The following is a 57671-nucleotide window of genomic DNA, read 5'->3' as shown; positions in this document are numbered from 1 at the left end:
GACGCTCAGAATCGTATCCTCTGTGCAAACCATTGCGTGCTGGCCCGCGATGGCAAACACACGGTCTTGGTAGACACCGGCTATGGCGGGAAGTATGCACCATTGGACCGCAAATTCTACGACATGGAACCGGGCGATCCTTTGGCAACTAGTCTCGCAAAGCTTGGTGTGGCAACGGAAGAAGTAGATTTTGTCGTCTTCAGCCATCTACACTTCGACCATGTAGGCGGGGCCATACGCCATGACGCAGACAAGCAACCCACACTCAGTTTCCCCAATGCCCAGCATGTCGTGAGTCGGGTCGAGTGGGAGAATGCATCGAGCGGATTACCAGAATTGGTAACTGCGTACTCCCACCAAGATGTCATGTCGCTCCGCGAACTTGCCCGTTTGCGTCTGGTTGAAGACGGTGAAGAGATTGTTCCCGGGCTGACAACACGACTTACTGGCGGGCACACCGAAGGCCATCTCAGCTTCCTGTTTCGCTCCAATGGCCAAACGGCTTGCTATCCTGGAGACATTTGTCCGTCGACGTACCATCTGCGCCGCATGTGGCATTTGTCCTACGATGTGTTCCCACTCGACACTCGCCGCAATAAGCCCCAGCTATTGGCTGATGCAGCCGAGGGCCAGTGGTGGATGCTTTGGAATCACGATCCCACCGCCGTCATAAGTCGCGTCGTCAGTGATCCAAAGCGTGAATATGTCGCCATCGACACGAACAAATCACTCTAGTTTCTCACGAGCCTCCCTTGAATACACCGCCCTATTATTCCCGCTACAACAGGCTTATCTGTGCCGTTGCATTTTGCTTGTTGCCCCTGCTGTTGTACGGAGCCGTTGGCGCATTCCGGTCCAATACGAATAACGTTCTCGACTGGCTTCCTGCGGACTTTCCAGAAACTCAGCGATTGTACGAATTCGTCGAGCGGTTTGGCAGTGACGAGATTCTCATCATCAGCTGGGACGGTTGCACACTTGACGACGAACGACTCGACGGCGTCGCCACTGACCTTGTAAAGACGATCACCGCTCCGACCGGCGATCGAGTGGATGTTTTCCGCCGTGTATTTACTGGAAGGCAAACACTTGATGAGTTGACCGCAGAACCCCTGGAACTACCACGTGACAAGGCTATCGAGCGAATGCGAGGCTGGCTGGTGGGCCCCGATGGGGAAACCACCTGTGCCTTGGCACTCATCACCGAAATTGGCTCAATGCATCGCACCGAATCGCTGCAGTTCGTGCGCGAAGTATTGGAGTCCAACGGCATCGCCTGGGAAGACGCCCATCTCGGCGGACCTACGGCCAACGCCGTTGCTATCGACCATGCAAGCAGCACTCGGATTGGCGAAATGACGCTCGCCTCATGCTTATTGGGGCTTCTGGTCGCTTGGCGTTTCTTGAAATCGTGGCGGCTTGTATCTATTGTGATGCTGACTGCCGTCTTCGCCTGGAGCGGGGCACTTTCGCTTGTGTACCTTAGCGGCACCAATATGGACGCCGTACTCTTGTTGATGCCTGCCCTGGTATTCGTGCTAGCTGTATGTGGCGCGATTCATTTCACAAATTACTATGTCGACGCCCTCGAAGAATCCGATACTCACGAGCAAGCGTTAGCAACGGCCATGCGCCGTGGTTGGCTACCCTGTGTGTTGGCTGAGGTCACCACTGCCTTTGGGCTTGGGTCACTACTCGTGAGCGAGTTGGTACCGGTACGAAAGTTTGGTTTTTTCTCATCGGTGTCAATGGGACTGATTATCTTCGCAGTCCTTGTGCTTTGGCCAGCTTTTTCTAGCATCTGGCCTCCGCGAACCACGGATAAACATACCAAAGCGATCCCTTCGCAATGGTGGCGATCCCTGCATGCGATTGCAACAAAGCACCCAAACACGTGGCTCATTCTGTTCGTTCTTATGGTTCCCATCTGTGGATACGGTATCTCAAAGTTGCGAACCTCAGCGCAAATTGGAGACTTGATATCCCCCAGCTCTCCTGCAATTCAAAGCTACGAATGGCTACAAGAGCATATCGGCTCACTCACTCCTGTTGAAGTGGAACTTCGCTTTGAGCGTACCCAGGACGACGACGCATTGGAGTTTCTCAAGCGGGCCGAGATCGTCGAACGACTCCGTCAGCAAATCATTGAGTCTTCTGAAGTCGATGGCGCAATTGCTGCCACGACTTTCGCGCCTCCTTTGCCCCAAGCCGAAGGAGCACGAAACATCTTGATGCGACGAGTAATCGGTACTCGCTTGGAGAAACATCGCGACCGTTTGGAGGAGTTGCAGTTTCTCCATACAAGCGACGACACCCAGGACTGGCGAATCAGCACACGAGTCAATTCGCTAAACCTAGAATACGACGAATTCCTTGCCGATCTCAATCGATTGATCCACAAGGAACTTAACAAAGACAGCACGTCCGACGTGAACGTCGTCGCGAATGTCTGTGGTGGTGTGCCTCTGATTTACATGGCACAGGAACAACTCCTCAAAGACCTAATCAAGAGTTTTATGACGGCATTCTTTCTAGTTGGCCTTACCATGGTCGTACTCAATAGAAGCCTCATCGGAGGAATACTCTCTGTCATTCCCAACGTATTCCCCGTGCTGGCTGCGTTTGGCGTGATGGGGCTCATGGATTGGCCAATCGACATCGGCACAGTGATGACTGCCAGCGTGGCCATGGGAATCTGCGATGATGACACGTGGCATTTTCTGGTCTGGTTTCGCCGAGGCTTTCAACGTTACGGTACCACATCGAAAGGAGTGGAGTTTGCCTTCCAGCATTGCGCCACTGCGATGCTTGAGACATCAATCATCTGCGGAGTTGGCCTCTTGGTTTTCATTGCAAGCCCGTTCATTCCGATCGCCCGTTTTGGAGCGGTAATGTCGATCATGTTGGTGCTAGGTTTGATAGGAGATTTGGTCTTACTGCCCGCCGCTTTGTGCAGTTCATTGGGAAGCAAAATGGGGGAGAAATTAGCCGCTATAGGTGAAGAAGAAATCGTAACCCCTACAGCCGGACTTTCTTCTTAAATACCACACCCACCCCAGTTTACGTAAATTGACTATTCTGCTATTTTGATCATAATCGAGGTTTCGCCAGTAGCACTTTCGAGTGCGTTCGCATTACTTACGGGCTGAGACATGGGTTATTTTCTACTGACAGGTTCCACCGGATTGGTAGGGCGTTATCTGGTTCGAGAACTGCTCGAATCGGGCCACAACTTGGCGGTTGTAGTGCGCGCTTCCAAGCTTGAAACGGCAAGCGAACGCTTCGATGCAGTTATGCGGTACTGGGAGGCCGAACTTGGCTACGCACTTCCGCGGCCTGTCGTCTTGGACGGCAATCTTACCACCCCCGGTTTAGGACTTTCCGACGAAGATCGACGCTGCATCGCTACCCATTGCAATGGGGTGATTCACGTTGGAGCGAGCATGGTCTTCCGTGAAGATCAACATGGTGAACCTTTCCGTACCAATGTTGGCGGCATGGAAAACATGCTCCAGTTTTGCCGCGAGGTGGGAATAAGGCGTTTTCACCATGTATCGACCGCCTACATCTGCGGTCTCCGCAATGGGCGAATTCTAGAATCAGAAGTTGATCTGGGCCAGGAGCTAGGCAACGTATACGAACAGTCCAAGCTCCGTGCCGAGAAGCTAGTTCGTGAGGCCGACTTCGACTCCCTGACCGTTTATCGCCCAGCGAGTGTCGTGGGCGACTATCATACTGGTTTCGTCACAACGACACACGGATTCTACCTCCCGTTGCAACTGGCACATATCGTGGCCGACAAGATCTATGTCGGCGACATGAACGAGCGATTCATGGGGCTCTTGGGACTTGCTGGCAACGAAGGGAAGAACCTTGTTCCCGTGGATTGGCTTGCCAAGACGATTGGCTCAATCGTCTCGAGCCCTGGGCTTCACAACCAGACTTATCACCTCGCGTCGCCAAAACCTGTTGCCGTTGCCACGATACAGCGCATCATTCAACAGGCAATCGAGACATATCACCCAAAAGCCCTACGTGCGCCAGGGAATGTTGATCTCTCGACTTATGAATCACTCTTTCACGAATACATGAAGGTTTATCAATCGCACTGGCGTGACGATCCTAAATTCGACATCACAAATACAGTCACGGCCTTGCCCGAGTTGCCTTGCCCTCTAATGGACGAGGCGGCGCTTATGCGGATCGCCCGCTTTCCTATTGAACGAAACTTCAATCTGACTTCCTTCAAGCGACTCGAACCAGCTTTCGATGTCGCTCAGTCCTTGCGAGCCAAGTCACTTAAGCAAGGCCTACAGGTGCCTGGAGCGAGGTCTTGCAATTTCCTGGTCAATGGACCAGGTGGCGGACAATGGCAGATATTGCTTAACGACGACCAACTCAGCGGCATAGAGCGTGGACTCGGCAACCAGGAAGTCAACAAGTGCACTATGAATTCGGCGACGTTCTGTTTGTTGCGGAACGGCAAATTGACGGTCTCTGATTCGATTAGCGCAGGGAGGATTGTGCTCGAGGGCAATGCCCAAGATCGCAAATCACTTACCACCGCGTTGGAGAAGTTTGTGTCAGTTTAACTGACTTATTTACTAAAGCATCAAACAAGGAATGGATTCTGAAAACCATGAAAGTGTGAGCAAACGGTGTCTACTACGCCCTCTACTCCACAGCCTGAAAGCATCCCTATCGCAATTGTTGGTATGGCATGCAAACTGCCAGGCGCAGACAATCTAGAGCAATATTGGCAACTCTTGAGCGAAGGCCGTAGCGCGGTTGTCGAGTTACCCAACGACCGACTTGATCGGGAACTCTACTTCGATCCCAAGGTGGGCGAACTCGGCAAATGCTATTCAAAACTCGGAGCGCTCATCTCTAGTCGAGAATTCAATCACCAGAATTGTCCAATCCCGGAGTCTCTCGTCCAAGCTGCAGATCCGGTACATCTACTCATGTGCGAAGTAGCTGGCACAGCACTTTCTCACGCAGGCTACGATCCGTTTGAGATACCAGAAAGCGTTCGCAATTGCGGCGTGTTTATCGGCCATGCACAGGGAAGCGACCTCGCAGGCGACTATACCTATCATACGTGTATCGAAGAGGCCGCCGACTTCTTGCGTGAGAGCGAAGAATTCCAGAAGCTCTCAGCGGCAGACCAACAAGAGATTGTCGGCGAACTCATTGCCGATGTACGCAGTCGCAAACCTAAGATCTCACTCGAATCCCCAGACGTATCTGCTTCGATGGTTGCCGGCACTATCGCGAAGGCATTCAACCTCACCGGTCCTTATGGAGCGATCAATTCCGCCTGTGCTTCCTCATTGCAATCGATCTTATTAGCTGTTCGTGCGCTCCAATTGGGACGCATTGACATGGCGATTGCCGGTGGAGCGAGTGACTGCAAGGGCGACTCCCTCGTCTTGTTTGCTGCTGCACGGGCGATGAGTTCAACCGGTAGCCGTCCCTTCGACTCCGAAGCTGACGGGCTCGTCGTTGGAGAAGGATATGCAGCGGTTGTCCTCAAAACACTCGATCGTGCTTTGGCTGACGGCGACAACATTCAAGCCGTCGTCCGTGGCCTGGGTGTTTCGTCCGACGGCAAAGGAAAGAGCCTTTGGGCGCCCCGCAAAGAAGGTCAGGTGGAGGCGATGAAGCGGGCCTATCGAGCAGGGCCTGACATCTCAAACCTGCAGTATATCGAAGCCCACTCGACTGCCACGCAACTCGGCGATGCAACTGAACTCAATACGCTCACTGAAATCCTCTCGAAACACTTTCCTCCAGGCAAGAAAATCCCCGTGACCAGTGTGAAGGCGAACATTGGTCATTCGTTAGAGACCGCCGGTATCGCCAGTGTCATCAAGGCCGTGCTTTGCATGCGCGCAGGCGTGATTCCCCCAGCGATCAACATCCAACATCTCAATCCAAAGATCGATTGGGAGACTGCGCCGATCTACGTTCCAACCGCTGCCGCGCCCTGGTCAGCACCTGCCGATGGTTCACCACGACTCGCGGGTATCAATGCCTTTGGCATTGGTGGGCTCAATATGCATGTCGCGATCGAAGAGTTTACCGAAGCAAGTCGCAAGCTCGCGGCACCGGCATTAAAACCGACTGATATAGACACCGTGGCCGTAGTAGGCATGGGTTGTATCCTGCCAGGCGCCGCCAACATTGAGGAATATTGGCAACTACTCACTTCAGGAAGAGACCCCAAGACACCAGCACCCGCCGATCGACTACGTTACGATTTACTCCCTCCGAGTAACGGTGAGAATGTGACTGCACCCCCTCTGGGCGGTTTCATTCACGGTTTTGAATACGATTGGCGTCGCCATAAGGTACCGCCTAAGCAAATCGCCCAGGCCGATCCACTGCAGTTTATGCTTCTCGAAGCGGCAGACCAGGCGCTCATTGATGCCGGCTACGACAAGAAACCATTTGATCGTGGCCAGGTTGGAGTGCTCGTAGGCACAGAGTTCGGTGGCGATTTTTCGTTCCAACTTCAAATGGGCCTTCGTCTGCCAGACATGAAACGCGTGATTGGGCGAAGTCTCTTCCAGCGGAACCTCTCTGCTGAGCAATCTCAACTGGTCACCGACCAATTCACAAGCGCGCTGCTGAAACGCTGGCCAGCGCTGATCGACGAAACGGGCAGTTTCAGCACGAGTTCTCTCGCCTCTCGCACTGGAAAGACGTGGAATCTCATGGGTGGGGCGGCCGCATTGGACGCGGGCGAAGCCTCTTCGCTCATGGCAGTCGGGATCAGTATCGATATGCTACTGGCAGGCGACTGCGACATGATGATTTGCGCAGCCGGTCAACGCCGCATGGGTCTGCCTGAGTATGAGGGTCTTGCCATGGGTGGCGTCCTCTCCACGGGTACCGGCGCCCCGACAGCCCTCGACGCCCGTGGCAACGGCTTCATTCCCGGAGAAGGAGTTGGCGTTGTACTTCTCAAACGATTGTCCGATGCTCGTCGGGATGGTGACAATATCCGAGCGATTATTCGAGGAGTTGGAGCCGCGCATCTGAAGTCCGGCCAAGAAGCACTTGAAATGGCACTAGAGCGATCGTTCCAAACAAGCGGTGAGAGTCCAGACAAAGTAACGGTGATCGAGATCGACTCGCTTTCGCGGAAAATGGCCGATGAGCAACTTCAAGCTATCTCGACTGTTCAGAATCAAACTACCCGTCGCCAGCCGCTCGTCGTTGGCTCAGCAGCAAGTCTGGTTGGTTTCTCACACGGTGCATCAGGCATGTCTTCCCTTCTCAAGGCGATACTCGAACTTGAGCACGGTCAAGTTGCTGCCACCTTCGGTGTAGAAGTTCCTGCTACGGTTCCCTCTGAACGTGCCAACATGATGCGAATCGCGAATGAGACAATCGACGTATCACAAGCCATGGGTGATGGTGCGTCCATGGCTTCAATTGTCTCTTGCGGACGCGGGATGGCGTACCATTTGATTTGCGATTCTGGATCGACCGCCGACGTTCAGCGGCAGACAAACGAAGTCGCACTCAACGCAGCACCCGCTTCGGCTGAACCGATGGCCGAGCATTCTTCGGGCGCATCATCCACAGAGCTCGAAGCGTTTCTCATTAATTTCGTTGTCGAGCAAACTGGCTATCCAGCCGAGGTGGTGGAACTCGACGCCGATCTTGAAGCGGATCTGGGCATCGACAGCATCAAGAAAGCCCAGCTTTTCGGCGAACTCCAAGAATACTTTGATGTGACTCCCGATGAGAATCTCACACTTGACGATTTCCCGACTCTGCGGCACGTCGTGAAGTTCCTAGAACGTTCAACAGACAGGTCCAGCAGTCCGGCTCCCGACCCTGCACCGACTCAGACAGTAACGTCAACCCCATCTCGAATTGCTGAACCCGCGCCAAGCGCGCCGACTGCGGCTCCCGGACCCACTCATGCTCAACCTGTCGAAAACAATTGGCGAATCATTCGATTCGGTGCGGATTCTCTTGAAGATCTACAAAGACAACTAACTGCAGAAACTGGCAATAGTTTTGACACGAGCCCAAGTTCTTTTGCGAGTCAGCATAGTTCGCGAGTGGCTATCGTAGCTGATAGTAGAGAAACGCTCCTCAAACGAGTTCAACTGGCCAACTCACAACTCAATAACCCCTCAGGGCTGGCCGCGCTGGAGCGTCAAGGCATCTACTTCTGTACCTCACTCGAAGTCACACGGCCACGAATTGCTTTTCTATTCCCTGGCCAAGGTTCGCAATACGATGGGATGCTGCGAAGCCTCGTCGAATCGCACTCCGCAGCGGCAAACGCCCATCGAGAGGTCGAGCAGGCTTTGGCGGAAATCGGATCCCCTAGCTTTGCTCAAATGGCTTGGAATGGGAAAGGCATGTTGGGCAGCGATGCATGGGCCACCCAAGCTTCGATGATGGCCGCCAGCCATATCGTTAATTCCGTCCTACGTGCTGAAGGAATCAATCCTGAAATTGTTGCGGGACATAGCTACGGCGAATACTCTGCTCTGGTCGCCACCGGTGCGTGGAATCTCGCTACAGCATTCCGCGTCACGCAGGCGCGTTGTGCGGGGATCGATGCATGCAAGAGCGCCCGGGGTGGGCTTGTCGCGACTTCCGCCACGCCAGCGCAAGTCCATAAACTTTTTGCCGGGGCAGGACACGATGTGCATGTCGCAATCAGTAATGCTCCCACACAGACGGTTATCGGTGGCAGTGACGAGCAGCTTGAAATTGCCGTCAAACGTCTGGAGCAAGCCGGCCATCAGGCCCGCAAGTTGCCGGTGCCTTTTCCTTTTCACACTCCGTTGATGGCCGACTCTTGCGGATCTTTAAGCGATGCCCTTCGTCACGCCGAAATCAAACGACCTATCGTCTCCACTTTCAGCCTTGTGACCAACCGCGAGATCACCAGCGCCGACGACATCCGCGCGAATCTCGAAGCTCACATGACCCGGCCACAGCTGTATGCCGCCGCAGTGCAGTCACTTGCCGAGGAACGGCCAACAGTTTTTGTCGAGGTCGGTCCCCAACAAACTCTCACTCGCCTCAATGAACAGATTCTCACCGGAGCGCAGGCTCGCTTCATCGCCAGCGACAATCCTAAGGGTTCAGTACTAGAACAGATCTGCCGTGTACGTGCTCACTTGGAATGCTGCGGTGCGCTCGACGAGCAACCTGTCGAGGTGCCTACCGTCCAGAATGCAATGCACAATGAAATCGTCCACTTCGATGCCACCCTGCGACGTACTGAGAAAATGCGACGGGCTGCCTCCAGCGAGAAAACACCCGTAGCGACTCCATCCTCAACGCAGGATCCGAACGAACTTCTTTCCCACGCCCTCTTGTGGAATCCCAACGGCCAAAACGGTCATGGTGATTCTAGTGGCAGGTCAAATGGCGATACGAATGGCCACTCAAACGGCCATTCCAATGGAAGTAGTACCGTCAAACCAGCGGAAGTCTCAGAACCTCGTACTTCGGATATGTGGCAAGTGGGAGAAGGGTTCGCTGTCGAGACTCAACTCGCCTCTCAGCCTGTCGAGAGCGCAGTTCAAGTCATGGAAGCTCCCGATGCTAGCTCAAGTGTCGATTCGAGTGATCTGGAAGCATTTCTAATAAATTTCGTAGTTGAGCAGACCGGCTATCCGCCGGAAGTGGTCGAACTCGATGCCGACTTGGAAGCCGACCTGGGGATCGACAGTATCAAGAAAGCCCAGTTATTTGGCGAATTACAAGAGTATTTCGATGTCACACCAGACGAGAATCTCACACTTGACGATTTCCCAACTCTGCGACATGTAGTCGACTTCCTGGCACGGACTACAACCACGTCCACCCCGGTACCTACTGCAACTCCCGCCTACGAGGCAGCGTCCCCAGAACCCGCAGAAGTCACGCCAACTCCTACTTCCAATACAAGCACTGCGGAGCTGGAAGCATTCCTAGTGAACTTTGTCGTCGAGCAAACCGGCTACCCACCCGAGCTCGTCGAACTCGATGCCGACTTGGAAGCCGATCTGGGTATCGACAGCATCAAAAAAGCCCAGCTTTTCGGCGAGCTGCAAGAGTATTTCGATGTCACGCCAGATGAGAATCTCACTCTCGACGATTTCCCGACTTTGCGTCACGTGGTCGATTTCCTCGCACGAACTACGACCTCGTCCGCGCCATCGGAGAATGCCACCTACGACACGCCAACTACACCGGCACCTATGCCTGAGCCCCCTGTGGCCAGCATGGCTGCTCTACCTGCCGCTGCTCCAACTCCACCTACGACCGAGTCCAGTTCCAACACTGCCGAACTCGAAGCGTTCCTCGTCAACTTTGTCGTTGAGCAGACTGGCTATCCGGCCGATCTGGTCGAACTTGATGCCGACTTGGAAGCGGATCTGGGAATCGACAGCATCAAGAAGGCCCAGCTATTCGGCGAGCTCCAGGAGTATTTCGACGTCACTCCAGATGAAAACCTAACGCTCGACGATTTCCCAACATTGCGGCATGTGGTCTCGTATTTGACCAACAACTTGGCCCCCACTCCCGCCACGGAAGAATCTTTCGATAGCTCGGCACCAGCATTCGTCGCACCTACTCCCGTAGTGCCTACTCCAGAGCCAGCGGGAGTCGCTCCCGTTGTGCAAACGGCCGGGCAATCGAAGGTCACAGTTGCCCACTCCAACGAGGCAATTCGCACAATGCTGCTTGCCGGTTCTGCCTACGAAATGGGTGTCAAGCATGGTCAGTCGTTCGGCTCAGAGATTCGTCGCGCGTTGTATCGCTTAGCAGACATGGCAACATCCGAAGTGGCCTCTTCATGGACAAAGTTTGCCGGGGAACCCGAACAGACTTTCACAGAAGATCAGTTGGCAGAACTGGAAGGCATTGCCGATGCTATTCAGGTACCGGTAGCGAACATTGTCGCCCTCAACCTGGCGATGCTTGCAGAACTCGGCAGTTCTTCGATTCAGTTCGCTGTGGAAGTCGAGCGTAACGGAAGAACTGTCCGCCACGGTCTTCGCGACGAGAGGCCTCAGGGCTCAAGACTAGCCGATTGTCTAGTGCCAGTTGTTCAAATTCGCCAGCCGAAGAATGGCTTTGCTTCTATCTCCGTCACGTACGCCGGCTGTGCTGGCGCACTATCCGGGCTCAATGCCAAAGGACTTGCTGTGACTAGCGGTATGATTCTTGGCACCAACCAGAGCACACCGCAACGGCATCCTCTGCTCACGCAGCTACTACTGTCCGAGGCGGCCGATGTACCGTCCGCCCTTGCCCAACTGCAAGAAGCCTCTCAATCAAACTCATGGAATATGGTGCTAAGTGCCGCCGACCGTTTGCCAACTTGCATTGAATGTACCGGTGGATCTCTAGAGATCATCGAAGACAAGCTCGTCGTGGCTGCCAATCACAGCAAGCATGTGGGCGCGATTGCCGGCACTTCTGCTGATCGTCTGAAAGCTATGCAACGCTTTCTTACCGGATCGTCGTATTCCACCGAAGAATTGCAGATGGGGCTTACCGGCTACGGAGTACAAACTGACCACCAACTATGCGTACTCATCGACCATAATACTGGCGAGTTGGGCATATACAGTGGCGTCGCCCACGAGCCAATTGAGAAAGAATTCGCTCGCTTTAGTCTCGATGACTTTCAAAACGCCGCGACCACGTCAAAGGAAGCAAAACCGAAAAGTCCCGAATTCGCAGTGAAGCCATACGACTTAGGTGATGAGCCTGGTATGGCCGAACGTTTTGTGATGCGACTAGTCGATATCGCATGGCCTCCCGACGCAACTGAAATGCCCACCCTGAACGGCCCGGCACTGGTGATTGGAGATAATCCGTCCGCCGATGCCCTCTCTGAGAAGCTGGAAAATGCGGGGGCTAAAGTTCACCGACTCAAATCACTCGCATCTCGCCAAGCTGCCGTTGATACTCTGGAACAACTTTGTGATGACCAGCCGGTCATGCACCTATTCCTGATGTCATCGCGTGACACCAAGGGCGACGATTATTTCGACACTGCCACTTGGCAGCGCAACTACGAATCACAAGTTCTGGCGCCATTTTTCCTCTGCCAGCGCTGGGTACAACTGGCATCCGCAGGGCAATGGCTCGACAAGTGTACGCTCGTTGCTCTCGCCAACTGTACTGGAGATTTCGGCTTCTGCGGAGACGCGCCCTTGCCATTTACTGGTGCACTCACGGGGCTGGTCAAAGCGCTCTATCTCGAAGTGAACCACATGGGAGGCAATCGCTCGTTCCTCGCCAAAGCCATCGATTTCCCAGCTGACGAGGCACCCTACCAAATAGCCCGATTCATCTGCGGTGAGCTGGCAGTCCGTACACCTGACTACGAGGTCTCGTATGTCCACGGCGCACGTTATCTTCAACTGGCAATTCCTCGTGAAGCCGATGCTCAGGAGATGCCTGAAAATCCTCCTCATGGCAACTGGATTGTTACCGGAGGAGCGCGTGGTATCACAGCCGAATGTGCCATGGAGCTTGGACGCCGATTTGGCGTGAAGTTACATCTCTTAGGTACCAGTTCTGTGCCTAAGATCGACCCCGCTTGGCGCAATCTCGACGAAGCCGGCCGTGCTGCCCTGCGTAGTGAAACCATCTTGCATGCTCGCGAGACGAATGACAAACCTAACGAAGCCTGGGACCGTGTCCAGAAGCAAATTGAAATTGACCAAAACTTGCGTGCATTTGCCGACGCGGGACTCGACATTACGTATCACACTTGCAACGTAGCCGACCGTGCTGTCTTAAGTCGTGTTCTCGAATCAATTCGCCGCGAGCATGGCCCCATCGAGGGGATTCTTCATGGTGCAGGAATCGAACGGTCCTGCCGACTGGAAAAGAAACGACCTGAAGACGTGCAGGCCACCTTCGATTCAAAAGTCCTCGGCGCATGGAATCTCATGCAGCTTACTCGCGAGGATCCCATCGGCTACTTCATTGGTTTTGGCTCTGTCAGCGGACGCTTCGGCAGCAACGGCCAAGTCGATTACTGCATGGCAAGTGACATGCTTTGCAAGCTCGTCTCATGGTACGGCAACCAGCGTCCTTCCTGCCATGCAGTAGGTTTCCACTGGCATCCGTGGGATGAAGTCGGCATGGCGTACCGACCGGAAACCCGTTCTGCTTTGCAGAACACGACGGGACTCAAACTCATGCCAAAGAGGGAAGGTCTCCGGCAGTTCTTGCGAGAACTCTACGCCGAAAAGTCCGATAGCGAGGTCCTCGTTACTGACCGTGCCTACCACAATCGCTTTTATCCCAAACATGTCGAAGCGATCGCTGAGGATTTCCGCACCGATAAGCGCATCGAGTATCTCACTCGCAAGCCTCGGCAGATTGCCTCGCGTCATGTACTCCGCATGACCCCAGCTCCATTGTCCACAGTTTCTCCAGAAGAACCGGGAATCACGGGCCCCGCCTTCATCCTCGGTGACAACGCCGACGCATTGGCTTTACGCGACAAACTCACTTCCAAAGGCATCACGGTGCATGTACTTCCCGTCAATGACGACTCGGAAACCACAATTGCCGCCTTAGAATCCGCTTGGAAATCACAACCGGCTCGAAACTTGTTCCTGCTTACTGCCCGTGACACCGACGCCAGCGATTTCCAAACTGCTGAGACATTCCGCCGACGTATGCAACGAGGCGTCTATTTGCCGTTTCAATTGACGCAGCGATGGTTCCAGTTAGTCTCCGAATTACCGTTCAACGAACCGGCGAATCTCGTGGCAGTTACCTCTCTGGGTGGTGACTTTGGCTTCAAGGACCAAGCGAAAGCACCCGAGAGCGGCGCACTCTGTGGCTTGCTAAAGAGCGTCTATGTCGAAGACTCCCGGCACAAGCACAGCCGGTTTCGCGTGAAAGTAATAGACAGCCCTGCGGAGGAAACACCTACCGATCTCGCCACTGCGATTTGCGCTGAACTTGCCTCTGACGCGCCCGAAGTAGAAGTTTCCTGGTCACGTGGCAATCGACAGACTGTAACGATCTACACCGCTCCAATCGAAGAACTTCCGAAACGTGATGTACCCTTTGGCGGTGCGTGGGTTGTCACGGGGGGTGGTCGAGGAATCACCTCCTATGCTGCGTGTATGCTTGCTCGACGCTATGGACTCAAGATCCACATGATTGGCAAGAGTCCCGCGCCCGACAAGACAGCCCCCTGGCTGACATGCAGTGAAGAAGAGGTGAAGAAATACAAGGCCGCAATCGTCCGCGAGGCTATTGCTGCCGGACGATCACCTGAAGAGGATTGGGGCCGCATCCGCAAGGCTCGTGAAATCGAAATAGTTCTCGGTAAATACGCCGAGGCTGGTGTCGAAACCCACTACCATAGTTGCGACATTACCGATGAAGCCTCTCTTGAGAAGGTATTAGACGAAATCCGTCGTATAGATGGACCCATTCAAGGAGTCATCCACGGAGCCGGGTATGCCAAAGCGGCCCGTTTTGAGAGTCGTGTCGGTGATCGCCTTCGTCTCACATTCGGTCCCAAAGCCGACGGAACTGCGGCACTCATGCGCCTGACAATGAAGGATCCTTTGCGGTACTTCCTAGCATTTGGTTCCTTGAGCGGACGCTATGGAGGAAATGGGCTGAGTGATTACTCGGCAGCCAACGAAATGCTTGCCAAGATGTGCGACTGGTACCGTAAGCAGCGTCCCGATTGTGCCACCACCTGTTTCCACTGGCAAACTTGGGATCGCTTCGGCATGGCGTTGCTCGCCGATGCCGTCGACATCACCAAGAGTTCTTTCAAGATGGAGTTTATGCAGCCCGAGGAAGGTATCGAGCACATGATTGAGGAAATCCGCGCTGGTGCTCCTGAATCCGAGGTCCTCATCGCCGACGACTATTTCGAAAAGTCGTTCTATCCCTATTCGATTATGTGTGCCGACCCTCCATCATCGGTTTCTCCTACTGCTCAACCCCAACCATCGACAAGCCCTGATACAGACCGCCCTTTGATTGACTCGCTCGATACGAACCCCGATGGTTCTGGCCTCGCGAAAGTCACATTTGATCCCACTCACGATCCCTTCCTTGTCGAACATCTATTAAAGCAGCGCCCGTTCCTGCCGGGTGTGATCGGATTGGAAACCGTCTTGGAAGCGGCAGTCCTCTCTCAACCAGACCAACAAATCGCCGAAGTCCGCGACGTCGAAATCATCAACGGCCTTATGTTCCGTACCGACGACCCAATTGCAACGAAAGTCCATCTTTCCATCAACGGGAATGCGGTCGAAACGCAGCTCACCAGCGAGTTCCGCAATCGTGCCGGCCAGGTCATTGATCCAAACCGAGTTCATGTCCGAGCCGCGGTATACTTTGGCACCCCCGCTCCACTGGCTCCTTCTACGGCAAGTAAACCCGCCTTAGGGATGCATCCCTTTGCCTATTCTGACGACTCCCTGATCTATCATGGCTCTCGACTGCGATGCCTAAAAAGCTACGGAATTCAGTACGAGGGTGGCTGGGGTGAAATTGTCGCTCCCCCGTTGGCCGAACTAGCCGGTCCACGTTCCGATTCCGGGTGGATTCTACCCACCGCGGTGCTTGATGCCTGCTTAGTCTGCTGCGGTAGTTTCTTGTTCCTCCAATTCGGTGGTGCCCTAGAAGTGCCGCACGGCTTCGAGCAGATGCGCTGGGCACGCCAGCCTCATCCGGACGAAGTCTGCATGGTACGTTACCTTTTCCGATCTCGCGACGCCCGGCACAGCAAGTTCGACTTTACGCTCTACGGAGTCGATGGAACTCCTATTCTTGAAACCATAGGATACCGTACGATTCGTGTCGGAGGCGAAACCTCATGATCGTCTCCGCCCAATGCGATCTCCGCTACGCGCCGTTTTCCGATTTGCAGCTTCAAAGAAGTACCACTGGTACGGACTGGCTTTCACAGGACGAACTCGAATCGTGGCGCACTTTTCGTTCGGATGTCCGCCGCAACACTTTTCTTGCCGGCCGCATCCTCGCGAAACGACTGTTGCGGGCTCAGCACTGTACGGCATGGTTTACGGCTCCATCACAGATAACGATCTGCAGCAACAATGTTTCGTCGGGAGTTCGACCCTATATCAAGTTTGGAGAAAATCGACTTGGATATTCGTTGTCGATATCGCACACGTGCGACGCTGTACTCGTGGGTGGTACCAATCGATCCGGAGTCTCCGTAGGGGTCGATCTGGTCGAGATGCGATCTCTGAGTGCAGGGTTCGAAAGGAGTTGGCTCACAGATACCGAAATCGCGTTGCTGCACAAAAACAAAGACCATCTGACCGTCGCCGATATCTGGGCGATGAAAGAGGCTGTCTATAAGGCCGTTCACAACGGCGAATCTTTTGCACCGCGCAACGTCGAGATCTGTCCAGAACCTGATGGCATCATCGTTTTCTACCGTGGCAAAGACATTAGCGATCGTTGCAAGGTGCGCGTTTGGCGATTCCGAGGGCAGATAGCTGCCGTCGCCACCTATCAGCGACTCGACAAATTGCCTAAATCGCATTTCGACAATCATGATGCACTCGTAACTATTCCTTCGACTTCTGTACCACAAACTCTTTCGAGAAACGAACTATGATCGACCTAACCGGAAACGTAGCTCTCGTGACCGGCAGCTCCCGTGGCATCGGCGCTACTTGTGCTATGCGATTGGCAGAGGCTGGTGCCGATATTGTCCTCAATTACTGCACCTCTCGTACAGCCGCCGACAAAGTGGCCGAACAAATCCAAGCACTCGGCAGGCGTGTCGCGGTAGTGAAAGCTGATGTCTCGGAGCGGGACGACATCGAATCGCTCATCGAATTCATCGAGGACCACTTTGGGCGGCTCGACATAGTCGTCTCGAACGCCGCTTCTGGCGGATTCCGCTCGATGATGTCGATCACCCCTACAAATTTCGTCGGCACCATGAAAACGAACGTCCTCGCCATGATTCAACTGGTACAAGTCGCATCACGACTCTTGGAAAAGTCGCCAGGGCGAGCAAAAGTGATCGGGCTTTCCAGTCACGGGGCGAATATGGCAGTTCCAATGTATGGCTGCGTCGGTGGCTCCAAGGCGGCATTGGAAAGCTTCGCGCGCCACTTGGCACTTGAACTCGGTGATCGTGGAATCAATGTCAATATAGTTCGAGCTGGTTTGGTAGCTACCGACTCCACCTCGAATCTTCCCTACGCCGACATGATGTTCGAAGGGCGTAAGTGGCGCAGTATGACTGGCGATCGCTTTGTTGAGAAAGAAGATGTCGCTAATGCGGTGCTGTTCCTGGCAAGCCCTTTGAGCGACATGGTTCAGGGGGAAACCCTTACTGTCGACTGCGGCGCGCAAGTCCATGTATAAACCGTGAGTTCTGCGATGAAAGCCTTCATCAGTTTACTCTATGTTGTGATAGTCTTTACGGGGCTGTCTGCGTTCGCGCGCGAATCTTTGCTTACCGCTTACGTACCAGCTGATGCAATTGTCTTCATCGCTACGCCGGATCTCACAGAGTTCGACTCACAATGGTCCGCGACGAGTTTCGCTCACCTATGGCAAAGCGAAGACTTTGCTGACTTTAGAAAAGCATTTCATGAAGCGACACGGATCAGTTCGGGAAGCGAGGTATCACTCCTCGGCATAAGCTGGCAGCAACTCCTTAACATCGCCTCGGGGGAAGCGTGCTGGGCGCTGGCGCCACTGGGAGATGACGTAGGTTTTCTGCTGTTGGTAGACGTCTCCGGCCACAAGGACGAAGCTACCCAACTCGTCGCCGAGTTACGAGCGCAGGCGACTTCCCGCACTTACTTCCTCGAAGAAGGCATACTCGGCATTACCAATCGGCAGGAATTTGCCATTGCACCGTCCGAGAGTTTGGCGTCAAACGAACAGTTTGCAACCGTTGCAGAACACTCTTATTCTACTGCGGCAATGCTCACTTGGTACCTGAAGCCCTGGGCATTCCGATCGCTCGCCATGCGGTCTGGTTCCGAGGAATTGGGACAAACTTGGCAGTTGCTCGCCGATAACGGATTCAAGGTTGTTCAGGCCATAGGTGGAGCGATGACTCTGAGCACAAACGAATATGATGTTGAAAATCAGTGTTTCATCTATGCACCTGGTGAACGGCAGAAAGCTTCGAGATTACTTGATTTCGCGTCGCTCCGAGACGACCCACTTCCCAAATGGGTCCCTGGCGAGATCGACTCTGTGTCACGGATCCAATGGAACCTCGCAGGTGCGCTTGCTGGCTATGGTTCTTACTTTGATGCAGCCTATGCCGAGGAAGTCGAAGGAACATTTGATGCTGTTCTAGATGACATTCTCAAGGAGCCAACGGGTCCCCAGGTCGATGTCATGGCCCTCATGGGAATACAAGCCGGTCCAGTGCTGCGGCTCTCAAAAACTCTCGACGATGGTCTCACGGCAACCGTTTATGCCGTAAGGATCTCCGATGAAGAAAGGATGGTCGATGCCCTCCAGCGGATGTTTGGCCCGGACAAAGGTGTAGAGAAAAAGTCCGCGAGCTCATTTGAATTGTGGGTTTTCAAAGATGCCATTACCGATCCCGACGTGGGCCAGCCAATGGGCCCCGACCTTGCAAATTACTCTTTGGCGGCAGCCCATGGATACTTTTTTGTTGCCACCTCTGAAGACGCTCTTATAGCCCTTCTTGAAGACAAACCAAGCACCAAGCAGTTCCACAGTGAAGAACTTGAACGTCAATTGAAAGACCATCTCGCTGAAAACACGATCCGAACGCACATTTCTCCGAGTGCCGCTGGGTTGCGTCCAATATACGAAGGTCTTCGCAAGCGGGGTGAAGTCGACTTGGGCCAACTCCTTGGAGATCCTGAGAGTGAACAGCACGTTCTCAATTTAGCCCAACTCCCAAATAGTAATGTCCTCCCCAATTTCATCGCCTCCGGCTTCGGGTTTGTCAATCAAACTGAAGATGGCTGGCTACTACAAGATTTTGTAGGAAAGGAAGTAAAGTAACATCATGATTCGAACTTTTCTATCTACTGGCTTAATGCTCCTGGTTGTATTCGTTTGTGCTGCGTCTGCCTATTTGCCGGATGCTATCAACGCACCGGAAGAGCCAACTTCGGCAGAGCCTGTTTTGGAAGTACCCTCTTCGACAGAGCCTGTTCCAGAAGTGCCCACTTCGGCAGTGCCGACTGAGAGACAGCCACCTCAGGAAGAGTCCGCTCCGAAAGGGCCCGCTTTAACAGTGCCCACTTCGACAGAATCCGCTTCTACAGGATATCGGTTTCCCAATGTCCATCTCGAAGCGTCCGAGGACCTGCTAAATGCTGCTCTTGGCTCGAATACCCGGACTCAGGGGCCCTTTAGCGAAATCATCAGAGGTTCCCGCTACCGAGGCATGAGTACGCGAGATACTCAACTTAATATTCGCACACTGCCCGCAGAGAACGCAATTGCGCTCGGCCTCGACTTAAATGTAACGGTCAAGTCCAACTCTCGCACAACTCAGCAAAGAACGACTGTCTCGAGCGCAAGCACCACCCACATCAACGCCATCAAACAAGCTTCCTATGATGATAATGGTTGGGTACTCAAACCAACCGAGGCAAACGCGAGAACGAGCTCTCGAATCACTGGTGTTAGGTCCAACCGCATAATTGGCCGTCGGATTGCGCAGCGTCGAGCACGAAGTAGTGCCTATCAGCAGAGCGGGTCTGTGCGATACAGTGTTGCCCGTCGTGCCGAGCAGCGAACTCGCTCAGAGTTTGATAGCACTACCCAAGAAATGCTTGACTCGTGGGAAGAAGACTTGGATCGTAACTTCCGTCAGCCTCTCATCGAGCGCGGACAACTTCCACAACTGATGTCAAAACGCTCCACTGACGACCGTATAGAACTTACCTTTCTCCAGGCTACTGACGACGAACTCGGTGCCCTAACCGAATTTCCAACGCCCCTCGAGCAGCCACAAACTCGCGATATGGTGCTGAGACTGCATCACTCGGCCCTAAATAACTTTGCAGATGGAATGTTCGGCGGTCGCAACTTCCGCGAAGACGAGGTAGCTGAAGAACTGGAAGAACGTCTTGGACGAAAACTCCCAGGGCTCGAACCTGAGGATTCAGCAAATCTCTGGTCTATCGACTTCGCGGATGAGAAACCACTTCGTTTCGAGTTCCAAGAAGGCGTTGCTACGGTGATACTGGAGGCGCGTGGATTTACAGTTGGTCAGAAGAAGATTCCCGGTGCTCGACTGAGCGCCGCATATGAACTTAGCACTTCTGAAGGTAAGCTTCTCGGCACGCGTCTTGACCGCATAGGGATCTCACCGCTCGGCTCTGAAAATGAAGTCGGAAAAGTAGGGGTCCGCTTTCAGGTTTTCCGTAGCATGCTTCGCCGCCGCTTTGAGCGAGTCTTCCCCGCCGAATTCGAGATGATCGAATTCCCCACTCCTTCGACTTGGCCTGCCCGTGCCAGCCTTCATTTCGCTACTGCTTCCGCCGAAGATGAGTGGCTACAACTAACATGTGATCTGCCCGGGAAGGAAACTAATGGTACATCCGACCAAGCAGTACAGAGCGTTGTGACATTCATGATTGCGAGATTGTCCTCAATACAAAACTTGATTGCACCAAATGGTTGGCAAGAGTCCTTAGAACCCTTCAACCTTTTCGCTCAAGACTCACACCCTATCCCTTAATCCGCCTCACATAGGCAGCCAACAACTCGCGAGCCGCCGTTTCATCAAGTTCATGTTGGTCCCAGTGCAGATTGACAGTCGTGTCATAGGCATAGTTGGCGATGATTATAGAAACCCGCGTCCCCGGCCGGACTGGTGGCACTCCAGTAATTCGTTCCAAGACCGCGCCACCCGAAATCCACTTTCGATGCTCGTGCTTAAGGGGCAACCTTGCTAAGGCTCTGCCTGAATTGCTGAGTACCGCCGTAGCGAAGGATTTATTTCCTCGCAAGACTCGGCGCATGAAGCCAGGAAACTGGTAGGCATATCCCAGACCACCGATGAAAAAGAGCGGTAATCGCCACTTCTTAACAGCCTCCAACTCCTTGTGTATTCCAGGCAGAAGAGCTGTCGCGTTGCTACACTCATTAGGATTGCGCTGCAAGAACCAAAAACCCAGCACATTTGCTGCGGGAAGTCGTTGGTCGCTCCGGGATCTTAAACTGACTGGCACATTCACGACGAACTGGCGATTCTTACTACCACACTCCTGGTTCCACTCCTTTAGCGTCACTAAGAACTCTGCAAGCAACAGATCATTGATACTCGAATCCGCCTCGACAGCCCGCTGCAGCAAGCTATTGCGATCTTTCTTGCTCAATACGTGCGTGACATATCCGAGGTCAGCACTACCTGCTGGTTTCAGTTCTCCGTTACGCGGCGAGGCTACTACGGCTGGTCGGCACATCATGCGACCCATCCAAAATCGAGCAGTCCGCCAGGCATCCCCCCAATTCGGAGTATAACCAGCTTCTGTGAGTCCATAGTCGCCACGCATCTTCAGCCGGTCTGCTTCCAGAGGCTCTAGCTTCGATACTGGATTTTCGCCTGCTACTGCTGAGTCGTAAGCCACCAGTAAGTCAGCAACAAACTGCAAAGCACCTAGGGCATCACAGCAGGCATGATGAAATTGCAACACCAATCGACTGCGCTCAACGGTCGTCCTCACGGAGAGACGCACGCCGATTCGCTTCGTAAGATCCATGAAACGCATTCTTGCAATATCGATCGATGTCAAATCGTCACGCCAATCGAGAGTGAGTGACTTATCCTGTGCGGCGATCCACTGGGGATATCTACCTAAATCATCAACGTTCGCTGCCAACAGCGGATGGCGATCAAGACAAACGTGAATCGCAGTCTCCAGCGATTCGCGATTCAGAGGCCCCCGAAACACGAGTTCCATTGGAAACGTCGTAGGATACTCTGGGCGATCGTCGCACCAGTAGTAGAATTCAAAAGGCGTTAGGGGCAAAGGAAACAGCTCGTCGGCCATGGCTTTCTTTGCCTTCTATTGGCCGTGCCGCGGTGCGGCGCATGGCCCCTTTGGAAAAATGTAATGTGCTATACTCTACCAGGACATGAATTGCCTGACACCTGATACGACCGTTGGTATAATACTAGTTTACTTGCCACAACAACTTGATGGCAAAAAAATCATTTCTCCAGGACTTGCCATGTCGATCGACTATGCTTGCCAGGGTGCCGTAGGCTATATAACGCTAAATAGCCCACCTGGAAATAACTACGACCTCAGTGGCATGAAGGAGCTCGACCAGGCGATTCAAACCGCGGCCAGTGACACCGCCTCGCGGGTGATTATTCTACGGAGTGGCATTCGAGCACTCTTCTGCCTAGGAGCCGATGTTCGCTATCTTACCGAAACCCCAGAGGAGAATAACCTCCTCCTTGCCCAGTGTGCCCACGCTACACTCAGCAGAATTGCCGAAATCCCCAAACCATTCATCGCGTTGCTCGAAGGGCATACGCTCGGCGGTGGTTTGGAAATTGCGCTCGCCTGCGACTTCCGCTTTGCTGCGATAGGCAACTATTTCATTGGCCTGCCCGAGGCAGGTCTCGGCATCATGCCTGGGAATGGCGGAACTCAAAGACTCGCGCGTCTCGTAGGTCCCACGAAGGCCATGGAACTCTTATTCGATGCTCGCCGCCTCAAGCCTTCCGAAGCTCATGAGCTGGGCATCGTGGACCGATTGTTTCCGCTCCCTGATGCTGCGCGCAGCACCCACGAATATGCCGAGCAGCTCGCCCAAGGTGCGAGTGCCGCGATCGGAGCAATTAAGCTTGCCGTTTGGCAAGGCATCGAGCATCCGCTCAAACAAGCCCTCGATATTGAGATGCGGCACGCCGTCCCTTTGCTCACTCACCCTCAGTTTCTTGAAGGGGTGCAAGCTTTCAAAGAAAAACGACCTCCCAGATTTCACCTGTAGGAAGTATTTCCACAATCCTTCTAACAGAGTTTCGTGAGACTCAATTCAACTCACTATTGAAAGGCGTAAGACGCCACTGACCGTACGGGTTGTACATCGGTGCGTGCTCGGGGAATCGGTCGTACGGTTCGGAATGAACGATGAATGTAGGGAGCACAGGGTCGCCAACGACTTCGCCTTCGTGAAGCGTGTTGCCGCTGAATGCTGTATAGCCGAGAAAACTGTGGAGCGTGCGATAGTCGAACTCGTCGTTGCCCGTCAATGGAATAATCGCTTCACGGAACCCCAAGATGTGCATGCCGACCGAATAGAGCTCCTCATTGGCGCGCACCGTGCTGACGAAAGCCCAATAGACGCCACCACTGTCGGCACTTTCGCGGAGGGTTAGCCAGTCACTCGCGCCGTGGGCAATGCCACTGTTGTCCACAAACACTCCTGCGCCACCCGCTGCGATGACGGCGGCTCCTGCAGCCATTAGCTCAGTGGCCGCGGCGATGCTCCCACCGCGACCCGTCACACAGACGTTCACCTTGTAGTCTTCAATCGCTTTACGCTCCGTTTCGCTCGGCAGCTTGGTACAACTACTGGCGAAGACACCGGCAAATTCTTGGTCTGCTGGCAAAGCGTTGAGTTCATAGGACGACCCATCCGCAAGTACAAGTCTATCAGAAGTTAGATCACATCCACGCGGCAATCGTTCGGCAAACTCCTCGGGACCCGACCAACTACCTGGGATTCGCAATGTCACTTCGGGAACATCGATCAAGTTTTCATCGTTGGCTCTCATGCGAACTATTGTAAGACCCTGCGACGAAGGGAAAACCCAGTTCTTTACTTTGAACTCGAAGAATTGGGTAACGTCGAAACGTAGAGCACCGTGGCTAGAGGAATCCGAGTTTGAGGTCATATGGCCAGCAAGGTGAATAGTTGCCGAATACGTGGTTATTCGTGACAATGGAACCATGAAACAACTATTGAGATTATTGCTGGCACTTCTTGCTGCTTTGGGAGTATCCCCCACTCAGACATTCTCCTGGTTCGAGTCAGGCCATCATCTCGTGGCCTTATTGGCATTTGATCAACTCACGCCCCATGAGCAACAGCAACTACTTGAGATTCTGGCAGCTCACCCCCGCTATCACGAGGATTTTACACCTCCCGTGACAATCAGCGATGCCGATCGGTGGAGGATTGGCACAGCAGGCTACTGGCCCGACATTGCCCGGGATCAACCGATCTACAATCGTCCATCTTGGCACTATCAACTCGGGGCTACGATCAAGCTTGGCGATCTGACTCGATTGAGTGTCCCCGAGACTCCTGGCCCGTTGCCATTGGATGCGTCGCTCGATACTCAAGAGCTTTACATTGCGCAAGCGATCGAACTCTGTAAGAAGATTTTTGCCTCCAGAGAAGGACGACCCAGCGACCGAGCCCTTTCCCTCTGTTGGTTGGCACATCTGGTCGGAGATGCTCACCAACCATGCCATGCAGGAAGCCTCTACGCCGAAGGTTTATTTCCTGACGGAGATCGGGGGGCGAACCGAATTCCGACGCTACAGAGTGAAAATATGCATGCTCTTTGGGATTCGTTGCTTGGCGCAGAATTCAATGAAGAACAACTTGAAAAACAATTGCGGTCTATCAGTGAAGACCCGCGCTATGTCAGATTTGGGCTAAAGAGCCTTGAAGATTCCGCAGCTTCTCACCCCTTGTGGTGGCTAGGCGAGAGTCGCACGCTGGCACAAGATTTTACCTACTCTCATGAAGTTTTAGGGCCTCTGAAGGCCGCTATCAAAGAGCGTGCTTCATTGCCTACGCTCTATCTGTCTCACCAGTACGTTGAATTTGCCAAGAAACTTGCGCATGTGCGAGCCATACAGGCGGGCTTTCGCTTGGCCGAGGTTTGGCGAGAAGGCTTGGCGAATCCGTAATTGAGCCAAAGTGGGGAGAAGCCATCGTTGGCAATTTGTTAAAAAGGGAGATTGGCCACGTTCAAGCCGCCTCGCATCAATCCGCGTTCTTTACCAAGGCCCGGCCGGCATTCGTAGTTCCCAGTTTTCCGTCTTCAATTGCCACCTGTCCGTTGACGAATAACCAGCGCACTCCTGTGGATTGTTCAAATGGCTCTTGATACGTAGCGTGATCGCGAAACGTGGCAGGATCGAATGCCACGACGTCGGCGAAGTAGCCCGGCTTCAAGTAGCCTCGGTCGGGCAAATTCAAGATGTCGGCAGGCAGGCCACTGGCACTACGAATCGCATTTTCTGGAGCAAGCACCCCTTCCTCAATGGCAAAGTAACCGATTTTTCGGGGGAAGGTACCAAAGCTGCGAGGATGCGGGCGCGTCCCATCATTGACTTTCACTCCACCGTCCGAGGCTGTGGCAACCCAAGGAAGCGTCATTACATATCGCACGTCTTCCTCGTTCATGCTGAAGCTCACACCTTGTTCATCTCCGGAACGCAGAACCTCGAGTGCGATTTCGGCTGGTTTGCGATTCTCGGCCTTTGCCACTTCGCGAATCATTTTGCCAACCCAGGAAGGATGCTTGGGACAGCGGGCAATCATCACCGCACCCCTTGCTTCGAGAGATTCTTCAATGAGCTTCTGCAGCCGTGGCACCTGCTCAGGATCATTGAGCCGCTCAAGCAGCGCTTTTTCTCCCCCTTCGCGTTCCTCATCGGGCAGCAACATAGCAGTAATGGTTGTGCTACTGGCATCATAGGGGTATTGATCAGCAGTCACTTGCATACCCTCTGCTCTGGCTCGTTCAACAAGAGCCGCTGCTGCACGGACTTTCCCCCAATTCGGGCGTTGGCTCGATTTGAGATGTGAGATATGTACGGGCAAGTTTCCCTCTCGTCCAATCTCAATAGCCTCCTCGATGGCCTCCAACAAGAAATCCCCCTCATTGCGAATGTGACTGGCGTAGATGCCTCCGTGCTGACCAACAACTCTTGCGATTGCCGCAATTTCTGCACTGTCGGCAAATGAACTAGGGACATACTGCAAGCCGGTCGTCATTCCCCAGGCTCCCTCTTCCATGGCCTGATTAGCCAACTTCTTCATTTCTGCCAGCTCGGTATCCGTCGGCGCTCGACGGGTCGAGCCGATCACTTTTTCACGCAATTCACCTTGCGGCAAAAGTTGAGCGACATTCAACCCGGGGGACGCTTCAGTCAACGAATCGTAAAATTCTCCGACAAGCAATGCTCCGCCACCACAATTGCCTGTGACCAAGGTCGTGCAGCCCTGCCTGAGATAGCATTCCGCATCACGTGTGGAATCTGCCAGTATGGGACGCGAAGTTTTCGTCTCGCCTGTTTGGTCGTCGGTAACCTCGATCGAGGAATCGCTGTGGTTATGCAAGTCGATAAAGCCGGGAGCGAGGATCAGTCCTTTACATGAGATGGTCTTTCCTATCGAACCTCTCTCGAAGTCGCCAACAGCAATGATCCGGTCACCAAGAATGGCAACACTGCCGACACGACTGACTTCTCCTGAGCCATCCATGATCTTTCCATCAACCAACAAATAATCTGCATCAACTGGTTCGGCTACGGAATGCGAGATCCCAGGACTCAGAAAGAGTAGCCAGGAAAACAGGAATGGGACCGACGAACTTCGCAAGTGAATTATGTACTGCATGAAAGAATCCTAACTATCCCTTTTTGTCTCGCTGTCGCAACATGTTATTCCTAGTAGAGTATTCAATCATTTTGTCTTCCATACTGGATCGTGGTGCGATTCTTCCGCCGAGGCAAACCAACGGGTAAGCGTCATTTTTTGGCGAGTATAAAAATGCACACTCTCGGTTCCTTGAATGTGCAAGTCGCCAAAGAAGGACTGATTCCAGCCGGTGAATGGGAACCACGCCATGGGGGCTGGCACGCCGACGTTGATGCCGATCATGCCCGCGTTGAAATGGTGTTTGAACTGGCGTGCGGCATAGCCGCTTGAGGTGAAGATCGATGCCCCATTGCCATAGGGGCAGTTTCGTCCCACTTCGAGCGCACTCTCCAAATCATCCACACGAATCACTGACAGCACGGGACCAAATATCTCTTCCTGTGCCACCCGCATCCCTGTTTCCACCTGATCCAACACGCTGGGACCCAAGAGAAAACCGTCGCCATCAAAATCCCGACGACCATCAAGCGCCACTCGTGCACCATCGGTCGCTGCAATGTCCAAGTATCCCGCCACCCGCTCCAGGTGTTCACGGCGGATCAATGGCCCCATATCGACACTCTCATTGCCGTCGGTTGGACCGACCCGAAAACCTCCTGCATGATCACACAAACCTTCCACTAGCGGATCAGCTACTTTGCCGACGGCTACTGCCACGCTCCCCGCCATACAGCGTTGTCCCGCGCAGCCATAGGCAGATGCCGACAAGGCCTTCACCGATTGGTCGAGATCGGCATCAGGCATGATAATCAGATGATTCTTCGCACCGCCCGCGGCCTGCACTCGCTTGCCATTCTTTGTTCCGGTTTCATAGATGTACTTGGCTATCGCCGTCGATCCGACGAATGAAATCGCGGCTACTTGCGGATGAGTGAGCAACACCTCAACACAATGCCGATCGCCATGCACAATGTTGAAAACTCCAGGCGGCAGACCCGCCTCGGTCAACAACTCACCCAGTCGAACAGATGACAGAGGGACTTTCTCCGATGGCTTCAGCACAAATGTGTTGCCGCAGGCGATCGCCACGGGAAACATCCACAAGGGCACCATGAAAGGAAAATTGTAAGGTGTAATACCAACACACACCCCGACGGGGTGTCTAACCGTTTCGGCATCGACACTCGAAGCGATGTTAGATAGCGTGTCTCCCATCAGCATTGTGGGAACACTGCACGCGTATTCGATCATCTCCATCCCGCGTTGCACTTCCGCTCGAGACTCAGGAAGCGTTTTGCCATGCTCGCGTGTGACCAATGCAGCAAGCTCCTCAAAATTCTCAGCGACCAGATCGCGGAAGCGAAACATTACTCGGGCCCGTTCTACCGCAGGAGTTTCGCCCCAAGCTGGCAAAGCCTCGGCCGCTGCTGCGACCACGCCGGCTGTTTCGTCGGTGTTGCAAAACGGCACTCGAGCAATCACCTGACCTGTGGAGGGATTGTAGACATCGCCTCCCGCATTGCTGGAGTGTTTGTGCCACTTGCCAGATTGAAGAACGGGAACGACGGGTATGGCGGCATCTGCGACGCTAGACATGATTTCACCTCTAAGTGAATGATCTGCTTCTATGGAAAAGCTTTTAGTTGAAACGCTTGCGGGTATACACCATTGACAATAGCAATGGGTAGTAGTCAGCTAGAATTCATACGGTTATCATACCCTAGTGAATTCGGTACTTACAGTCGTAGTTAGACATTTAACTGCCAACTTGCGGTTGGTACGTATGGTCTCGTTAAGTTCCTTTGCCTGATTTTATGAGGAGGCATTCCGATGCCCAGAAATGTCCGCGGTGCCTTGATTCAAGCGACCCTTTGTGAGCCGGTCACCTCAGGTGTTGAAAAAGTGAAGCAGGCGATGATCGACAAGCATGTCGACCTGCTCGCCCAGGCTGCCGATAAGGGGGCCGAAGTCGTATGCATGCAGGAACTTTTTTATGGCCCCTATTTCTGTGCCGAGCAGGATCCCAAGTGGTATGAACTGACAGAAAGAATACCAGACGGTCCAACCACCAAGCTGATGCAAGACCTGGCCAAGAAGCATAAGATGGTCATCGTTGTCCCCATGTACGAGGAAGACCTCACTGGCGTGTATTACAACACAGCGTCAGTCATCGACTCGACAGGCGAGTACCTCGGCAAATTCCGCAAGATGCACATTCCCCATTGCAATCCTGGCTTTTGGGAAAAGTTTTACTTCCGTCCCGGCAATTTAGGGTACCCAGTGTTCGAAACGAAAGTTGGCAAAGTCGGTGTCTACATTTGCTACGACCGCCACTTTCCCGAAGGAGCACGCTGCCTGGGACTCAACGGAGCCGAAATTGTTTTTAATCCGTCGGCGACCGTTGCAGGCTTGAGCGAGTATCTATGGAAGATTGAACAGCCTGCACACGCTGTGGCAAATCAGTACTACATGGGTGCCATCAATCGCCCTGGCTTTGAAGAACCCTGGCGAATCGGCGAGTTCTATGGCCAAAGTTATTTCTGCGACCCCCGCGGCCAGTTCGTCGCCCAAGCCGACCGTTCCGGCGACGCCATCGTGATTGCCGACATGGACCTGGACATGATCCGCGAGGTGCGCAATACCTGGCAATTCTTCCGCGATCGACGGCCGGATAGCTACGACGAGATTGTGGCTGGGTGATTTTAACCCTCAGGATCATCCAAGATTGCTTGTAATCTCATTGCAAGTTCTGGTGGAAACTTAGCAATCCAGGAGTTGTCGATGAGGCCGGCTTGGATCAAATCTTGTATGTGGACTTGATCCTTGCGTCGAAAAGAGGTCAGCTTCATCATCAAGAGCGGTTCCAGGTCAAGCAATCGATAGGAGTCGTGACTCGCAGAGATATCCAGAGAAGGAGCGGGTGAAAGATCATCTCCTCGTACCTTTTCACCTGCATACAGAATATGCAAAGCATCTCGCGCGCGGGCACCAGGGCCATCGAGAAACATGTCAATGCTCTTTACATGGCGATAAACGAATCCGGCTTTTTCCAAAGCTGCTTTCACTAAATCAAAATCTGTACGGTTGACCAGCAGATCAACGTCTACAGTATTGCGGGCGATCGTAGGGTCGACTTTCGAGACCCAGGCTCCAACTGCATTGCCACCAATTACAGCATAGGGCACATTTGCTGCCTCCAAGGCAACGGTAGCCCTTCGCAAACGATCACGTACGTTCTCCACTGCCAAAACCATCCTATCTAAGACGTCTTCGCCAAAAGAAACCACTGTTGGTGTTCGTTCGCTGGTACTCATGGATAACCTCCTGCAGCCCTATCACATTTTAACAGGTTTCATCTTCATTAGCACCAGATACGCCACAAACGACACCCCAAAACTGATGAACCAGGCGTAGTGGTAGAGATCAGCCCAAAACACGGGGACAGATTCTTTCCAATGATCAGATACCGCGGCAAGAAATCCCGGCACGCAGGGCGCAATACCGAGCACCATCGCGATGATCGCCATGGGGTTAAATCCTCTCCGATACCAGTAGGGTCCCTCGCGGCGGTAAAGCCCGTCCAGATCAAGTTGAGTCTTTCGTAGAACTAGATAGTCGGCAAGCAGTACGCCTCCCACGGCTCCCAGCAAAGCTGAGTACGCCACCAACCAGCGAAAGATGTACCCGGTGGGATCGGCGATCAATTTCCAAGGTTGCATCAGTATCCCGATCAATCCCGTGATGAATCCCCCTGTGCGAAAAGATATCCACCGAGGGGCAAGATGGGCAAAGTCGTTGGCAGGACTAACAACGTTGGCGGCGATGTTAGTGGCGAGCGTGGCGATGCAAAGCGCTACCATCGCCACGACAAGCACAACGGGATTTTTGAATTTGGTGAGCAAGATGACGGGATCCCAAATAGTTTCGCCATAGATGACCGCCGTCGCTCCGGTGACAGCAATCCCGATGAACGAAAACAACGCCATCGTAGTTGGCAGTCCCAATGCCTGGCCCAGTGCCTGATCGCGCTGTGAATAGGCATAGCGGCTAAAGTCAGGAATATTGAGCGAAAGTGTCGCCCAAAATCCGACATTCGCTGTCAGAGAAGCAAAGAAGAAAGGCCAAAACATTCCAGCCTTCGAGCCGCCTACTTCAAAGGCCGAGGGTTTCGAGAGCATGGTTCCAAATCCATTGGCCTCATCGTAGGCCCACGCTAAGAGTGCGAGGCCCAGCCCAATCAAAAGGGGCGCTTTGATGTTCAAGAGAACTCGAATCGATTCCACACCCATGTAGATCACCCACATGTTGATAGCCCAAAAAAACATGAAACAGGCGACCTCCGCGAGATTGATATCGATGAATGGGAGGTTTTCCAACGAACTCCACGCGGGCACGAACGAGACGATGATTTGGTAAATCGCTGCCCCGCCAATCCAAGCTTGAATACCAAACCACCCGCAGGCTACCAGCGCCCTAAGCAATGCCGGCACGTTGGCACCAAGAATTCCAAACGAGGGCCTGCAATAGACAGGAAAGGGTATGCCGTATTTCGTGCCAGCATGTGCGTTTAGAATCATGGGAACAAGAACGATCACATTGCCGAGGAATATCGTGATAATTGCTTGCCACCAATTCATTCCTTCATCAATCATACCCGAGGCGAGCATATACGTCGGCACGCAAGCCGCCATCGAGATCCATAACACGGCCATGTCGCGGGTCGACCACCTTCGACCAGAGCGCGGAACTGGGGCCATATCATGGCTATAGTATGGGGAATGCGACAGATCGGTCGTAAGTTCTTGGATCCCATCGTCGTGCGCGACTTGGTCAGCCGATGGATTGGCCATGTTCTTCGTTTCCTAAATATTCAGAATTGATCGGCAAGCTAAAGAGTTTGGAATCGCAAATTGTGAAAGCGAATAAGCGTTTCCCGCAAAGTAGCCTTTTTGGATGCCTCCAGTTAATTCACTGTGCTGGGCAGGGTCAATGGCAGTCGTTAGAATTAGGAGAGAGATTCTCCGTCCCTTATCCTCTCTCTCGCTGAGGAATCGCAATGAGTGCCACCAACGATAGCCTACAACTCCCCATCTGCGATCATACTCCTACGCCCTACGAAGGCCCAACGCGAGACGAGGTCATTGCCCTACGGCACCAGTATGTATCGCCCGGCGTGCTAACTTACTATCAAGATCCCCTCATGATCGTCGAAGGGAATATGCAATATCTGTGGGATGAAAAAGGTAAACGCTATCTCGACGGCTTCGCAGGGATTGTCACCGTAAGCGTCGGCCATTGTCATCCAACGATTATTGAAAAAGTACAAGCACAAACGGGGCGCCTGCAACACACGACCACCATCTATCTGCACCCTGCGATTGCCCAATTTGCTGAGAAGCTAGCCAGCAAGATGCCGGAAGGGCTCACCCGAAGCTACTTTACCAACAGCGGCAGCGAAGCAAACGAAGTAGCGATTCTCTCAGCCCGCGAATACACTGGCAATGAACCGGTGATCGCCTTACGCAATGGCTACCACGGCGGCACTTCGATCCCCATGGGGCTCACAGCCCACGGCAATTGGAAGTTCAAATCCAATCCGCAGCTCAACGTCCTCCACACCAACCCGGGGTATTGTTATCGCTGTCCTTACGACTTGGAATATCCTTCCTGTGATCTGAAATGTGCCTACGACGTGAAGAATGTAATTCAATATCAGTCACCAGGCGAAATCGCCTGCTTTATCGGCGAACCAATTCAGGGGGTCGGCGGCACAGTCACGCCCCCTAAAGATTTCTTCAAAGTGGTTTACGAAATCGTCCGTCAGCACGGCGGCCTCTGCTTTGCCGACGAAGTCCAGGGTGGCTTTGGCCGTACAGGACACCACTACTGGTCCCACCAGAATTACGACGTGGTCCCCGACGGTATCTCGATGGCCAAAGGTATTGGCAATGGAATTCCTCTAGGTGGCTTCACCACCTCCGAGCCAATCTCTGAAGTGATGAAGAACCGCATCCACTTCAACACCTTCGGTGGCAATCCGATCAGCATGACCCAGGGACTCGCCACGCTAGAAGTTATCGACGAACAAAACATCCAGCAGAATGCCCTTGAAGTCGGTTCGCATCTTAAGAATCGGCTTTTGGAATTGCAAGAAAAGCAACCGCTCATCGGTGAAGTCCGTGGATTAGGCCTTATGCTCGGTGTGGAACTCGTGCGGGATCGAAAGACCAAGGAACCCGCCAATACGGAAGCAGCCGCTGTAATGGAAGAGTGCAAAAACCGCGGCCTGATCGTCGGCAAGGGTGGCCTCTTCGGCAACACCTTGCGTATCAAACCCCCCATGTGCATCACCAAAGAAGATGCTGACTTCATGGTGGAATGCCTTGACGAAGTGCTGAACACAATTCAAATCAAATAACCGCGCTGCTAGGCATCGCCGGCCCATCTGCTAGCACCCCAATCATTTCTCTGAGCGCATCTGCTCCAAAATGTCGATGCAACAGTGACGTCCTATTCTGATGCGCCGCTGGTGCGCATCGGTAATTCATGGCTTTCAGGGGGGAACTACTGCCATGTCACGCATGAAATGTGCGGCTACGCTATTAGCGATGCTGCTTTTTACAGGCTGCAAAATGTGTTGCAGCTATACCGATTATGGAAAGCCTGTTCTCGACGGGCCTTATTCCCACGTGCAGGGAAGGGCTGGATCGGTTCTCTCGGGCGGCTATCAATCTGCAGCCTACGGCCCAGCTAGGGAATTGCCACCGTTGGGCGATCCAGTTGGTGTTCCAATTCCTGAGGTAATGGAGTAGCGGCGGTAGGTTTGTCCGCCGGCAAAGCCTGTCGGTCATTGAATTGGGTGGGGTCAAAAGGATCTCGCGCCCCAGAGTGTCTGGATTTAGCACCTTCATGCTGTTGCTGCGCGATACTTCCCGAATTCGTGGCAGATTCGTTTTGCTTTGTCCCAGTGTATAATGACTCCTCCATATCGATCTGCTCGCTGACAAGCTGCGTAAACCATGCTCTCAGGATGGCTACTTGCCGCGGCGTGAATGCCTCAGATTGCTTCTGTCCCTCTTTGCCATGCACCGCAAGCCCGCGAGCCAACAGAGGACTCGATTCTGAATCATCAAAGCTAAGTTGTCGCACAACTGAATCTAGGTTCTGCTGAATCAGGTCAGGATTTCCAATTCCCGCGAGTGCTTCACGATCCAATTGCATTTTGGATGACGAGCCCGGATAGTGGCAGCCTCCAGTAGCACAAGTGTGAATCAACATCGGCTGAATGCGCCGTACGAATTCCACTCGTGCCCACTGCGGAATCTCGTGAGCAGTTGAAACAGTTGTGACCTGTGTGGACTCACTTTCTGTTGGATTTGTGGCGGGCTCCAATTCTGTATCGACAATTTTGGTATTATTAGATCGCAATTGATCGACCTGCCTCGTAAGAACTTCCAGCATCCGATGTTGCGAATCGAGTGACCGAGCCAGCGAGATTTCTTCCATGGCATGCTCCAACATCCCTTGTTGCACACACCACTGGGCTAGCTCAACATGCGAGTCAACCGAGTTTCCCCGACTTCGTTCCTGTCGGCGTTCGTAAGCTTCGTCTAGGTTTTTGCAGAAAAAATCAACCTGGGTCACTCGAACCTGCAATTCGCCTTTGGGCAGCATGACGCGATAGTGTTCGCCCTCCAGGCTGACCACACCTTCTAGGACGCTCCCGTTGGTGAGAACCAAGAGGCCAGCTTGAGGGGCACTCTCAGATGCTTCAGTGGGGGAGAAGATTCCTGCGACTATTGTCAGGAGGACACCAGCTAAGAACAAGCGCAGTCTTAGATACTGACTTCTAGCGCCCCGAGCTGGTAATCTCCCATCCATGGTTCGCTGAGGCTACGAAACCCTGTGTAGAGGGTCAAGATGGCCTTAGCCTCTATCTCTAGACGGGAACCTAGGTTGCAACCTGGAATCCCTATAGCCTGAGCCTGACGTATTTCAGCCAAGCCTGGAACAAGCCCCCTCCGCTAGCTATATTAGAATGTTTGCAGTTCTCAATATGAGAAGGCGTGAGTGCAGAAAAGGAATGGATAGATGGACCTCGAAAGGCGCCAAGTCTTCTATTCTGGCCGAGTGCAGGGAGTAGGTTTCCGCTACACAACGAGGAAAATAGCCAACAATTATGCTGTCACCGGTTTTGTGCAGAACCTTCCCGACGGTCGAGTGGAACTGAATGTCGAAGGAACGACCGAAGAATTGCAGGCATTTTTGCAAGCGATCGACGAACGACTAGCTAATTGCATTCGTAGCACTGCTGTCGACCGACGTCCTCCCACCGGAGAATTCCACACATTTCGCATTCGCCATTAGTCGTATTTATACCTAGTTTCGTCCCATAACACTTACATTCATCTAGCTTAGTTGGCAACTCTATGTCGAATCTCTCCATCTGGCTCAAACCAATCTGGCTACTCTCACTGGGCACCACTGCTGGACTGGCAATTCTGATCGTTCTTTGGGGAATTCTCTACCTTGTGAATCGCCGCGCTGCGATTGCCGTGGGGAATTCTGTCCGGGAAGGCATTCTCCTGCCAGTAACCTACACCTTGGCGGCTTTGGGATTCTTGGCCCTGTTGGCTACGCCAACCATGGATCCCAGTGAGTTGGTCAACTCACTCAAGCGACTTACTGACGTAGGCCAAGTTGAGATCACCGAAACGATACCAGCTAATACGCCAGACTACCCAATTGAAATCTCTTTCCGGCCTGATGAACTCCAAGAATACTCTTTTGACAGCGATCAAGACTTGGCAATCAACGTCGAAAAGGGCAAGGGTTACATAGAACCCGTACTGCAGATCGAAGGTAATCAACTTTATCAATGGTCCCCTGGCAGCAGCTTGCCACGTGGCTTCGAAGACGAAGTAGATACTCTTTATTTCACCAATGAAACCGATCTACCCAGTAAGATGACAGCAATCATCACCAGCGATGTTGCCATGCCAGAAGTCCACTATCTCCCCTTGGCAGCGTTAAGCGTAATAGGATTGTATCTCGGGTATCTGCTGATTACTCTCCTCGCTCCCAAGGCCGCAATCATCGCGTCCGCTACCTCGAAAGAAGCAATCTCCCAGCCGCTCTTCTTGCTGCTAATCTTAATTGGAATCGCTGCCTTGGTGCTGTATGTCTATGTGCCCTACAACACCTTTGGCGAAGACGTAAAGATGCTCAAAACCTCCGGCATGGCGACCATCAAAGTCCTGGCCATCATCTTTGCCCTTTGGACCGCAAGTGTGTCAGTCGCAGACGAGATCGAGGGCCGTACTGCGCTCACAGTACTTTCCAAACCAGTAAGCCGCCGCCAGTTCATTCTCGGCAAGTTTCTCGGCATTGTTTGGCCAATTCTACTTATGTTTCTCATCCTGGGAACAGTATTCCTCCTGACCGTCTCCTACAAAGTCGTCTACGACGCCCGCGAATCGGCAAAGACGACACCCATCTGGAACGACTGCTTCATCGAGGTGGTTCGCATTATTCCAGGATTGATCTTGGCCTTCTACGAAGCCGTGGTCATGGCCGCTATCAGTGTGGCGATCTCAACACGGTTGGCTATGCTCCCCAACTTGATTATCTGCGGCTCAATCTACGTTCTCGGCCACCTCGGTCCGTTGATCGTGAAATCTTCCGCTGGAGAAATTGTATTCGTTAAGTTTATCGGACGGCTCATATCAATTGTCCTCCCAGTACTCGACCACTACGAAATCGAAGGCGCGATTGCTGGCGCTTCGTCCGTTCCTTCGGAGTATTTGCTGCTAGCCCTGCTCTACAGCCTGCTCTACTGCGCCGCTGCCATGCTGCTCGCATTGCTATTCTTCGAAGACCGCGATTTGGCATAGAAATCTGGTCGCATCATAGACTGCCAGCACCGCGGTATCGGCAGAATTGGTCTACAGTCCGCAGGGTGAGTTAGCCGATACTATCAATACAAACGGGAGGGCGAAACACAGCCGTGTTTTGCTTCAGGATAGAGGTCAGGGCAAGACGACGGATCGACTTGCCCTGACCTTTTTTTGTTGGCGCGGCGAACCAGCAGCAAGATAATAGTTGAACCATGAAACTGCTACTTTGGCACACACATGAGAAGGTGCTCCAACAAGGATTAGTTTACCGGGGCTTCACTGACAACAAAAATTTCCAGCAACTTGCAATGATCGCAGTTTGACGCACATTTAGCTCAATATTAGACTTGTATTATGTCAACTATCGATCAAATTAACGATTTTGCCGCTTTCGCACTGACCATAACTAAGCGGGAAGGTGACGACATTTCGCTCGACGTTATCTATGATCGCTGGTGGCAAGAGCGACACGGCGGTGAAGACCTTCTAGCGATTCAAGAAGCACATGCAGAATATGAATCGGGTCACCGTGGTGAGTTAGCCCGCACGGAGCTTGCAAATTTCCGAGCGGAACGCTCAGCAGGAAAAAAGGCTTGAGCTACACTGTACGGATCCTCCCTGTCGCAGCTCAAGAGCGTAGACGAATCTTTGATTACATACATGATCGCTCACCTCAAAGTGCCGAGAGTTGGGAGGCTGCATATGAAGCAGCCCTCACACGACTCGAAAAGGATCCGCAAATCTACGGATTAGCTGAAGAGAGCAATCACTTCGATTTCGCACTGCGGCAACTTCTGTTTAGAACTCGCAGTGGGCTTACCTATCGGCTCCTATTTCGGGTAGATGAAGACCAGGTGACGATCTATCGCTTGCGTGGGCCGGGCCAGGCACCACTGAAGGATCATTAGTTCAGCAGATCGCTTCCTTCAAGAATCTCTACCTCGGCCAAGTCTGGTTGATAGTCGCTTGGAGGGACGGGAGGCTCCGTGGGAACGGCTGTCCGTTCACCCTGCACGCACCCGGGGCAGACACAGTGTTCACATCCACAACAGTTCACGAAAACGCTGTTTTGAAAGCCACAGGGCATGTTGGGGCAACGCATCGTGTCGTAGTACCAACGCATGACGCCGACGTGGTTGGAGATGCTCAGGTCAACGATGCCGAGCACTGGGTGGTCCCCCTCAACACAGTAGTTCCTAACTCCCGGGCAGCAGACTTCTTCACCGTAGCCACTGATGCCGGGGGCCCAGTAATTCTCGACGATCCGCGCATGGTGGGAGACGGCCAGTTTACAGAAGATCTCATCGTGCATGCCAGTTGGTGGGTCGAGCAACGTCAATTGGGCAAAAGGTCCTTGATCGCTCATGCAACAAGCAGTTTGTGCGGCAGCAAGTGTGCCGAGGCTATGGGCGATTATCTGTGTGCAGCGGGGATTTACGCCGCGTGCTCGGAGGGCACAAGCCAACATGCGTCCTTGTTGTCGTCCCACACGCTGGGGCTCGTCCTTAAAGGTGGAGATCTTTACGGCATTCCAGTCCCAACTGAGAATGTTGTAGCTGTCGCCGCAACGGCATCGGAGGGCCTGTGCACTGGATGAGCCAAACGTCGTATGGATCTTGTTTGGCAATGGGTTCCAGCCATGCGTGATGACAATCGTCGGCTTCGACGGATCGATGGGATCGCACGGATTGGCCCCGCAAGAGTAATTCAATAAGACGCCGCACCGACCGTTACCACCTTTCTGCAGGACAGCCGTATTGAGGCCGCAACCTACCGAAAAAGTAAGCAAGGTGAGCGCAAGCATTTGGTTGCGTTGGCGAGTGTCCATCCTTGGACCTGTTAAGCTTTGAAGACTGTGCTGGTTGTGGCACCAGAGGGTGCGGGTGGGGTAAACTCTACCGGCGCGCTTCCATACGGTCGGGAGGGTTGTAGTATTGGTATCGACGTCTGTGAGGTAAACTCTCCAGCGTCAAATCGACTTGTTCCCAGGCACTGCCTGAGAATGCTATGCCCAACAGGTACCATCTCTGGGAAAGCAGCCCGCCTACAACGTGGCTTGAAGGTGTGAAAAAGAAGGAGGCGGAGCCTCGAATCCATCGCGTAACTAGGCTGAGCCTAGGCACGAGAAGACAAAAGGACCACTAAAAATGGCAAAACATTCCTTTCAGGGTTTCCCTGCGGACTTGGTAAAGTTTCTCGGCGAACTTTCTCGCCACAACAATCGCACGTGGTTCGAGGCAAATCGCCAGCGGTATGAAGACTCGGTTCGCGGGCCTGCACTCGAGTTCATTGCGGCGATGGCCGGGCCGCTTATGAAGCTCTCGCCGCATTTCGCTGCAATACCGAAAAAGGCCGGCGGATCGCTCATGCGGATTCATCGCGATTTGAGGTTTTCGAAAGACAAGAAGCCCTACAAGACGAATTTGGGGATCCATTTTCGCCATGTAGCAGGAAAAGATGTTCATGCCCCGGGTTTCTACTTCCATGTTGATCCGCGGGAAGTGTTTCTCGGTGCGGGAGTGTGGCATCCCGATTCAGAAACACTCAGCAATATCCGCGAGGCGATTGACGACGAGCAAACCGCATGGAAACGGGTCAAGGGTAACAAGGCTTTCCGGGCTCAGTTTGAACTAGGAGGCGAGAGCCTCAAGCGGCCACCCCGGGGATACGAGGCCGATCACCCGCTCTTAGAGGATTTGAAGCGGAAGGATCACATTGCTCTTTGCAGTTGGGATCATGAGGACTTGCTGCAGCCGACAATAGTGCAGGATATGATCGCGGTGTTTCGTACCACGAAGCCATATATGGCATTCTTGTGCAAGGCGATTGGGGTGAAATTTTAGCGTCGACGATGCTTTCTCAAAAAAGAGGTATTGACGTGTCACGACTGTACTAATACAAATAATACAGTGAGGCACTCATGCAATTCCAATGCGATACAGCCAGTCGGACCCCGATTTACCGCCAGTTGACCGATCAGGTCCGCGCGGCCGTGGCCAGGGGTCGTATCCAGCCTGGGGATCGGCTCCCCTCGGTGCGTCAATTATCGCGGGAACTGGTGGTGAATCCAAACACGGTTGCCCGGGCCTATACCGAGCTAGAACGCGAGGGGACGCTGGTCACTCAACAGGGGCGCGGCGTGTTTGTCGCCGAGCCGCGAAATGATCTCACCAAGCGGGCCAGGCAAAAACAACTCGAAGAACATCTCGACCAACTTTTTGTCGAAGCGGTCCATCTCGGTTTTTCTGCCGAGGAACTCCTTCAGCTCATCCACAAACGGCAGGAGCGATTTACGTTTTCTGTCGAGGAGAATCCCTCATAATGCCTAAAGAGACATCTGATGCGATTCGCACCCATCGTCTGACAAAACACTACGGCTCGCAGCGAGTGGTCGATTCACTCAACCTGCGGGTCCAGCGGGGACAAGTCTATGGATTCCTCGGCCGGAATGGGGCAGGTAAAAGTACCACGATCAAGATGCTGATGGGCATGGTCCAGCCCGACAGCGGCACGGCGGAGCTCTTGGGTGAACCGGTCGCTGAGATTACGCCTGAAACCCGCGCGCGGATTGCGTACATCGCTGAAGGCCATCCGCTATACAACTGGATGACCATCGGGGAAGCGGTGCGGTTTACGCGAGCATTTTATCCCCTCTGGAATGACACGCTCGTCGAACAGATTCTCGATCACTTTGAACTACCGACGAAGCGAAAACTAAGGCGGCTCTCCTGCGGACAGCGGGCGCAGGTGTCACTGGCGCTGGCAGTCGCCCCTGAGCCTGAGTTGTTGATCCTCGACGATCCTACCCTGGGGCTTGATACCGTAGTCCGGCGAGATTTCCTCGAATCCTTGATTCAAATCATTCATCGCGAGGGACGTACAATCCTGTTCAGTTCACACATCCTAGGAGATGTCGAACGAGTGGCTGACCGCATCGGCATCCTGGTCGATGGCGTTTTACGTGTCGATTGTCCTACCGATCAGTTCCGCGAGTCGGTGAAAAAACTGGTGCTCGATTTCACGGGTCCAGCCCCAGAGGGGTTTGCTTGCCCGGGACTCGTACAAAGCTGGAATCTGGGCAATCAATTGGAACTCGTATTGGTAGGCTACGACGATCTTCAGCGGTCGGCAATCGAGGCACTCGGACCGCGGAACATCGAAGTCGTCGACTTGAACCTAGAAGAAGCCTTTATCGAATACACTCGCGGCCGCCGCCGGTCGCTACCCCTCTTTGGACAGGAGAAACGCGATGCTCAAAGCACTAGCGATCAAGGAGCTGCGTGAGTCGTTGGGGATCGTTGCCTTGGCGGTATTAGGATTGGGGTATGTATTTCTCGATCTAATTGGGGTCGCGTTGCTCCCTTGGACCTATGCGGGACAAACCTACTTTCCGTTCTCGGCCGGCGCTCAAACCTTTAGTCAGTCGCTCTGCTTGGGGGCCTTTGCACTGCTCTTGGGTTTCCGCCAGACTGCCTGGGAATTGCATAACGGTACGTTTTTCTTTGTGTTGCATCGACCATTACCGCGCAAAATAGTGTTCATCGTCAAGCTACTCGTGGGTACTGTTTTGGTGCTGCTCCTAAATGCAGTCTTCATTGGCATTTATGGGTGGTGGGCGGCTACGCCCGAGACGCAACCAACTCCGTACTTCTGGTCGATGACATTGCCTGCCTGGAAACTGGGGCTGGCGATCATACCTGTGTACCTGGGAGCCTTCCTGAGTGGTATGCGACCTGGTCAGTGGTTTGGTTCGCGACTTCTTCCAGCCATCGCTGGTATCGCTGCAGGCTATGCCGTTCATCTGATGCCTTGGTGGTGGTTGTCGGCGATTATTTGGCTGGCATCGGTGATCTGTTTCACGGTCAGTATTTTCTACTACGCTGGTGAGCGAGACTTTTAGAGGAAATGATCCATGTTGAGAGAATCCAAGACGCCCTTGATCATGTCTGCGATTGTAGTAGGAGTAGGTATCTCAATCGCATGGGCTTTTCTATGGGGCATCGGAGGTCAGTTAATGCGTGGGCTGATAGGCTCGGAACGCCAGGCCAATGAATCTTTGCATGTAGCCTTAGATGGTACCGTATTGATCGTCACAACTAGTGGTGGTAATTACGACGCAAAAAGAACTTATCGAACTCTGAATGGAAAGAAAGTGGAGCTTCAAGAGGAAGAGAATTCCCTCTATTTCCAAGGATTGCAGAATCGCCCCAAGCAGCCTGCTCTGCTTTCTTACCCGATCGAGTGGCGGTCGCGCATTGGCGGTACGACAGACACAGGAAATCCCGCAGTCTATTGGTACTTGATACGCGATAAATCACTTGAAGGACATGCCTATTTGGCTGGTTATGAGAGTCAGTCCCAACACTTGATCGGATATTTTGACCGCAAAGGATTTCATGAGACACTTCCACAAAACGTAGATTTATTCAACCTTCAAGGAGGTCTTGCTGGCTACTCACCTTTTTATTTCGCGAGCAACGGATACATGGAACCGCCCAGTACCAACCCTCAGTTTCGATATATGCGAGGTTCCTCCGAAATAGTTCCCCCCTACTGGATCATTTTTCTACTCGATGATGATCACATCTGGCGGATTGATTTGCGAGAACGCACACTTAGTATTTTCGAGACAACCTCCGACGCTATTTCAATCACAATGATAACCGAACCGTTGCCGTCACTAGCAGGAGAAGAAAAACAGAATGACAAATTGGAGCAGGCGTTAGAGGAATCGCGACGCAAAACAGTTCGCCGGCTCGCTGTCAGACATACAGATCGGATTGAGGTGTGGAATCCAACGGCAGAATCAAAGAAAGTCTTCACACTTCCGGATAGACTTCGTCAGGCAGATTTGCGAGCCTTATCCCTCGGAAATGGGCAAATGCTAATTCAACTTATTCACGGGCATTGGGAGCGAGGTTCGAGGCTGGAGTTAATTTGGTTGGACGAAGCTGGGACCGAAGTCAGGAACGAGAATCTTAAGCTAGTGGGCTATGTACCACCGAATCCGCGAACCCAAGCCTGGCAGATGGCCGGAACGGCACCAGTTCCCGCCTTATGGGGTTTTTATGAGTTTATCGGTCGACCTTTTGCCCTTATGAACTCTCGAGAAGTACTTTCTTATCAGCCTGCGATTAGTCGCACTTGGCGGGAAACATGGCCCGCGTGTGTGACGGTGCTCTTGCTCTCTACGATTGCAGCGTGGCAGGCGATGCGTTGGCACAAGCGGCACTATCTTTCTGGAGGAATCTTGTGGACCACGTTCGTATTCCTATTAGGAGTGCCGGGGCTGGTGGCGTACTGGCTGCATTTCCGAGGTTCGCCGGTGGCGAAGTGTGCCAGTTGCGGGCAGGAAGTTCCGCGGAATCGTGATACTTGTGCCCGTTGTGCAGAACCATTTCCTGAGCCGGCGCTCAAGGGTACAGAGATATTCGCGTGAGCACTGGTTGAAAGCAAGAAAGTGCAATATCGGCTAACGGTAGCCGTTTCTCCGCGCAGGGCGACCTCGCTGTCCCGGGAGAAGTTCCGCACCGTTCCGCGTGCCGATGGCTCGCCATAAGGTGAGGTCCACATCGTCCTTGATCGCCTTCACGCTGCCATCTCCAAAAGCAACATTCACGCTGTCGCGATGCAGACTGCGAGCAGCTATGATCGCGTGCTCGGCCGGCGTGTCGGGAATAAAACTCACCCCACAATCAATGCCCTCCCAGTTCGGCGGAGCCACATGGTTGTACTCTGTCGAGTCGTAGCCCGCAAAAGGCCAGCCGTTGCAATAATCGCTATTGGCAGGCCATCTACCGGCTGCCGTGAAGTTAAATGGTGAAAGCGATGGCGTGTATTCCAAACATCCCTGGAGCATCACATCGTTGCTAATAGTAACTGCAAGAGGACCAGACAAGACAATAGCCGTGTCGTCCACCATCACTTGGAGAGGATCCGTAGCATTACCTTTCGTACGCTCAGAAAAGAACACGGTTCGTGACAGTCCGTCTGAATACTCCTGGATTTCTAATCCTTGTTCACCGATCGTAAATGCTCCATTCCCCCCGGGATGATAGCGATCGCTTGGGCGTGGCTCACGTTGAGTCATCGATTGTGTGCGAGTTCCTGCCCCGGGCCCCTCACCACCGAAATTGTAGCGATAATTATTTTCGCCTATGCCGTTGTCCGTAGTATTGGGATCGCTGGGGCAGAGATAGAGAGGCATTGGCTGGGAGTAGGCATCGTAGTTGATATTGTACGGCTGGCCGTTGGACAACATTTGCTTGGCCTGAGCACGTTCGAAATCAATCAATTTATAAACGTCCTGCTGATCGACATAGGGAAGAATCCACACGTGCACAGAGTAGAAGCCTGTAGTATACTCTGTCGTTTGCGAGAAGCCAGAATAGCTGGTATATCCGCCGAGGATGAAACCATTTCTTGTCAAATCGGGGAATTGTCGTCCAGGCGGAAACCGACCGTTGGCACGTTCGTAGCAGCTCACTCCTCTCATGATCTTACGAAGTCGGTTTGAGCAGCGTTGTTCGCGGGATTCCTCGTTGGCCTTCAAGAGTGCCGGGATCAACAGAAACAAACTAAACCCGATTACCATCATCACGATGGCAAGTTCCAAGAGCGTGGTGCCCCGACGAAACGAGTGGTGATAACTACCAGAGAAGTGCCATAGTCTAGATTTCATCGCAAGGTCCCGCAGTGGATTGCACTTGCTGGCTGTCTCACCCGAAGAGTGAGCTCTTCGGGCCATTATAGCTGCTTGCAATCAATGATGCGAACACTTGTACCAGTCCGCACGGCATTGAGACGACGCCGGCTAACTTCAGATCTCATCTCCCCGTGCAAACTTCGCCAGCGTGTCCTGATATTGCTTCTTTCCCGCTTCGACAACCTTGCGGATTTCGCGGGCGTTCTCTTCACTTTCTTTGCGTAGCTCAGCGATCATCTGCAATGATTCGACCTGATAGTCTGAGATCGCCCTCACTAATTTCTCCAGTGACTCGGCATTGACGGTCGAACCGTAGCCAGCCTTGAGGGCCTCGCGTTCCAACTCTCGTCCTAATTCGGCAACGTCTTCGAGGCTCTTGTTCACGCCCCGCTTCAAGGCCTCGGTCGATTCGACCGCTTCGTGCAAGCCCTGCTGCGAAGTGTACACGGTGCCGAGAATCGTGAAAACATGCTCGTTGGTAGTAAAAAAAGTAACCGCCCGGCGATAAACCTGGTCTTTTACATCATGTGTCTGTTTGAGCTTGGTGATCAGGGTCTCACCAACGTCATAACCAATCGACAGATTCTCTGAGATGTCTTTGACCAGTTGGTAAAGGCGGTCTTGCTTCTGAAATTCATTGCGAGCTTCATCACGGGCAAGCTCCAATCGGCCTAGTTCACTTTCATCCCCCTCGTGTTCGTCGATTGCCTGTTGGGAGGTGGCAAGTGCTGCCTTGGCTTTCTCCAAATGCGGCAACTGTTCCTCCAACAATTCGCGAGCCAGAATCTCAGCTTCCTTGAGGGCAAAGCGGAAATCGATGTAGCCATCCATAATCGTCTGCTCGCGATTGAGCTGATCCTTCGTATCCGCGCAGACATCGCGATAGACTTCGACAATGTTTTCGAAACGGGCATGCGGAGTGCCGCGGTTCAATCGCATCCAGAGGTTGGATATCTTCTCGGTGACGCCGATTTTGCCGTCGTCGAGTTGGTCGATCATTTTCTTGGAATCTTCGCGAATCGAATCGAACATCTGGCTGATCTCCAGATAGCGATTCCCCACGTTGATATTCTCGACGTTGTCTCGCACGAGCTTGTTGAAGGCACTCATATGCTGGACTGTACGTGCAATAGCCAGTGCCTTCGGTTCATCAATATGGCGTACTTCCTCAAGCAACTTGATCAGTTCCGCAGGAACTTCTTGGTCCTTGGTGATGCCAAATTTTTCGAGTACGTCGACGGCCTTGTCCAGGTACTTCTGCATCCCTTTTTCGGTTTTTGTTTCAGACTTCTGGGAAGCGGTCTTTTTTTGTGTTGCTTGGGCAGCCATCTAGTTTCTCGCAATACTGGGTTTCGAGATTTGGATATTATGGTAGTTGTGAAAATGCTTTCAAAACTGATAGATTAGGTCTTTACGTCTTTACCACGCAGACGGGAATCCATTTCACGACCATCTCTGCCTACGTGGAGACGACGTTAGATTGTAGCAAGTCCGTTGGATCAGAAACAGTATTTCCCTAGACGGCCATTCCACAATGCCACAGATTCAAATCGCCCAACCACCTGCCCAACAGCAAGATCCGCCGGTCGAGAAGACCGAGGAAATAGGCACAACCGAACCAAAGCAGCTCAGCCTAGAGGAATTGCTGCGAATCATGGACGTGGCCACGACGCTGCGCAAAGAACACGATGTGGTCGAGGAGCAATTAAACCTGGACCAAATCAAAGTCCGTTTGAGAGAGCGACTTCTGGAAGCGGCCAAAGTGACCGGCGAGCGGGTGACGGCCGAGCAGATCGATACGGCAATCGAGAACTATTACGACAAGCTACACACTTTCGAAGAACCCAAGTGGAGCTTCTCAGTGCTCATGGCGCAGATCTACGTGCGACGAGCAACCATCATCAAGTGGGCAATTGGGATCGGCGCCATTGTGGCCCTGCTGTGGACCCTGTTGATCGCTGTCATGTTGCCCGTAGAACGGCCACTCTTGGCCGCTGAAACGAAGACGGGCAGGTGTGCCCGTCCTGCTTTCGGAACCCGCTCACTTGCCGCCTGCCAAGCAGTTGCAACTCTACAGGGGCAGCGGGCAACATGAGTGTGAATGCGCGATCGGGAAGATCGGTAGGCCATGCGATCCAGCAGGCCGTTTCCGGGGTGAACAATCACCTGCTGGAATGTCAATCTGCGATGAACCAACACGAACGCTCAATGAGTGAGCTAGTCGAACGGCGCGGACAATCGCTATTGCATCTGGCACAGCACTATTTGCCAAATATTGATCAGCAGACTATCGCAGGGAGCTTTGGCGAAGTCCGTAATCAACTCGCAGATATACTCGGCAGGAAGCAAAGACATGAGCGGGAAATCGAAAGAACTCTCCAGGCCGATGCTGCCGAAGAATCACGCCTGGAAACGGAGCTTGAGGAAATCACCGAGCGGCTGAATGAGAAAGTGGCTCGACGAGAAGAATTAGAGAAAGTAGTCGCCCAACGTTTGGAAACAGATGAAGAGTTCCAGCGATTAAGTAAGGAAGCGCTCATTGCCGAGAAGGAACTCAATCGCAACGAGCAACGAGTTGCGGAAATTCAGTCAGAAGCCGCTGAGAAGCTGCCTTCCTATGAGAAGAGTCGCCTGTTCAAATATCTCCACGATCGTGCGTATGGAACATCCGAATACATGAAGACGGGATTAACGAAGACGCTCGATGGCTGGGTTGCCAAGATGATCAAGTATCCACGTGCGAGGCGAAGTTATGATTTTCTTCGAGTGACACCCGAACTGGTCGCTCAAGAAGTGATCCGCCGCCGCGACCAATTCAACGGACTCATGGAACAGGTCGAGGCGATCGAGGATCGCTATGACGACGAGGTGGGGTTAACAACGGTCATGCGTGAGGGGCAGGAAGTTGGCGACCGACGGGATCGCGTGGTTGCTGCGATCTCCAATCAACAAGCGCTCACCGATAAACATCGTCAAGAACTTATCACCTTGGAAGGTTCGCAAAACGAATACTACCAGGAAGCCGTGAGTCGCATGAAGGTGTTCCTCTCGAATCTTGAAGACTGGCGGTTGGAAAATGCCTCGCGTTCGACCCCTGAACCCGATGACGACGAGATCGTGGCAGAGATTGTGCGGCTTGGCAAGGAACTAAATGAGAATAAACAAGAAGCCTCGAAACTGACTCACGAACATCAAGTTTGGAGAGAACGCACTTCTGATCTGCAAGCAGTCTGGCAGCAGTTCCATCGAGGGGACTTCGATTCGAGCCGCTCTTACTTCCCCTATGATTTTTCAATTGAATCCTATTTGGAAGAGTTCGTGCGTGGCCGTATCGACCGTGACCAACTCTGGTCTGCCATTCGATCTGCCCAGGAGTTCGCTCCTCCCTGGTACGACCAACCCCCCACGCGAAGGGACCGACATTATCAGGGGGATTTCTCCCATGTCTTGATGCGAGTGCTGTTGGACATTGCTGGACAAGCACTTGAAAATGCGGCGCGCCGTGGCATGCAACGCCGCAGTCCGATTCGGCAAGAACAGCGGCGTCAAAAAGGAAGGCCCGGGTTCAGCAGCCGAGGATTCACCGACGGTCGAGGGTTTTAGGTGGGCCAATACTTAGGATTTCGGGGTAAATCGGCTGATTTTCAGGGGAATGAGCCCTCTGCCCTTTTGACGCCTGATTCGCTACAATGAGAGCCCTCCGAAAACATCCTGCCGACTTATCAAGTCATTCAACTTCGTTGTGAAGGGATTCCACCATGTCTCGCCGTTTTGCATGTATTCTACTATTGTTGTTTTCTCACACTCTCCTGGTATCCCAGGTGGAAGGTCAGATCATTCGTCGGCTGCGTGAGCGTCGCGCGGCAGCTTTGGCGCCCGAGGCCACACCAGGAGATCCTGCTGCCGCTCCGATTCCGCGCCTGCGGGGACTACTGGCAAGGCGACTTCGGGCTCAAGAGGACCTCGTCGCCCAGGAAGACAAACAGCCTACACCGGCGTCTCCTGATGCGAAGGAAGCTGGAGCACCGGCGAGAGATTTAGCCTCGCGTCGGGCTGCATCTGGTTTGAGGCAGGCGACTGCGACACGAGCACCCCTGATTCCCAATTTTTCAATTGCTGACTTGGCTGCTTTAGACATGGATGGCTTGCAGACTGCGCTGGCTAATGTCGATGGCGCCTTGCAGAACGAGTTAAACCAATTCAGCTCGGCAGAGAGCTGGCAAGGGTTTCTCGAGTTGCCGCCCGAAGTCGTCGACGAACAGGCAGTGGATCCAGATGCACTAGAAGTCTCCCTGGATCGGTTTAATCGCGTGGCCAAGAACCCAGCATTCTCTCAAATATCGAGCCTGGCGAGCTTTGCCCAGACGCGGGGAATTTTGGCCGAGCTGGCCAATCGCACAGTCGGTCCAAAGCTGGGCAATGCTGCAGAGACCTCCGATGCGCCTGCGGGCCCGGGTCCAAGCGACATAACGGAAAGTACGGCCGAGCAGTTGCCTCCCCCTAAGCCACAAGCTCCTCCAGCTCGCCCGGGGCGCGTGAACGACGGTGAGCGCTCGATCTTGGTTCGTTCTGAATAAGCGTCCAGTTTAATGACATGCACACTCGATGTGCCTTTTGCTGAAATCGGTGTGACTTTTCCCTGTTCTGGGGATATAATCCGTAAGAATGATCAGTTTACGGCGTCTAAAGCTAAGGTGGCAGAGCGCCGCGTAGACTCTCGATTCCCTTTTGCGGAGGTTCTAGATGACTAAGCAAAACACTCGATTCATACTATTTTCCCTGGCTATAGCTGGGTTCTTCGGTGGGGCGGCGCTAATCTCGCAACCTACACCAATCGTTCTCGCGGAGACACCTGATATGCAAGAAAAAGAAAAAACTGACTCTATAGAGAATCTGGTAACAGCCACACTTGCTAATGGTTGTTTTTGGTGTACCGAAGCGGTGTTTCGCGAACTCAAGGGGGTTCATAGCGCTATTTCCGGATACAGTGGCGGCAGATCCAAGGACCCTACGTACAAGGAAGTTTCGACCGGGCTAACCGGGCATGCCGAAGTGATCCAAGTGAAGTACGATCCCCAGGAGATTAGTTTTGAAGAATTGCTCGAAGTCTTCTGGAAGACACACGATCCCACAACTTTGAATCAGCAAGGCGCGGACGTAGGAACGCAATATCGGTCGGCCGTGTTCTACCACAATGATGAGCAACGCCGTTTGGCTGAAGAATACAAACAGAAACTCGATGACTCGGGTGCTTTTTCCAATCCGATTGTTACCGAGATCACCAAGTTTGACTCCTTCTATCCAGCCGAGGACTACCATCAAGACTACTTTGCTTTGAACCACCGTGAACCCTATTGCAGGCGCGTGATTCAGCCGAAACTAAAGAAGTTTCGCAATGTTTTTCACGACAAGCTAAAAACGCGGAAGGAAATTGCCGCGATGGAAGAGACGGAAGCGGAAGCGAAGAACCCCGACGAGGTCGATTGGAAAAACGTCAATTGGAAAGCGAAACTTACCCGTGAACAATACCACGTAACCACCGAGGCGGGGACGGAGCGGCCTTTCAAGAACGAGTATTGGGACAACAAGAAGCCCGGTCTGTATAAGTGTGTCCGCTGTGGATTGCCTTTGTACAGTTCGGAAACCAAGTATGAATCGGGCACCGGCTGGCCCAGTTTTTTCAAGCCCATTGACGTGAAAAACGTCACTGAGCATTCGGACCGATCATTCTTCTCGGTTCGCACCGAGATCCGCTGTGCGCGTTGCGATGCCCACCTAGGACATGTATTCGACGATGGCCCCCAACCAACAGGTCTTCGCTACTGCATGAACTCTGCCGCGCTCAACTTCCAGAAAGCGGAGAAACCGGCACAGGAAAAGGAACCCGCCGAAACACCTTAACTTGCCAAACGCACGTGGGTGGCAATCCCCGGGCTGTTGGTTCAGCTCGGTTCGTAGCCTAAATTAGGAGCGAGCCAGCGTTCGACCTCACTGACTGTCATTCCCTTGCGTTCTGCGTAGTCGGCGACTTGCTCCGGCGAGATGCGATCGACGGCAAAATACTTGGCCTCGGGGTGAGCAAAGTACAGCCCGCTCACGCTAGCCGCCGGGTGCATGGCATAGTGTTCGGTCAGGGAGATGCCCGTTTGCTTTTCGGCGTCCAAGAGCTCAAATAGCGTACGCTTTTCGGTGTGATCTGGTTGAGAAGGGTAGCCTGGTGCGGGACGGATACCGCGATACTTCTCGGCGATCAAGTCTTCACTCGAGAGTTGTTCACTCTTGCCATAGCCCCACTCGTTACGAACGCGTGCATGGAGGTACTCGGCAAAGGCTTCGGCGAGTCGATCGGCCAATGCCTTCACCATGATGGAATTGAAATCGTCGTGGTCGGCCAAGAATTCGGCAGCAAGTTCGTCGCAGCCCAACCCCGTCGTGACCGCGAAGGCACCGAGGTAGTCAGCTCTGTCAGCTTCAACTGGCGCGACAAAGTCAGCGAGGGAGTAAAACGTGTCCTGCCCCTTGCGCTGCCACTGCTGGCGAAGCCCATGGAACCGGCAACGTTCTTTGGTGCGCGAATCATCCGTATAGACGACGATGTCCTGGCCTACGCTGGCGACCGGCCAGAATCCATAGACGCCACGGGCCTGGAGCAGTTCTTCGTTGCATATGCGGTCCAAGAGGGCCTGCGCTTCGTCGAACAGGCGTCGGGCTTCTGTCCCCAAATTTGCATCCTCAAAGATCTTCGGATACTTGCCCTTCAGTTCCCAAGTGAGAAAGAACGGGGACCAATCGATATAGTCCCGCAACTCGGCAAGCGGGAAATCTTCAATGACCCGTGTGCCCGTGAAAGCAGGTGTGGGGATATCGGTCTTCGACCAATCACAAGTGAATCGTTTGGCGCAGGCTTCGTCGTAGGGAGCCAAGGGGACTGCTTGGCGTTTGGCGTAGGACTCCACCAACTGCTGCTGCAATTTGCGATTCACTGCCTCAAAGAGGGGCTTGTTTTCCTCGCTGATGAGTTTCTCGACCACGCCGACCGAACGCGACGCATCGAGCACATGGGCCACGCAGTGCTCGTATCCCGGAGCGATTTTCACGGCCGTATGTTTTGCGCTGGTAGTCGCGCCACCGATCAAAAGGGGTCTCTCGCTTCCAGTGCGGTGCATTTCTCGGGCAACATGCACCATCTCGTCGAGGCTGGGAGTAATGAGACCTGAAAGGCCAATCACGTCGACATTCTCGGCGATAGCCGTTTCGAGGATTTTTTCGCAGGAGACCATCACGCCCAGGTCAACTACTTCGAAGTTGTTGCAGCCGAGTACCACGCCGACAATGTTCTTCCCAATGTCGTGCACGTCTCCCTTGACCGTAGCCAACAGTACTTTTGCACGTGCCTGCCCTACAGTTCCCGCAGCTTCCTTTTCAGCTTCCATGAAGGGAGTGAGATACGCGACGGACTTTTTCATCACACGGGCACTCTTGACGACTTGTGGCAAGAACATTTTCCCGGCGCCGAACAGGTCACCCACGACGCTCATGCCGTCCATCAACGGGCCTTCGATGATTTGCAGACAAGTGTCGTATTTTTGGCGGGCTTCTTCGGTATCTTCGTCGATGTACTTAACGATCCCTTTGAGCAAAGCATGGATGAGTCGCTTTTCAACGGACTCGGACCGCCATGCGAGATCTTCGCCGCTTGCCATACTCGTCTTCCCCTTGACCGTCTCAGCGAAATCGACCAAGCGCTCGGTCGCATCAGGGCGGCGATTGAGGAGAACGTCTTCAACCATTTCCTTGAGTTGAGGCTTGATGTCTTCGTAGACAGCGAGTTGACCAGCGTTGACGATGCCCATGTCGAGACCCGCCTGGACAGCGTGATATAAGAACGCGGAATGAATTGCTTCGCGCACCACGTCGTTGCCGCGGAAGGAGAAGGAGACGTTTGACACACCTCCAGAAACATGGACTCCAGGGCAGGATTCTTTGATGCGGCGAGTCGCATTGATAAAGTCGACCGCGTAGTTGTTGTGCTCCTCCATGCCGGTGGCGACGGTGAGTATATTAGGATCGAAAACGATATCCTCAGCGGCAAATCCGGCCTTTTCGGTGAGGAGCTTGTAAGCCCGTTGGCAGATACGCACTTTATTTTCTTCGTCGGCCGCTTGACCTTCCTCATCAAATGCCATCACCACAACAGCTGCCCCATACTGTCGGCAGAGCCTAGCCCGGCGCAAGAATTCTTCTTCACCATCCTTGAGGCTGATCGAGTTGACGATCGACTTGCCCTGCACGACCTGCAAACCCGCTTCCAGGACGGTCCACTTGCTGCTGTCAATCATCACCGGGACCGCGGCGATGTCGGTTTCTCCTGCGATCAGCCGCAGGTATTTGGTCATTACGGCTTCGCCATCGAGCAGACCCTCGTCCATATTGATATCGATAATATTCGCCCCTCCCTCGATCTGACCTCGGGCGATTTCGATGGCCTCGTCGTAGTTTTCCTCTTTGATGAGCCGCGCAAACTTGCGCGAGCCGGCGACATTTGTCCGCTCGCCGATCATGAGGAAATTGCTTTCGGGGCGAAGCGTCATCGGCCGCGTGCCACTCAAACGCAGCAGAGGTTCGACACTCGCAGGTTTGTGTGGGCGAACTCCTTCCATGCGGGCGGCGATCGCTGCGATATGGTCGGGGCCTGTTCCACAACAACCGCCGACGATGTTAAGCCAACCCGCGTCAGCAAATTCGCCAACGAGTTCCGCCATCTGAGCAGGACTGAGATCGTAGTGCCCCATCTCGTTGGGAAGCCCCGCATTGGGGTGACAACTGATTCTCACGGGGGCGACTTGCTGGAGCGTTTCCAGATGGGGCCGCATCAACTCAGGACCCAGCGCACAGTTCATCCCGACCGAAAGCATGGGGAAGTGAGAGACGGCCGTCCAAAATGCCTCGACTTCTTGGCCGGAGACGAAAGTCGCCCCTCCCTTGTCGAAAGTGGCGGAGATCATCACCGGCACTCGGCTACCAATCTCGCCGAAGTAACGCTCGATCGCAAAGAGGCAAGCCTTGAGATTGAGCGTGTCGATCACTGTCTCGGGCAGCAGAATGTCCACCCCAGCCTCGACCAGGGCAACCACCTGGGCATAGTAAGAGTCGGCCATTTCGGCAAAGGTCACAGCACGATAGCTAGGATCATCAACCTTGGTACTGATTGCCGTTTGCTTGGTGGTTGGCCCGATCGAACCCGCCACGAAGCGAGGCCGGTCGGGATTGCGCTCAGTCAATTCATCGCAAGCCTGTCGGGCACAGGCTACCGCTGCGGCGTTGATCTCGCGCACCAAGCCCACAGGCAGGTTGAATTCGTCCATTCCAACGGGGCTGGCGCCAAAGGTATTGGTCTCGACTATGTCTGCCCCCGCTTCCAGATAACGCCGATGGATGGCGGTAATGTCTTCAGGACGCGTGAGGCAAAGTATGTCGGCAAAGTTTTTGAGATCGCGATCGTGATCGGCGAACCGTTCGCTGCGGATGGCGGCCTCATCGAGTTGGAGGGCCTGGATTTGCGTCCCCATGGCTCCATCGAGTACGAGGATTCGCTCATCGAGCAAGGCTTCAAGCTGGGCTGTACAGTCGTGGAAAGACATATTTGCGGTAAATACTACTGTGTTTAACGGGTTAGAATGAAGCCGGTCAGTATCGCAAATGCGACTGGTGAGTACAATGTGCCTAATAGGGAGTGCAATCTTTCAAATACAAAGAGGCTCAGTCACTAAGCCAGGTTCGATATGCAGAATAGGATTAGATGAATATCTTGAGTAGGTTTGCTAGTTGGGGATTCTTAGCCTGTATTTTTTGGCAACAACCCCATGATTGTGCGTTGGGCAACACGGGGACATTCATTGATCGTCAGCAGACGACCGATTTGCGCGTGGTGTCTTACAATGTGTTGTGGGACAGCATCTTCCCCGATCGCGATGCTGTGCAGGCTACCAAGTTTGCACGGGTAGTGAATGCGCTTGATCCTGATCTTCTGAATCTTCAAGAGATTGGCTTTCCTTATGGTGAAGACCCTCCAAAAACGGACCTTGAGCTTCTGAACCTCATGAATACCGTCGCTCCGCTCGCTGGTGGTGCCTCGTGGTATGTCCACATGGGTGGCGACAATGTGATCGTTAGCAAATATCCTCTGTCGCTAAAACGTACTAATACGAATCCTGGAGGCAACAAATCCCAAGCCATTGCGTTGGTGGATTTACCTGACGATCAGTTTCCCTCTGATTTTTACTTGATGAACAACCACTATAAGTGTTGTGGCGGAGTAGGGAGCAGTGAGGATGCCCTCCGACAACAGCAGTCGGACACGATCGTCAGTTGGCTTCATGATGCGCGCACACCAGGGGGGCTTGTGAATCTAGCTCCAGGTACGCCGTTTGCCATTTTGGGGGATCTCAATATTGTTGGTGGACAGGGACCACTCAACACGCTCCTTGATGGCAACATCTACGAAGAATGGTTCTACGGCAGCGACTCGCCTCCCGATTGGGATGGGAGCACTCTCACGGATCCCCACCCGATCCACAACGCAACAGGCTCAACTGACTATACATGGCGAAATGACTTTTCCTCCTTCGATCCAGGAAGGCTCGACTACATAATCTATTCTGACAGCGCCCTGGACGTGGGCAACAAGTTCGTACTCAATACCGTGAGTATGACTTCCGCTCAAAGATTAGCTACAGGCTTGGAACGGCTGGATGTGACCATCGGGAATTCCTCATCCAACTTCGATCACTTGCCCGTGGTAGTTGATTTTCGCCTCTTCGATTTTGCCGATAGCGATTTCAATTTCAGCCGTGGTGTGGACGGGGCAGACCTCAGCACTTGGCAAACTGGCTTCGGAACCCCGAGCGGGGCCTCTCGTGGCATTGGCGACGCCGACCGAGACGGGGACGTCGATGGCCGAGATTATCTAATCTGGCAGCGGCAACACAATAACTTGGGCGTTCAGGTCGCGCCTGTTCCCGAACCAGCTACCGGTTGCATGCTACTTATCAGTTTTCTCTTGCTCGCGAGACCTCAGGCGAACCAGCTGCGTTAGCGGCTAGAGTTCTTCGTAAGCCGGAACGAGCGTTAACGCTGTTCCGGCGGGCCATCACAATCTGATTCGCATTGCCGGAACTGCGCACGGCTTGTTCCGGCCTACACTTTTCTGAACAATTCTCAAATTCTTTCTTGACACCTACTGGTCAACCAGTAGAATGAGCGAAGAACCTACTGGACGACCAGTAGACAATCCCTTAGCCGGAGCCACCCTTGGCTCCGGGAATGGACCGGAGGGTGTGGCCCTCCGGCTGGGATGCAGAGGCTGAAGGAATCGAATAAGAAAGAGCAGAGATGAATGACATTCAGCCCACTGACCGTGAATTGGAAGCCCTCAAAGTGCTCTGGGAGCACGACGAAGCTACAGTGCGTGAGATTTGCGACTCCCTAAATGCCAGTGGGGAGGATCTGGCTTACACCACGGTGCTGTCACTTTTGCAAGTAATGGAACAGAAGGGCTTGGTCACTCACCGCAGCGAAGGGAAAGCCTACGTCTATCTCCCCGCGATCACCCGCGAAAAAACGCTCCGCCAACTGGCGACCGGCTTTCTCGACCGAGTGTTCGACGGGGCTCTCGATGAATATCTCGTCCACGCGCTGGGAAAACGCAAGATTACTGCCGACGAATTGGCTCAGCTGGAAGCGATGCTGGCGGAAGCTAAAGAAAGATCCCACTGCAAAAACAAGAAGGTATAGGCCATGAACACGCTCGAAGTTACGCGGTGGCTCGGAGATTTTTACTTGTTGGCGACGCTGCTCCTGGGGGCCGAACTCTTGGCTTGCCTCTTCGCGGGTCAACCCGCCCGACGAATGGCACTCGCCTGGGCGACGGCGGGTGGTCTCGGTTTGCTCGCCCTATTGTGCGCACTCCCCAGTTGGTCCACCTGGCATTTGCGCTCCCCTGCCCCATTGGTTGCGACGCGGACTCTGATCACGAATGTGCCTGAAAATCAAATCACAGATTTTCCAACGCCGCAGGCCCAGAACATGTCTGTCCAAAACTCAAGAGGCACGGTCTCGGAGGTGCAACCTATCGAGATCGATTGGGCTGCAGTTTCGATCTATTTGTACTTGATTGGTTCGGCAATCGTCGTTGTCTGGCTTGCCCTAGGGGCATGGCAAGTGCGGCGATTGCGAAGAGTCGGTGAGGTGGCGCCTGAGAAGATACAGATACTACTCACTGAGTTGACACCAGCGGAGAGACCGATTCCTTCGGTAAAAGTGCTAAGCAAGCTGCCTGTAGCGGTTGCTGTAGGACTGATCGATCCGGTTATCTTGCTGCCGCGCACGTTGGTCGAACAAGCTCGCACCGGTCAGATACGCTCTGTGCTGGCCCATGAACTTGCCCACCTGCAACATCGCGACCTGTCGTTGATGGCCGGACTGCGAATGCTGATGGTTGTGCTGTGGGCGCACCCACTCTTTTGGCTATGGCGACGCCGAGTGCGACTCGACCAAGAAGTGCTTGCCGACACCGCTGCCGCAGAGCTTACCAGCCGCAGCGTGTATGCCGAGGAGTTGGTGGAGTTGGCTCGTTATACGAGTACAAGTCGCGTGCCGAGATTGGCTTCGTCGGTGGGGCTGTGGGAGACCCGCTCGCAGCTCAAGCAGCGGTTAGCGCTGTTGTTGGATGAAAAACTGACGATCCTGCGGAGTTGTTCACGGCAGTGGTGGGTAGGGTCTTTGGTTGTGCTGCTGGGGCTGGCGGGAGGGTTGTCACTGGTGACTTTGACGCCGGCGGAGCCGACATTTGAGTCGCAAGCGGAGGTAGCCGAGACAGAGGAAACTCAACCTGTAATAAAGGAAACACCTGCAGCGGAGAATACTGCCTGGGAAAGAACAAACAAACTTTTCTCAAAGCTCTACGAGAATCGTCAGCCAAATACGATCTTCGGTATTTGCGTCAATGAGAATGGCAAGCCACTTCCTAACACAAGAGTCGAGGTGTATGCCGCTCGCTTTAGGGGTATAGATGGAGAATCGCAAGTGATTTTCTCAACCGCGACAGATTCTGAAGGAAGATATTGGTTTAAAGATGTGATCGATATCGAGAAAGAATTCCCCGATGGATTGCCGGACAATAACTATTTTCTTCCCAAGAATATTCGCGTCATTACAGTGATTTCCCGAGAGCCAAATCGCGTGCCAGGTTTCGTCGGAAATTCAATGTCCTCAGAAGTTGCTCGACATGGCGAGGCCTACGTCCATCAGATGCCTCCAGCTCAACCCCTTCGAGGACGGATTGTCGATGGACAAGGGGAGCCAGTCGTCGGTGCCCGGGTTAGTGCAGGTACCTTGCCTAGGATTCGTGGTATTCCAGGCGACATCAACACCGCAATGACGGACTCGAATGGCGAGTATGCTAT

General features: G+C 53.4%; 39 protein-coding genes (2 of these 39 only partly in view). 28 read left to right on the top strand and 11 right to left on the bottom strand.

Features of this window, described 5'->3' with window-relative positions; all coding sequences use genetic code 11:
* The 8 genes from Pr1d_RS11435 to Pr1d_RS11400 all read left to right on the top strand — a co-directional run.
* Positions 1-735, top strand: the 3' portion of a protein-coding gene (locus tag Pr1d_RS11435; RefSeq protein ID WP_148073648.1) for an MBL fold metallo-hydrolase. The gene continues 120 nt to the left of window position 1, outside the view; 735 of the gene's 855 nt are visible here — the last part of the coding sequence; its start codon lies beyond the left edge, outside the window; the stop codon is at positions 733-735.
* A gap of 17 nt (positions 736-752) precedes the next feature.
* A complete protein-coding gene (locus Pr1d_RS11430; RefSeq protein WP_148073647.1) occupies positions 753-3041 on the top strand; it encodes an efflux RND transporter permease subunit in 2289 nt (762 codons plus the stop codon).
* A gap of 111 nt (positions 3042-3152) precedes the next feature.
* A complete protein-coding gene (locus tag Pr1d_RS11425; RefSeq protein ID WP_148073646.1) occupies positions 3153-4592 on the top strand; it encodes an SDR family oxidoreductase in 1440 nt (479 codons plus the stop codon).
* Between the two features lie 66 nt (positions 4593-4658).
* Positions 4659-15854, top strand: coding sequence for a type I polyketide synthase (locus Pr1d_RS11420; RefSeq protein WP_261343814.1), 11196 nt, complete (start codon positions 4659-4661; stop codon positions 15852-15854).
* On the top strand, positions 15851-16621 hold the full coding sequence (locus Pr1d_RS11415) for a 4'-phosphopantetheinyl transferase family protein (RefSeq protein WP_148073644.1): 771 nt from the start codon (positions 15851-15853) through the stop codon (positions 16619-16621). Before Pr1d_RS11420 ends, Pr1d_RS11415 begins: the two co-directional genes overlap by 4 nt.
* Positions 16618-17382, top strand: a complete 765-nt coding sequence (locus tag Pr1d_RS11410) for an SDR family oxidoreductase (protein WP_148073643.1) — start codon at positions 16618-16620, stop codon at positions 17380-17382. Before Pr1d_RS11415 ends, Pr1d_RS11410 begins: the two co-directional genes overlap by 4 nt.
* 15 nt (positions 17383-17397) lie before the next feature.
* Positions 17398-19017, top strand: coding sequence for a hypothetical protein (locus Pr1d_RS11405; RefSeq protein WP_148073642.1), 1620 nt, complete (start codon positions 17398-17400; stop codon positions 19015-19017).
* A gap of 4 nt (positions 19018-19021) precedes the next feature.
* A complete protein-coding gene (locus Pr1d_RS11400) occupies positions 19022-20707 on the top strand; it encodes a hypothetical protein (RefSeq protein WP_148073641.1) in 1686 nt (561 codons plus the stop codon).
* Here Pr1d_RS11400 and Pr1d_RS11395 read toward each other — a convergent pair.
* Entirely contained in the window at positions 20697-22022 is a 1326-nt protein-coding gene (locus Pr1d_RS11395) for a condensation domain-containing protein (RefSeq protein ID WP_148073640.1), read from the bottom strand. The genes Pr1d_RS11400 and Pr1d_RS11395 overlap by 11 nt on opposite strands.
* Before the next feature lie 85 nt (positions 22023-22107).
* Here Pr1d_RS11395 and Pr1d_RS11390 point away from each other — a divergent pair, with 85 nt between their 5' ends.
* Positions 22108-22974 carry an enoyl-CoA hydratase/isomerase family protein gene (locus Pr1d_RS11390; protein WP_210417959.1) on the top strand — a complete coding sequence of 289 codons (867 nt, stop codon included), beginning with the start codon at positions 22108-22110 and terminating at the stop codon, positions 22972-22974.
* A 40-nt stretch (positions 22975-23014) separates the two neighbouring features.
* On the opposite strand, the gene Pr1d_RS11385 is transcribed toward Pr1d_RS11390, so the two are convergent.
* On the bottom strand, positions 23015-23761 hold the full coding sequence (locus tag Pr1d_RS11385) for a hypothetical protein (protein WP_148073639.1): 747 nt from the start codon (positions 23759-23761) through the stop codon (positions 23015-23017).
* Between the two features lie 175 nt (positions 23762-23936).
* Between Pr1d_RS11385 and Pr1d_RS11380 the strand changes: the two genes are divergently transcribed.
* On the top strand, positions 23937-24908 hold the full coding sequence (locus Pr1d_RS11380; RefSeq protein WP_148073638.1) for a S1/P1 nuclease: 972 nt from the start codon (positions 23937-23939) through the stop codon (positions 24906-24908).
* A 76-nt stretch (positions 24909-24984) separates the two neighbouring features.
* Here the strand turns inward: Pr1d_RS11380 and Pr1d_RS11375 are convergent, their stop codons facing one another.
* Together Pr1d_RS11375 and Pr1d_RS11370 are read right to left on the bottom strand one after the other, a co-directional pair.
* Positions 24985-26625 carry an N-acyl-D-amino-acid deacylase family protein gene (locus Pr1d_RS11375; protein WP_148073637.1) on the bottom strand — a complete coding sequence of 547 codons (1641 nt, stop codon included), beginning with the start codon at positions 26623-26625 and terminating at the stop codon, positions 24985-24987.
* Positions 26626-26691: 66 nt separating this feature from the next.
* A complete protein-coding gene (locus Pr1d_RS11370) occupies positions 26692-28203 on the bottom strand; it encodes a CoA-acylating methylmalonate-semialdehyde dehydrogenase (protein WP_148073636.1) in 1512 nt (503 codons plus the stop codon).
* Between the two features lie 234 nt (positions 28204-28437).
* Between Pr1d_RS11370 and Pr1d_RS11365 the strand changes: the two genes are divergently transcribed.
* Complete coding sequence (locus Pr1d_RS11365; protein ID WP_148073635.1) at positions 28438-29307, top strand: nitrilase-related carbon-nitrogen hydrolase; 870 nt, start codon at positions 28438-28440, stop codon at positions 29305-29307.
* A 2-nt stretch (positions 29308-29309) separates the two neighbouring features.
* Here the strand turns inward: Pr1d_RS11365 and Pr1d_RS11360 are convergent, their stop codons facing one another.
* Complete coding sequence (locus tag Pr1d_RS11360; protein ID WP_210417958.1) at positions 29310-29921, bottom strand: nucleotidyltransferase family protein; 612 nt, start codon at positions 29919-29921, stop codon at positions 29310-29312.
* Positions 29922-29942: 21 nt separating this feature from the next.
* A complete protein-coding gene (locus tag Pr1d_RS11355) occupies positions 29943-31457 on the bottom strand; it encodes an NCS1 family nucleobase:cation symporter-1 (protein WP_148073634.1) in 1515 nt (504 codons plus the stop codon).
* A 206-nt stretch (positions 31458-31663) separates the two neighbouring features.
* Between Pr1d_RS11355 and Pr1d_RS11350 the strand changes: the two genes are divergently transcribed.
* Positions 31664-33025: an aspartate aminotransferase family protein gene (locus Pr1d_RS11350; protein WP_148073633.1), complete on the top strand. Its 1362-nt coding sequence runs from the start codon at positions 31664-31666 to the stop codon at positions 33023-33025.
* 332 nt (positions 33026-33357) lie between these two features.
* Here Pr1d_RS11350 and Pr1d_RS11345 read toward each other — a convergent pair whose 3' ends face one another.
* Entirely contained in the window at positions 33358-34434 is a 1077-nt protein-coding gene (locus Pr1d_RS11345) for a hypothetical protein (RefSeq protein ID WP_148073632.1), read from the bottom strand.
* A gap of 264 nt (positions 34435-34698) precedes the next feature.
* Here Pr1d_RS11345 and Pr1d_RS11340 point away from each other — a divergent pair, with 264 nt between their 5' ends.
* The 4 genes from Pr1d_RS11340 to Pr1d_RS11325 all read left to right on the top strand — a co-directional run bounded on the left by Pr1d_RS11340 (position 34699) and on the right by Pr1d_RS11325 (position 37411).
* Positions 34699-34974, top strand: coding sequence for an acylphosphatase (locus Pr1d_RS11340; protein WP_148073631.1), 276 nt, complete (start codon positions 34699-34701; stop codon positions 34972-34974).
* Between the two features lie 62 nt (positions 34975-35036).
* A complete protein-coding gene (locus tag Pr1d_RS11335; RefSeq protein ID WP_148073630.1) occupies positions 35037-36500 on the top strand; it encodes an ABC transporter permease in 1464 nt (487 codons plus the stop codon).
* Between the two features lie 357 nt (positions 36501-36857).
* Positions 36858-37100 carry a hypothetical protein gene (locus Pr1d_RS11330; protein WP_148073629.1) on the top strand — a complete coding sequence of 81 codons (243 nt, stop codon included), beginning with the start codon at positions 36858-36860 and terminating at the stop codon, positions 37098-37100.
* Complete coding sequence (locus Pr1d_RS11325; RefSeq protein WP_148073628.1) at positions 37097-37411, top strand: type II toxin-antitoxin system RelE/ParE family toxin; 315 nt, start codon at positions 37097-37099, stop codon at positions 37409-37411. Before Pr1d_RS11330 ends, Pr1d_RS11325 begins: the two co-directional genes overlap by 4 nt.
* Here Pr1d_RS11325 and Pr1d_RS11320 read toward each other — a convergent pair.
* Positions 37408-38331, bottom strand: coding sequence for an alpha/beta hydrolase family protein (locus Pr1d_RS11320; protein WP_148073627.1), 924 nt, complete (start codon positions 38329-38331; stop codon positions 37408-37410). The genes Pr1d_RS11325 and Pr1d_RS11320 overlap by 4 nt on opposite strands.
* A 319-nt stretch (positions 38332-38650) precedes the next feature.
* Here Pr1d_RS11320 and Pr1d_RS11315 point away from each other — a divergent pair, with 319 nt between their 5' ends.
* From Pr1d_RS11315 to Pr1d_RS11295, 5 genes are all read left to right on the top strand, one after another.
* Positions 38651-39346, top strand: a complete 696-nt coding sequence (locus Pr1d_RS11315; RefSeq protein WP_148073626.1) for a DUF2461 domain-containing protein — start codon at positions 38651-38653, stop codon at positions 39344-39346.
* Between the two features lie 77 nt (positions 39347-39423).
* Positions 39424-39825 carry a GntR family transcriptional regulator gene (locus tag Pr1d_RS11310; RefSeq protein WP_148073625.1) on the top strand — a complete coding sequence of 134 codons (402 nt, stop codon included), beginning with the start codon at positions 39424-39426 and terminating at the stop codon, positions 39823-39825.
* Positions 39825-40787: an ABC transporter ATP-binding protein gene (locus Pr1d_RS11305; RefSeq protein WP_148073624.1), complete on the top strand. Its 963-nt coding sequence runs from the start codon at positions 39825-39827 to the stop codon at positions 40785-40787. Before Pr1d_RS11310 ends, Pr1d_RS11305 begins: the two co-directional genes overlap by 1 nt.
* Positions 40753-41403, top strand: a complete 651-nt coding sequence (locus tag Pr1d_RS11300; RefSeq protein WP_148073623.1) for a hypothetical protein — start codon at positions 40753-40755, stop codon at positions 41401-41403. Before Pr1d_RS11305 ends, Pr1d_RS11300 begins: the two co-directional genes overlap by 35 nt.
* A gap of 12 nt (positions 41404-41415) precedes the next feature.
* Positions 41416-42942 carry a hypothetical protein gene (locus Pr1d_RS11295; protein ID WP_148073622.1) on the top strand — a complete coding sequence of 509 codons (1527 nt, stop codon included), beginning with the start codon at positions 41416-41418 and terminating at the stop codon, positions 42940-42942.
* 33 nt (positions 42943-42975) lie between these two features.
* Here Pr1d_RS11295 and Pr1d_RS11290 read toward each other — a convergent pair whose 3' ends face one another.
* Together Pr1d_RS11290 and Pr1d_RS11285 are read right to left on the bottom strand one after the other, a co-directional pair.
* Entirely contained in the window at positions 42976-44184 is a 1209-nt protein-coding gene (locus tag Pr1d_RS11290) for a DUF1559 family PulG-like putative transporter (RefSeq protein WP_168205183.1), read from the bottom strand.
* A gap of 138 nt (positions 44185-44322) precedes the next feature.
* Positions 44323-45537, bottom strand: a complete 1215-nt coding sequence (locus Pr1d_RS11285) for a cell surface protein (protein ID WP_148073620.1) — start codon at positions 45535-45537, stop codon at positions 44323-44325.
* A 205-nt stretch (positions 45538-45742) separates the two neighbouring features.
* On the opposite strand from Pr1d_RS11285, the gene Pr1d_RS11280 reads away from it, so the two are divergent.
* From Pr1d_RS11280 to msrA, 4 genes are all read left to right on the top strand, one after another.
* Positions 45743-46303 (top strand): DUF6384 family protein, encoded by a 561-nt coding sequence (locus Pr1d_RS11280; protein ID WP_148073619.1) that lies wholly within the window; start codon positions 45743-45745, stop codon positions 46301-46303.
* A gap of 2 nt (positions 46304-46305) precedes the next feature.
* A complete protein-coding gene (locus tag Pr1d_RS11275; protein WP_210417957.1) occupies positions 46306-47811 on the top strand; it encodes a hypothetical protein in 1506 nt (501 codons plus the stop codon).
* A 155-nt stretch (positions 47812-47966) separates the two neighbouring features.
* Entirely contained in the window at positions 47967-48785 is an 819-nt protein-coding gene (locus tag Pr1d_RS11270) for a hypothetical protein (RefSeq protein WP_148073617.1), read from the top strand.
* A gap of 166 nt (positions 48786-48951) precedes the next feature.
* A complete protein-coding gene (gene msrA, locus Pr1d_RS26250; protein ID WP_148073616.1) occupies positions 48952-50109 on the top strand; it encodes a peptide-methionine (S)-S-oxide reductase MsrA in 1158 nt (385 codons plus the stop codon).
* 41 nt (positions 50110-50150) lie between these two features.
* On the opposite strand, the gene metH is transcribed toward msrA, so the two are convergent.
* Entirely contained in the window at positions 50151-53849 is a 3699-nt protein-coding gene (gene metH, locus Pr1d_RS11260; protein WP_148073615.1) for a methionine synthase, read from the bottom strand.
* Positions 53850-54007: 158 nt separating this feature from the next.
* Here metH and Pr1d_RS11255 point away from each other — a divergent pair, with 158 nt between their 5' ends.
* The 3 genes from Pr1d_RS11255 to Pr1d_RS11245 form a co-directional block, all read left to right on the top strand.
* Positions 54008-55303, top strand: coding sequence for an endonuclease/exonuclease/phosphatase family protein (locus tag Pr1d_RS11255; protein WP_148073614.1), 1296 nt, complete (start codon positions 54008-54010; stop codon positions 55301-55303).
* Positions 55304-55599: 296 nt separating this feature from the next.
* On the top strand, positions 55600-56001 hold the full coding sequence (locus tag Pr1d_RS11250) for a BlaI/MecI/CopY family transcriptional regulator (RefSeq protein ID WP_148073613.1): 402 nt from the start codon (positions 55600-55602) through the stop codon (positions 55999-56001).
* A gap of 3 nt (positions 56002-56004) precedes the next feature.
* Positions 56005-57671, top strand: partial view of a M56 family metallopeptidase gene (locus Pr1d_RS11245; RefSeq protein ID WP_148073612.1) — the 5' portion only. It continues 1102 nt past the right edge of the window; 1667 of the gene's 2769 nt are visible here — the first part of the coding sequence; the start codon lies at positions 56005-56007; its stop codon lies off the right edge, out of view.

This window comes from Bythopirellula goksoeyrii, from assembly GCF_008065115.1.
Classification (GTDB): domain Bacteria; phylum Planctomycetota; class Planctomycetia; order Pirellulales; family Lacipirellulaceae; genus Bythopirellula; species Bythopirellula goksoeyrii.
The sequence above is the reverse complement of the archived record's forward strand: the minus strand, read 5'-3'. Positions and strand labels throughout refer to the sequence as shown.

What these genes read in the sequence shown, in the direction of transcription:
- Pr1d_RS11425 (WP_148073646.1), top strand. Translation starts at nt 3,153, where the DNA reads ATGGGTTATTTTCTACTGACAGGTTCCACCGGATTGGTAGGGCGTTAT.
- Pr1d_RS11415 (WP_148073644.1), top strand. Translation starts at nt 15,851, where the DNA reads ATGATCGTCTCCGCCCAATGCGATCTCCGCTACGCGCCGTTTTCCGAT.
- Pr1d_RS11410 (WP_148073643.1), top strand. Translation starts at nt 16,618, where the DNA reads ATGATCGACCTAACCGGAAACGTAGCTCTCGTGACCGGCAGCTCCCGT.
- Pr1d_RS11405 (WP_148073642.1), top strand. Translation starts at nt 17,398, where the DNA reads ATGAAAGCCTTCATCAGTTTACTCTATGTTGTGATAGTCTTTACGGGG.
- Pr1d_RS11400 (WP_148073641.1), top strand. Translation starts at nt 19,022, where the DNA reads ATGATTCGAACTTTTCTATCTACTGGCTTAATGCTCCTGGTTGTATTC.
- Pr1d_RS11395 (WP_148073640.1), bottom strand. Translation starts at nt 22,022, where the DNA reads ATGGCCGACGAGCTGTTTCCTTTGCCCCTAACGCCTTTTGAATTCTAC.
- Pr1d_RS11390 (WP_210417959.1), top strand. Translation starts at nt 22,108, where the DNA reads ATGAATTGCCTGACACCTGATACGACCGTTGGTATAATACTAGTTTAC.
- Pr1d_RS11385 (WP_148073639.1), bottom strand. Translation starts at nt 23,761, where the DNA reads ATGAGAGCCAACGATGAAAACTTGATCGATGTTCCCGAAGTGACATTG.
- Pr1d_RS11380 (WP_148073638.1), top strand. Translation starts at nt 23,937, where the DNA reads ATGAAACAACTATTGAGATTATTGCTGGCACTTCTTGCTGCTTTGGGA.
- Pr1d_RS11375 (WP_148073637.1), bottom strand. Translation starts at nt 26,625, where the DNA reads ATGCAGTACATAATTCACTTGCGAAGTTCGTCGGTCCCATTCCTGTTT.
- Pr1d_RS11370 (WP_148073636.1), bottom strand. Translation starts at nt 28,203, where the DNA reads ATGTCTAGCGTCGCAGATGCCGCCATACCCGTCGTTCCCGTTCTTCAA.
- Pr1d_RS11365 (WP_148073635.1), top strand. Translation starts at nt 28,438, where the DNA reads ATGCCCAGAAATGTCCGCGGTGCCTTGATTCAAGCGACCCTTTGTGAG.
- Pr1d_RS11360 (WP_210417958.1), bottom strand. Translation starts at nt 29,921, where the DNA reads ATGAGTACCAGCGAACGAACACCAACAGTGGTTTCTTTTGGCGAAGAC.
- Pr1d_RS11355 (WP_148073634.1), bottom strand. Translation starts at nt 31,457, where the DNA reads ATGGCCAATCCATCGGCTGACCAAGTCGCGCACGACGATGGGATCCAA.
- Pr1d_RS11350 (WP_148073633.1), top strand. Translation starts at nt 31,664, where the DNA reads ATGAGTGCCACCAACGATAGCCTACAACTCCCCATCTGCGATCATACT.
- Pr1d_RS11340 (WP_148073631.1), top strand. Translation starts at nt 34,699, where the DNA reads ATGGACCTCGAAAGGCGCCAAGTCTTCTATTCTGGCCGAGTGCAGGGA.
- Pr1d_RS11335 (WP_148073630.1), top strand. Translation starts at nt 35,037, where the DNA reads ATGTCGAATCTCTCCATCTGGCTCAAACCAATCTGGCTACTCTCACTG.
- Pr1d_RS11330 (WP_148073629.1), top strand. Translation starts at nt 36,858, where the DNA reads ATGTCAACTATCGATCAAATTAACGATTTTGCCGCTTTCGCACTGACC.
- Pr1d_RS11320 (WP_148073627.1), bottom strand. Translation starts at nt 38,331, where the DNA reads ATGGACACTCGCCAACGCAACCAAATGCTTGCGCTCACCTTGCTTACT.
- Pr1d_RS11315 (WP_148073626.1), top strand. Translation starts at nt 38,651, where the DNA reads ATGGCAAAACATTCCTTTCAGGGTTTCCCTGCGGACTTGGTAAAGTTT.
- Pr1d_RS11310 (WP_148073625.1), top strand. Translation starts at nt 39,424, where the DNA reads ATGCAATTCCAATGCGATACAGCCAGTCGGACCCCGATTTACCGCCAG.
- Pr1d_RS11305 (WP_148073624.1), top strand. Translation starts at nt 39,825, where the DNA reads ATGCCTAAAGAGACATCTGATGCGATTCGCACCCATCGTCTGACAAAA.
- Pr1d_RS11300 (WP_148073623.1), top strand. Translation starts at nt 40,753, where the DNA reads ATGCTCAAAGCACTAGCGATCAAGGAGCTGCGTGAGTCGTTGGGGATC.
- Pr1d_RS11295 (WP_148073622.1), top strand. Translation starts at nt 41,416, where the DNA reads ATGTTGAGAGAATCCAAGACGCCCTTGATCATGTCTGCGATTGTAGTA.
- Pr1d_RS11290 (WP_168205183.1), bottom strand. Translation starts at nt 44,184, where the DNA reads ATGAAATCTAGACTATGGCACTTCTCTGGTAGTTATCACCACTCGTTT.
- Pr1d_RS11285 (WP_148073620.1), bottom strand. Translation starts at nt 45,537, where the DNA reads ATGGCTGCCCAAGCAACACAAAAAAAGACCGCTTCCCAGAAGTCTGAA.
- Pr1d_RS11280 (WP_148073619.1), top strand. Translation starts at nt 45,743, where the DNA reads ATGCCACAGATTCAAATCGCCCAACCACCTGCCCAACAGCAAGATCCG.
- Pr1d_RS11270 (WP_148073617.1), top strand. Translation starts at nt 47,967, where the DNA reads ATGTCTCGCCGTTTTGCATGTATTCTACTATTGTTGTTTTCTCACACT.
- msrA (WP_148073616.1), top strand. Translation starts at nt 48,952, where the DNA reads ATGACTAAGCAAAACACTCGATTCATACTATTTTCCCTGGCTATAGCT.
- metH (WP_148073615.1), bottom strand. Translation starts at nt 53,849, where the DNA reads ATGTCTTTCCACGACTGTACAGCCCAGCTTGAAGCCTTGCTCGATGAG.
- Pr1d_RS11255 (WP_148073614.1), top strand. Translation starts at nt 54,008, where the DNA reads ATGAATATCTTGAGTAGGTTTGCTAGTTGGGGATTCTTAGCCTGTATT.
- Pr1d_RS11250 (WP_148073613.1), top strand. Translation starts at nt 55,600, where the DNA reads ATGAATGACATTCAGCCCACTGACCGTGAATTGGAAGCCCTCAAAGTG.